The organism is Rhodococcus yananensis, assembly GCF_020515525.1.
In the GTDB taxonomy this organism is placed as follows: Bacteria; Actinomycetota; Actinomycetes; order Mycobacteriales; family Mycobacteriaceae; genus Rhodococcus; species Rhodococcus yananensis.
Window position 1 is genome coordinate 1 of the sequence record NZ_JAIYEP010000015.1, and the last position, 57,671, is coordinate 57,671.

Consider the following 57,671-nt stretch of genomic DNA (forward strand, 5'->3'; position numbering starts at 1 on the left):
GTCCCGACCTGTCGAACGGGGTGTGGGCGAGAGATCCGATCTCTCGCCCACACCCCGTTCGGCCGGTGCGTCAGTTGCCGGCGCCGACGGCGTCGGCGAGGCACGTGTACCCCGACGCACGGACCTTCCGGGCGATGCCCTTGTTGAGGCGACGCGCCCAGAACGGTCCGCCGTAGATGAACCCGGTGTAGCCCTGTACCAGCGATGCACCGGCGAGAATCCGCTCCCACGCCTGTTCGGGGGTCTCGATGCCACCGACGGAGATCAAGGTCAGACGATCACCGACCCGCAGGTGCAGGCGCCGCAACACCTCGAGGGATCGCTCGGCGACCGGCGCCCCCGACAATCCACCCGCGCCGATGGCGTCGACCCGCGCCGGATCGCTGCGCAGACCGTCACGGCGGATCGTGGTGTTCGTCGCGACGATACCCGCCAGCCCGAGTTCGACGGCGAGATCGGCGACGGCGTCGACATCCTCGTCCGACAGGTCGGGAGCGATCTTCACCAGCACCGGCACCGAAACCGTGTCGAGGACGGCCTGCAGCAGCGGGCGCAGCGACTCGACCGCCTGCAGATCCCGCAGTCCCGGCGTGTTCGGTGACGACACGTTCACCACAAGGAAATCGGCGAGCGGACCGAGCAGTTGCGCGCTGACCGTGTAGTCGGCGGCGGCGTCCTCGGCGGGCACCACCTTCGTCTTGCCGATGTTCGCACCGATCGGCACCGTACGGCGGCGCTGCCGCAACCGGTTCGACGCCTCCCCGGCACCGTTGTTGTTGAACCCCATGCGGTTGACGATCGCGCGGTCGTCCGGAAGCCGGAACAGCCGCGGCTGCGGATTACCCGGCTGCGCCTGCGCGGTGACCGTGCCGATCTCGGCGAACCCGAACCCGAGTGGACCCCACGTGTCGACCCCGGTCGCGTCCTTGTCGAACCCGGCTGCGAGGCCGACAGGCGCGGGGAACCGGACTCCGAACACGTCGCTGTGCAGCACCGGATCGTCGACGACCAGTACCTTCGCGGCGAGGGCACGGGTCGGACCGAACCGGGTGACCAGACGCATCGCCAGGAACGCGAGGCGGTGGACGCGTTCCGGCGGCAGCAGGAACATCAATCGGAGCAGCAAGCGATACACGAACACTCTCCCTGGAGGCCGGGCCGTGGGGCCCGGGATCGGATCAGCGGACGGCGGGTTCGGGAATGTGACGGTCGGTCCGGCGGCGGCGCAGCAGCACCCGCCGACTGCCGTCCGGATACAGGCGCACCCGCGTCAGTTCCCACCCGTGGAACTCCGCGGAGATCGCCAACCGCAGCGACGCACTGACCCGTGACACCTCCCGGGGCAGCTTCAACGGCACATACTCGTACTCGTCGTTGCTGGTGTCCCACCCCACCGGGAGCCGCGTGAAGCGGCTCGTGCGCTCGCCCGCCATCATTACCCTTCGACCGGGATCCGTTGCAGTCCGTCACCGGTCGCCGACGCGACCACCAGCGTGCCATCGGCCGGATCGACGGCCACGGAGTTGGGCTGTCGCACCGTCGCGAAGCGGTGGCGTTCCCGCGGGATACCGGTCGACAGATCGTAGCCCACCACCTCGTTGCTTCCGGTCAACGTCACCCACACCAGGTCACGGGCGGCGTCGTAGGTCACGGCGTACGGGGCCGGACCCACCGGGTAACGCTGCCGGAGCACCAGCGAATCGAGCGTGTACACGAGCAGTTCGTCGCCGTTGGTGTTGGTCACCATCACCCGGCCGAACGGATCGGAGATCATCTCGCTCGCACCGGTACCGGCGCGCAACGCGATGCCGAGCCGACCGTCGACGAGGTCGAGTTCGGTGATGGACGTCTGTCGCCGGTCCAGCACCGCCGCAGCGTCGCCACTCGTCACGACCACGTCGGCGGACGCCAGGCCGTCGATGGTGGTGGGTCGGTCCACACCCGCGGGGTCGGGCGCGATGTTCCACACCGTGCCGTCGGCGGTGCCGATCAACAGGTGACCGTCAGCGAGGACCGCCGCGGACACCAGCTCCCCGTCGAGCGTCGCCTGCGACGTCACCTCCCCGGATCCGACGTCGACCCGCGCCAGCTCATCGGACCCGAGCACGAGCACGGTGCCGTCGGGTCCGGCGTCCACCGTGTTCGCCTCGAACGGCAGATCCACCCCGCGAGGTTCGGCACCGGCACCGTCGAGCAGCAGGAGCTGCTCGTCGGTGGTCCACGCGGCGAGCACCGTGCTGCCCGGGACGGTGATCAGTTCGTCCACCGCGGGGAACGCCCGGACAGTGCCGGCGGGATCGGTCGTGGTGGCGGGTGCGGCGGCGGGGGTGGCCGGTTCGATCGTCGGGAGATCCGACGACGAGTCGTCCGTCGAGGAGCATCCGGTCGCGAGGATCGCGACCATCCCGACGACCGCTGCGGCCCTCCGCACGAGCACAGTCCTGCCGCGTGCCACCGGTCCACCCATCGTTGTCGCTCCTGCCTGTTCACCGTCTCGTCGGGTGCACCGGCCCCGGGCACCGTCGTCCAGTGTTCCCGATCGTGGACGCGCCGCCGTCACCGCCTCCGCTGCGACCCGACACGCTGTGACGGACGGCTCACCGCGGCGCGCGGTGCGGCAGCACCAGCGGGGTGCCCGTCTCCGGATGCGCACCGACCCGCACCGGATAGTCGTAGACGCGGCTGAGCAACTCCTCGGTGAGCACATCCCCGGGGGTGCCGTCCGCCACGATCAGCCCCTTCTCGAGCACACAGATGCGGTCTGCGTAGGCCGCGGCCAACCCGAGGTCGTGCAGTACCACCACCACGGCGTGACCGGCGTCGGCGCGCTCACGTACGACCCGCATGATCGTCTCCTGATGCCCGATGTCGAGGGCGGCGGTCGGCTCGTCGAGCAGCAGGGTTCGGGTGTCCTGCGCCAGCACCCGCGCCAGCGCGACCCGGGCCCGCTCACCGCCGGACAGCGCCGGGAACGGACGGTCGGCCAGATGCGCCACGTCACAGGTCGTGAACGCTGCCGCCACGATCGCGTCGTCGTCGCCGCGACGCTCGGTGCGGGCCCACGCCGCCCGCCCCATCCGCACGACCTGTCGCGCGCTGAACGGGAATCCGACGGTGTGCTGCTGCGGCAGCACCGCGCGGCGCCGCGCCAACGCGATCGGTGCCCAGTCGTCGAGGTCACGCCCCTCGACCTCGACACGTCCGCCGGTGAGTGGATGGTCGCCGGTCAGCGCGGCGAGCAGCGTGGACTTACCGGCGCCGTTGGGGCCGACGAGCGCGACGACCTCACCGACCCGCACTTCGATGTCGACGCCGTGCAGGATCTCGCGGTCGCCGCGCGACAACCTGATCTGCTCGCCGCGCAGGGTGACGGTGCCGGGGTCGGCGGGGCCGGGCAGATCGGCGCGGGCACCGAACCGCTCGAGCAACGGAATCGGGGTCACGCCCAGCCTCCCTGCTTGGCGCGGGTGCGGCGCAGCATCCAGAAGAACACCGGCCCGCCGATCAGTGACGTGAGCATGCCGAGGGGCAGATCCGCGTTGGGAACGAGGGTGCGGGCACCGAGATCCGCCGCGAGCAGTACCAGGGCGCCGCCGAGCGCGCTCGCGCACACCAGCACGCGGTGGGCGGGACCGAGCGCGAGGCGCATCAGGTGCGGCACCACCAGGCCGACGAACATGATGATGCCGGTGAACGCGACGGCGGCGCTCACCAGCACCGCAACCACCACGATCGACACCTGCCGCACCCGTTCGACTCCGACACCGAGATGGTGGGCGACGGACTCGCCGAGCGCGAGGAGATCGAGTTTCGGGGCGATCAGGATCGATGCGATCACCCCGGCGACGGTCAACGGCGCGACGATGGACACGATGTCCCAGGTGGCGCCGCCGAGACTGCCGAGCTGCCAGAACACGATCTGGTCGCGGGCGGCGGGATTCGCGACGAACGTGAACAGGGCGATGAGGCCACCGGCGAGGGCGTTGACGGCCACGCCCGTGAGGATCACGGTGACCACCTCGGTGCGGCCGTTCGATCGGGACAGTGCGTACACGAGCGCGGTGGTGACCAGACCGGACAGCATCGCCGCGCCGGCGAGCGCCCATCCGGCGGTGAACGCACCACCGAGGACGATCACGGCGGACGCACCGACCGCCGCGCCGGAGGAGACACCGATGACCCCGGGTTCGGCGAGGGGATTCGCGAAGATGCCCTGCAGCAGAGCCCCGGAACACCCGAGGGCCGCGCCGACGAGCATCGCGAGGACCACCCGCGGGAACCGCACCTCCCACAGGGTCACCTCGCCGGCCGGGTGAGCCGGCAGCGGCCCGATCTCGAGTCCGATGCTGTGCAGCAGGCTCCCGACGACCTCGGCGGGCGAGGTGGGAACCTGGCCGAGGCACGCGGACACCACGGCGAGCACCGCCAGCGCCGCGACGAGCACGGCGAACACGACGGTGATGCGGGTCGCGCCGGCGGTGCGGCGCGCCACGTCGGGGAGACCGGTCGCCTCGGTGACCTCGCTCACGCCGCGTCCGACGGGTAGAGCGCCTCGGCGAGGGCCGCGAGCACCTTCCCCGTCTCCGGTCCGAAGCTCAGCAGGGTCGCGTCGTCCATGTCGATGATGTTGCCGTCGCGGCCGGCGGGGGTCTGCGCGATGCCGGGGAGCTGAGCGAGTCCGTCGGCGCCGCCGACGGACTCGAGGCTGCCCGTCATGATCAGGATCACGTCGGGTGCGGACGCGATCATGGCTTCGCTGGTGATCGGCACGAACTGCGAGTCGAGTCCGGCGACGGTACCGGCGTCCAGACCGCCGAGCGCGGTGATCAGTGCGTCGGCACCGGATCCGGGACCGCCGAGCATCTTGATCGCCGACCCGCGCAGGTACAGGAACGCGACCGTCGGCCGGGGATGATCGTCGGGGACGGCAGCGATCGCGGCGTCGATCTCGGCCTGGGTGCGTCGCGCGAGTTCGGCGCCTTCCGCGGACACCCCGAGCGCCGCCGCGACCGCCTCGATCTGGGTGCCGACGGTGTCGAGGGTGTGGTCGGGGTCGACGAAGACCACCGGAACCCCGGTGGCGCGGAGCTGCTCCTGGACGGCCAGCGGTCCGATCGACGTATCGGTGAGCACCACGGTCGGGGTGAGCGCGAGAATCGCCTCCGCGTTGAGGCTGTGCCCGCCGGGTGTCACATTGGGCAGGTCCTCACCCGACGGGTAGATGGCGGTGGATCGGCCCACGATGTTGTCGCCGAGGCCGAGGGACGCCACGGTCTGCGCGAGGGTGCCCGAACGGTCGGCGACGACGATTCGGGATACGTCGGTGATCGTGACGTCGACCCCGTCGAAGCTACGCACCGTCGTCGGTAGGACCGGTGCGGGCGCGTCGGTGATCGGACGCGGCTCGCGATCGTCGACGATCGCGGTACGCGCCCCCGTCGCCACGGTCGTCGCCGACGATCCGGTGGCGTCGGTGGAGCAGGCCCCGACGAGCAGCGCTACCACCGCGAGCAGTGCGACGGCCAGGGCCGGTCGGAACACCGGGAGTCGGGACGGGGAGGTGGCGGACACGGACATCGGTCAGGCACGCACCCGGTACCGGTCGAGGTCGGCGCCGAGGTCGGTGAACAGTGCACGGTTGAGTCCGAACACCAGGTTGGCCTCGTCGATGACCGCCTGCTGCTGGTCGGCATCGAGCGGAGCCGCGTCGAGCTTCGCTCGGTAGTCGTCCTTGAACGGTTTCGGCTTGGGGATCTCGTCGAAGATGTAGAAACGCAGCCCGTCCCGTTCGTAGCCGTAGGCACGTTCGAGCATGCGACGGATGATCTGGCCGCCCGACAGGTCGCCCAGGTACCGCAGGTAGTGGTGGGCGAGGAAGGCTTCGGGGGAGCGCGCGGCGACCTCGTCGAGCCGTTCCACGTACGCGACCGTCGCCGGCAGCGGGGCGATGGTCGTGCGCCAGTCGGGTCCGATGAGGAACTCGAGGTCGGCTTCGAGCGCGGCGGTGCGCAGTAGTTCCGGCGACAGGAACGGCCCGACGATCGGGTCGTCACCGTAGGTCGCGCCGATGCGCTCGAGTGCGTCGTACACGAACCAGGTCTGGGCGATGAGCGCCGTGTGCGCATCGGCGTTGAGCTGACCGTCCAGCAGAGTCGTCACGAACTCGGAGTTCTCGGTATCGTTGTGCTCCTGCTGCGTCCCGGTGCGGATACGCTCCGCGAATCCGACGATTTCCGTCGTGGTCATGCCACCACCTCCTGATGCCGATGTGTCGTTCCGTCGCCTGTGGTGGCGTCGATGCGCTCTTCGCAGGCTAGCCTAGCCTGCGAAGAGGACGCGGATAAGGTGTCGCGGTGCGGTCACGCACTGACGTCGTCGAGGGCTGCCGAGATCGCCGGCGGCAATGCCAGCTCCTCCGCCACAAGCACTCCTGTCAACTGTGCCAGATCGCGCGCACCCACCAGAATCGATGCGACGTTCGGCCGGTCGCGAACCCACGCCAGAGCCACCGCGAGCGGCGACGTCCCGAGTCCGTCCGCGGCGGTGGCGACGGCGTCGACCACCCGCACCGACGCGGGGGTGAGATAGCGGCGCACCTCCTCGGTGTGCACGTCGTCGGCGCCGCGCGAGTCCACGGGCATCCCCGACCGGTACTTGCCGGTGAGCACCCCACCCGCGAGCGGCACGGCCGCGAACACCCCGACCCCGTGGTGTGCGGCGGCGGGAACGAGTTCGTCCTCGACACCGCGCGCCAGCAGCGAGTACTCCACCTGCGTGCACACCAGAGGGGCCGGTCGCCGGGTGGCCGCGGCCGTCGTCGCGAGCTGCCAGCCCAGATAACCGCGCACGCCGACATACCGGACCCGGCCACTGGTGACGGCGAATTCGAGTGCGGACGCGACCTCGTCGACGGGGGTGTGCGGATCCCAGGTGGCGACCTGCCACACGTCGAGATGATCGGTACCGAGCTCCCGCAACGTCGTGTCGAGCTGGGTGAGCAGACCACCGCGGGAACAGTCCACCCGGCCGGTGTCGAGCTTGGTGGTGTCGATCCCGGAGCTACCCGACAGGACGAGCTGGTCGCGGGGCACCACATCGTCGAGGAGTTCGGCGAGGATCCGCTGGGCGACGCCGTCGCCGTAGGCGGGGGAGGTGTCGACCAGCGTGCCGCCCGCATCGACGAACGCGGACAACTGCGCCGCCGCCTCGTCGCCGTCCGTGCCCCGCCCCCACGTGAGCGTGCCGAGTCCGAGCCGCGACACCCGCAGCCCGCTGGCACCGACCGTTCTCTGCTCCATCCGCCCGTCGACCTCCCGACCGATGTTCCCGGACGGCCGATCGCCACCCGGTGCACTGGAGCACAACAGTAGTGCCGCGTGCTCACCCGGTGGGGTTGCGCCGCGCCGCGTAGCCTTCCGCGCGTGACACTTCACTTCTGCCGCATCCGTACCGTCTCCGCCGCGGGAGCGGTCGCATGATCGACTCGATGACCTGGCTGCAAACCGTTGTTCTCGGTGTCGTCCAGGGGCTCACGGAATTCCTCCCGATCTCCTCGTCCGGCCACCTGCGCATCGTCTCGGAACTGTTCTTCGGAGAGGACGCCGGCGCCTCGTTCACCGCAGTGACGCAACTCGGCACCGAAGCCGCCGTGCTCGTGTACTTCGCCCGCGACATCGCCAGGATCATCACCGCCTGGTTCCGCGGCCTGTTCCACGCCGAGCACCGCGCCGATCACGACTACAAGATGGGCTGGTACGTGATCCTCGGCACCATCCCGATCGGCATCCTCGGGTTCCTGTTCAAGGACGAGATCCGCACCGTCGCCCGGAACCTGTGGCTCGTCGCGACCATGCTCATCGTGTTCTCGTTCGTCATCGCGGCCGCCGAGTACTACGGGCGGCAGCGCCGCACCGTCGAACAGCTCACCCTCAAGGACGGCCTCGTCATGGGCACCGCGCAGGCCCTCGCCCTGATCCCCGGGGTGTCGCGGTCCGGCGGCACGATCTCCGCGGGCCTGTTCCTCGGATTGACCCGGGAGGCCGCGGCACGCTACTCGTTCCTGCTCGCGATCCCCGCCGTCGTCGCGTCCGGGTTGTTCAGCCTGCCCGACGCCTTCGCCCCGGAGGGGGAGGGGCTGGTCGCGTCGGGACCGCAGTTGTTCGTCGCGACCGTCATCGCATTCGCTGTCGGGTACGCCGCGATCGCGTGGCTGCTGAAGTTCGTCACCACCCATTCGATGTACTGGTTCGTCGGCTACCGCATCATCGTCGGTGTCCTCGTGCTCGTCCTGCTCGCGACGGGAGTGATCGCCGCGACCTAGCGTCGGAACCGTCCGCAGTGGAATCGGCGACACTGCCACTACGCTGGATTCCATGACGGTGATCCTGCTGCGTCACGGACGATCCACGGCCAACACCTCCCACGTGCTGGCCGGCCGCACCCCCGGTGTCGAACTCGACGAGGTCGGTCACGTCCAGGCGAAGAACCTCGTCGCGCGTCTCGCCGGGGTCGAGATCACCGCGATCGTCCGGTCGCCGCTGCTGCGCTGCCGCCAGACGGTGCATCCCCTGGCCGCCGACCGTGGCCTCGCCCCCGACGTCGACGAACGGCTCGCCGAGGTCGACTACGGGCGATGGACCGGGCGGGAACTCGGCGAACTCGTCCGCGAACCGCTGTGGAAGGTCGTGCAGGCACACGCATCGGCGGCGGTGTTCCCCGGCGGCGAAGGGCTCGCGCAGGTGCAGGCCCGCGCGGTCGCGGCGATCCGGGACCACGACCGGCGGCTCGCCGAGACACACGGCAAGGACGTGGTGTGGGTCGCGTGCAGCCACGGTGACGTCATCAAATCGATCCTCGCCGATGCCCTCGCCACACACCTCGACGGGTTCCAGCGCATCGTCGCCGAGCCGGCGTCGCTGAGCGTCGTCCGCTACACCGACACCCGGCCGTACGTGCTGCGCGTCAACGACACCGGGACCGACCTGTCGGCGTTGAGCGCCGATGCGGGGCCGCGGCCGGTGCCGGGCGGCGAGGTTCCCGCAGAGAACCCCGCGGCCGGTGAGACAGGAGTGACCTCCGGCGGATAATGAGCAGTGACGGCATGGCAGAGTGTGGTGACCCCAGGGAGGTGCGATGGCCCGCGCGATACACGTCTTCCGGACACCGGACCGGTTCGTTGCCGGCACCGTCGGTGAACCCGGCGACCGGGTGTTCTATCTGCAGGCCGTACACGACACCCGGGTGGTGAGCGTCGTCCTGGAGAAGCAACAGGTCCAGATCCTCGCCGACCGCATGGGCCTGCTCCTCGACGAGGTGCACCGCCGGTTCGGCACGAACCTGCCCGACACCCCCGACGTCGACACCGGCCCGCTCGTCACCCCCATCGAAGCCGAGTTCCGGGTGGGCACCATGGGCCTCGGATGGGACGCGGACAGCGGGGCCGTCGTCGTCGAACTCCTCGCCGTCACCGAAACGGAGATCGACGAATCCGTCGTCCTCGACGACACCGAGGAAGGCCCCGACGCGGTGCGGGTGTTCCTCACCCCGGTGCAGGCCCGCGGCTTCGCGGCGCGGTCGGAGGTCGTGGTCGCGGCGGGGCGCACCCCGTGCCCGCTGTGCGGCGAACCGATCTCCGGCGAGGGACACATCTGCGTCCGCACCAACGGCTACCTGCGCTCCGAAGGATTCGATCCGGCAGCCTGGTTCGGTGAGGAGTCCTGATCGGGTGACCACTCCCGATGTGCGCACCGTACTCGGCGACGGCGACCTGACGGTCGTCGGACAGCTCGTGCAGGCGTCGAACGCGACCCTGGTGTGCGACGCCGCCCTCGGCGGCAGCACCGTCCGCTGCGTCTACAAGCCGGTCCGCGGCGAACGGCCGCTGTGGGATTTCCCCGACGGCACCCTCGCCGGTCGGGAGGTCGCATCGTACCTGGTGTGCGAGGCGCTCGGCTGGGACGTCATCCCCACGACACTGCTGCGTGACGGCCCGTTCGGTACCGGCATGGTGCAACGCTGGATAGACACGTGCGAACCCGATCCCGCGCACCTCGACCTCGTCGACATCTGCCCCGTCGCCGCCGTGCCCGACGGCTATCTGCCGGTGCTGCGGGCCCGCGACATGGACGGCAGCGCCGTCGTTCTGGTCCACGCCGACGACACCCGCCTGTACCGCATGGCCGTCCTCGACGTGGTGCTCAACAACGCCGACCGCAAAGGCGGGCACGTCCTCGACGGCGCCGACGGCCGGGTGTACGGCGTCGACCACGGCATCTGCCTGCACAGTCACGACAAACTCCGCACCGTGCTGTGGGGCTGGGCGGGACGACCCCTCGATCCCACACTGCTCACCGACCTCGACAAACTCGCCCGCCGCCTCGACGACGAGTTCGGTGACGTCCTCGCCGAGCACATCACCGACCCCGAGATCGAGGCCCTGCGCGACCGCATCCTCGCTCTGCTCGATGATCCCGTGATGCCGCACCCGTACGGTGACCGCCGCATTCCCTGGCCCGCGTTCTGAGCCGCCGGGTGCCGCGGGCACCCCCGCGCACGGTTCGATTAGTCTCGAAGACATGCTGTCTTGGTCCGATGTCGCGATCCCGTCCGTGCCCGGTGAAGGCCCCCCGCTGCGGTTGTTCGACACCGCCGACCGCGCGGTGCGTCCCGTCACTCCCGGTGCGACCGCGACGATGTACGTGTGCGGCATCACCCCGTACGACGCCACGCACCTCGGCCACGCCGCGACCTACCTCACGTTCGACCTCGTCAACCGGCTCTGGCGCGACGCGGGGCACGACGTGCACTACGTGCAGAACGTCACCGACGTCGACGACCCGTTGTTCGAACGCGCCGATCGCGACGGCGAGGACTGGATCGTGCTCGGTATGCGCGAGACCGCACTGTTCCGCGAGGACATGGAGGCATTGCGTGTCCTGCCGCCGCGCGACTACATCGGCGCCGTCGAATCGGTGAACGAGGTCGTCGAACTCGTCGAGAAACTCGTTGCCTCCGGTGCTGCGTACGCGGTCGACGACGAGCAGTATCCGGACGTCTACTTCCGGGTCGACGCCACCGACCAGTTCGGCTACGAATCCGGGTACGACCACGCCACGATGGCGAGGTTCTTCGCCGAACGCGGCGGCGACCCCGACCGCCCCGGCAAGCGCAACCCCCTCGACGCGCTGCTGTGGCGCGCGCAGCGGCCCGGCGAACCGGCATGGCCGTCCCCGTTCGGTGACGGCCGACCCGGCTGGCACATCGAATGCGCCGCGATCGCGTTGAACCGCATCGGCTCCGGCTTCGACGTCCAGGGCGGCGGCAGCGACCTGATCTTCCCTCATCACGAGTTCTCCGCCGCCCACGCCGAAGCCGTCACCGGCGACCGCCGCTTCGCACGGCACTACGTGCACACCGGCATGATCGGTCTCGACGGCGAGAAGATGTCGAAGTCACGCGGCAACCTCGTGTTCGTTTCCAAACTGCGCGGCGAGGGCGTCGACCCTGCCGCGATCCGCCTCGGCCTGCTGTCCGGGCACTACCGCACGGACCGGGCGTGGACTGCGGACGTGCTCGCTTCTGCCGAGACCCGGCTGGCGCTGTGGCGGCGCGCGGCAGCGTTGTCGTCGGCTGCGTCCGCGGAGGACACGGTCGCGCGGCTGCGGCAGCACCTCGCCGACGACCTCGACACCCCCAAGGCACTCGCCGCCCTCGACGCGTGGGCGACCTTCGCAGTCGAGCGCGGTGGCGCCGACACCGGAGCGCCGGGCCTGTTCGCCGACGCCGTCGACGCACTCCTGGGCGTCCCCCTGCGCTGACCCCACCCGTGCGCACTTCTGGTATCCGGAGCTACCGGAAGTGCGCACGGGTCAGGGCGGGGTGAGTTCGGAGACCAGGGCTTTCGCCTTGGTCACCGCCGCCGACCCACCCCCGCGCTCGGCGAGCACGGCCAGCCCAGGCCACGCCGCATCGCCGGTGGGAATCACGCCGCGACGACCGGCTTCCCGCAGCAGCGACGCGTAGCGCAGGGCAATGTCGAGGACCCGGTTGAGCCACCGCGGCACAGCGCCGTCGACACCGGCCGCACAGCGGATCGATTCGACGAGGACGGGCCACAGCACCGGCAGCAGCGACGGGTCGGAGTCGAGGAGCCGCACGAGACGCGCCGGGCTCACCTTCGGCTGGCTCAGCAGCGTCGGCATCACCACGGACACCGCAGCCGCCCCGACCAGGCCGCGGCGCAACAGCGATGCCACCGAGTGCAGGTCCGGGGTGTCGTGGCACACGCCGACCAGCACGACCGCGACCATCGACGTGGTCAGCGGCGACGCACCACCACCACCGGGCAGCGGGCCGTCGGTGCCCTCGGCCCAGTTGCGGTGGTCGCCGACGATCATCGCCTGCGAGGTGTCGCCCCACCGCAACCACACGTGCGGTCGTCCGCGGTCGGAGCGATCCCCGTCCGGAAGGTCGCCTCCGGCATACAGCACCGCCGCGCACTGACCTTCATGCTCGAGATCGTAGAACCAGCCCTTCCGCACCCGGAACAGGTCACCGGGACGGTCCGGGAGTCGGAGGTCGACGGCCAGGGTCTTCGTGGGCGCCGAGGCGTCCACCCAGGTCACGGTGAATTCGGCGCCGTCGTCGACGACAGGCGCGACGCCGAGTTCGCTGCGCCACCACTCGTCGAAGTCGAGCACCTCTCGCGGCATCGGTGCGCGGACCGGTGCCCGGGTCGGCGGTGGCAGTTCTCCGACGAGGGCACGCGCAGCCGCGACCGCCCGCGACGATCCTCCCCGCGCCGCGAGCGTCCGCACTCCGGGCAGGTCGAGTACGTCGAGGTCGGCGGCACCCGCGTCGAGACCGGCCCGCGCCTCGGGAAGCCATCGGTCGAGGAACTCGACGAGATCGACTGTGCCCTGCGGTATTCGGGATTCCCGAGTGGCGACGGCGACGAGGTCGTCGAAGACGGGCCACAGCACCGGCAGGAGTCCGTCGGCGACGAGGTCGTCTCCGACACCCGCGAGCGCCGTCAGACCCGACGGCCTGGCACCCCAGTCCAGATAGCGGACGTCGGGCACACCGGGACGCAACAGGCCGCGCTCCCACGCCTCGACGACCGCCGTCCCGCCGTCGGCGGCGGCGTCGCGGTGGAAACCGCGTTGCGCCGCAATCATGTTGACGGCCACCGCCGGTGTCAGGGGTGTGGCGCGGCGCGCGAGCTGGCGCAGCAGCAGCCCGGCAGATGCGGAGTCCCGGTATCCGACGGAGAGTCCGGTCGCGTCACCCCACGCGGGCAGGGCTGCGGGGTCGATGTACCCGTGGTCGTAGCGTTCCATCCGTCGCGGAAACGCGCTGAGAGACCGGGGGGTGTGCACCTCGCCCGGCATCCAGCGGGCCCGCTCGGTGTCGAGCACGAGAGCGGGTTCGAGGAGGGGGTCGTCGAGGTAGGCGGCAACCACCCCTTCGGCGGCGACACCGATCTGCGAGTCGGTCATCGTCTGCACGGGCACCGTCTGCGGGGAGTCGACGAGCGACCTGATCCGGGCACGGTGGGTGTCACCGACGTGTCCGAGGTCGAGTCGGGTCAACGCCGCGAACAGGTCGGCTTCGGCCGCGACGAATCCCTGCTGCGCATAGACTTCCAGCCTGCTCAGCAGGTCGTCGGGGTCGATGCGCAGGTCGTCCCACGACGGTGTGGACAGCAGCACGGGCACCTCTCCGAGCCGTTCGACCACCGCGCGTTCCCGGGCACGGAGCACGTCCCACACGACCGCACCGCCACCGAGCGGGTTGTGTCCGCCACGTAGCCGGAACGGGATCATGATCAGGCCGTCGATCCAGTTCTGCCGCACCCCGGCGAGCGCGACACGCGCCGCGTCGGGGTCGTCGTGGGCGAGACGGTTGGCGAGCGCCAGGAACCGTTCGACGGCGACATCCACCACGCCGTCGCCGCGGCGAAGCAGGTGTGCAGCGGCGTCGGCGACCGTGTCGACGGTCGCGTCCCCCGGCTCGAACCGCGGTACCTGCCACACGTCGGGGGTGGGCTGCCACAGACCGCGGACGGTCGGTGGTGCGATGTCCGGTTCGGGTGCGGTGATCGACCACGCGGACATGAGTGCGGTGGCCGCGCGGTTCAACGCCCGATCGCCACCGGTGGCGCAGTCGACGATCAGATCGGCGACCGCCGCGACGGTGTCGGCGCCCGGTCCCGGTCGCGCGGCAGCAGCCGTGAGCACGACACGGCGCGCCTTCTTCGTGGGCACGTTGAGGGCGACAGTGAGGACGTCGACGAGCACGTCCTCGTCGACGGCGGCGAGGAGCACCGGAGCGAGGGATTCGACGACGGCGGCATCACCGAACGACATCAGCGACACCATCGCATCGGCGCGCACGACGAACTCGGCGGGGTCGACGGCGAGTTCTCCGGTGAGCAGTGCCAGCCAGGCTTTGCGGTCGCCCGGTCGCTGTGCGGAATCGAGTGCGGCGAAAGCCAGGTCGACGACGTCGGCGCGGTCGATCCAGCCGCGGTCGATCGCGGGCGACAGCGTCGCGGGGAACGGACCGGTGGCGGGCACACCGGCGGCGACCGCCGCGCGGGCGTGCTCGGCGTACCGGTCGGCGATCACCGCGTCGGGAATCCAGCCGCGTCCGGCCGGGAACAGTTCGCCGTCGCCGGTGAGCGCACCGAGCGCATACACCGCCCAGTCCTTCAAGTATTCGACGTTGTCGGGGACGGGCAGCCGGTGGTGGGCGACGAGCCGCACGGCCGCACCGGCGTGCACCGACGTCGCGTGTTCCCAGGGGCGCCGCGACGACACACACACCTGGTCGACGAATCGCCGGGCGAACTCCGGTCCGCGGGCGGCGAGGATGTCGGCGGCCGGCTCGTCGCCGAGCCGGTGGGTGGACGGCATGATCTGCGCGGCGCGGCGCGCGTCGACACCGAGGCGGATCGCGAACAGGGCGAGGGCTGCGTCGTCGACGTCAATCCAGCTGATCCATCCGTAGGTGCGGTCGGTGATCTGCCCGAACTCTCCCCAGTTTCCCGAACGCAGCCCGGCGAGGGCGGTGTGTCGCTGGTCGTCGGTGCCGAGAGGCAGCGCGGGGATGTCGGTGAGAACGGCGTTGCGCCAGCCGAGTTCGGTGAAGATGTCGACGGCGGCGGCGAGTTCGGCGCTGACGGTCACGCGGGGTCCTTCCGGTGGATCCGAACGGCGAGCAGGTGTCGGCACGGTCCGCGCCGGTCGGCGTGGCGCAGATACCACGTGCAGGTGCACCGGTTTCCGCCGGTGACGCGGTATTCGGTGGTGCCGGTGCTCACCGTCCAGGTGTTCGGTCCGGTTTCTGTGACGGCGCCGTCGGCGGCGAGTGCTCGGGCGGCAACGAGCCTCGGGTTGTCGGTGTCGACGCGGTCGCGGTGGTCGGGGAGTTCGCGGTGGAAGTACGCGCTGTCGTGCAGATCCCAGCCGATACGTCCCGACGACGCCAGCACCGCGAGCGCGTCGCGTACGGCAGCGATGCCGAGGTGGGTGTCGCGGGCGAGCCGGTCGATGTCGACGGCGGGCTCGAAGGCGAGTTCGGTGGAGAGTGCGTCGGCGTCGTCGCGGACGGTCGCGGACGCGAGTGCGTGCAGCAGGGCACCTTCGCCGGAGTGGCCGCGCCAGGTCTGTTCGGTCAGGCCGAGGACCAGTCGCGCGGAGGGAAGGGAGAATTCGACGACGGCCGGGCCTGGTTCGGCGCCGGCAGGCCCGTACACCGTCATGCCCGCGATGTGCGGGAGCAGTCGTTTCGCCGCGGCGAGCCGGTGTAGTCCGTCGACGTGGACGGCATCGCGGGTGGGTCGGGTGGCAACCCGCACACCCGAGGCGCTCGGGGTGAGCCATCCGCTGCGGCCGACTCCGGTCGCTGCCGGCACGGTCGCGAGGAAACGGCGCGCGGCGACAGCGTCGACGGTGAATGCGCGGTGGAGGTCGCGGTGCATCTCGGCCACGTTGCCGAGTGCGCGGATCCACCGGTGGGGCATGGCGACGGGCCGCTGTGTGTGCGACGCGTCAGGGTCGGACACCGTCATGCCGTCGACCCCGACCGAGAGGTGCAGCAGGGCGTGGCGGTGCACGGCGGCGAGTGCGGTGCGCATCGTCGGGCCGATGTCGACGTTGGTGGTGCCGTACCCGATGTCGCCTCCGTCGAAGCCATCGGCGAGGAGGTCGAGGCGGGCGTGGACACCGTTGCACGCGGAGAAGCATTCGGCGCGGAGTCGGTCGCCGTGGGCGGTGAGCACCGGATCGCGCATCGCGGTGGGGGTGTACCGGAAGTAGCGGGTGGCGGTGATGTCGGCGAGCACCAGCAATCCGCGCGCGAGGATCTGCGGGCGGGTGGCGAATCCGCGGAAGAAGTTGGGTGAGGGCACGATACCGCCGGGGGTGAGGGCCGGTGCGAGGGCCAGGGCGAGGGCATCGTCGTCGAGCGTGGACGCTCCCGTGAAGCTTCGTGGGGACACGCCGGCAGTGTAGGGGCAGGATGCGACACCCCTCGTCCGCCGTTGCCCCGTGCGCACTTCTGGTAGCCCCGGCCACCAGAAATGCGCACGGGTCAGCGCAGAAGTGCGCGGATGTCGTCGGCGGTCAGGGTGGACGAGAACATCTCCCCGTCGTCGACGACCGACGCGAACAGCTCCGCTTTCCTCAGTTGCAACGCTCGCACCTTCGCCTCGATGGTGTCGCGGGCGATCAACCGATACACCATCACGTTGCGGGTCTGCCCGATGCGGTGCGTGCGGTCGATGGCCTGCGCTTCGGTCGCCGGATTCCACCACGGGTCGAGGAGGAAACAATAGTCGGCCTCCACCAGGTTCAGGCCGAACCCGCCGGCCTTGAGACTGATGAGGAACACCGGGGCCGCACCGGATTTGAACTCCTCGAGCAGCTTCCCACGCTGCTTCGTCCTGCCGTCGAGATACAGATACTCGATGCCGGCGGCGTCGAGTCGTTCCCGGACAAGGCCGAGGAATCCGGTGAACTGGCTGAACACCAGCGCCCGGTGACCCCCGGCGATCACATCGTCGAGTTGCTCGAGCAGCGCGTCGATCTTCGCGGACCCGACCGCGGTGTGGGAGTCGTCGAACAACACCGGATCCAGACTCATTTGCCGCAGCACCGTCAGCGACTGCAGGATCGTGAGGCGGTTGCGGCCGAGGTCGTCGACGAGCCCCAGGATCTTCTGCCGTTCCCGCTGCAACTGCCGGTCGTACAGGGCCCGATGCTTCGGCGACAACTCCACCTCGAGCACCTGCTCCTGCTTGGCAGGCAGATCGGCGGCGACCTGCTCCTTCGTACGCCGCAACATCAACGGTTTGATGCGCTGCCGCAACTGCACCAGAAGCGCGGGATCGGCGCCGCTCTCGATGGGCTTGCGGTAGTAGTCCTGGAATCTCGTCGGATGAGGGAACAGACCGGGCGCGGTGATCGACAGCAGCGACCACAACTCCATCAGGTTGTTCTCCATCGGGGTGCCGGTGATCGCGACCTTCAACGGTGCCTCGATCTGCCGCACGCACCGGTACGCCTTGGCCCGATGATTCTTGACGAACTGCGCCTCATCGAGCAGCAGCATCACCCAGTGGTGCTCGAGATACTCGTCGATGTCGAGGCGCAACAACGTGTAGGAAGTGACGACGACATCGGCCCCGTCGAGTGCCTCGGCCAGCGTGCCTCCGCGTTTCGCGGAGGTCTCGGTGATCGCGACAACCTTCAGGTGCGGGGTGAACCGCTGCGCTTCGGCAGCCCAGTTCACGACCACCGACGTGGGGGCGACGATGAGCGCCGGCGGATCGGACGGCTTCTTGGCGCGGGCATGGCAGATCAACGCGAGCGACTGCAGCGTCTTGCCCAGGCCCATGTCGTCGGCGAGGATCCCACCGAGACCGTGCGTCCACAGGAACGTGAGCCACCGGAACCCGTCCAGCTGATACGGGCGCAGTGTCGCCTGCAACTGTTTCGGTGCGCGGGTTCTCGCGGTCGCTTTCACGTCGAGCAGGCCCTGGACCTGTTTTCTCCATGCCGCAGCCTGTCGATCGACGATCCCGAGCGCGGCCAACTCCTCCCAGATCCCGGCCTGGAAACGGCTCAGTTTCAACCGCTCCGGATCGTCGTGCTCGTGCAGCGCGCGGGCTTCGTCGACGAGACGACGGAGTTGCTGCAGTTCGGGTTTGTCCAGCGACAGGTACGCTCCGTCGGGCAACATCAGATACGACGTGCCCTCGCTCAGGGCCGTGAACACGTCGCGGAACGGCACGGCGGTGCCGTCCACCTCGATGGTGATGTTCAGATCGAACCAGTCGGAATCGCCGGTAGCCTTGGTGGACAATCCGATTCGGAGGCTGTCGCCGACGTCACGGTAGTCGGCGGGCGTTCCGGCGACACGCACCTCGACGTCGTCGCGGCCGGACAACAGCGGCAACAGTTCCGACACGAGACGGGCGGTGTCGAACCCGGCGAGAGTGATGTGCGAGAACAGCCGGCTGTCGACGGTGTTGACCAGGTTGTACGGTTCGGCGATGCCGCGGAGTTCGGTGAGCAGCGCCCCTTCGGCATCATGGTCGCGGACGGGATCGGACAACTCGGTGTACAACTCGACGCCGTGCTCGACGTCACCGACCCGATACACGAACTGCCAGTGCAGGTCGGTGCGATGCTCGGCCCGGAACGCCACCTGCAGCAGCGCCGCCGGTCCGCTCACCGTCGGCGCGGTGAACGAACCGTCCGCGGAGCCGACGGTCGCGGTGCGTTGCAGTCGCGGATAGTACGTTGCGGCGAACCGGGGGACCTGCTCGGCGGGGACGGCCAGCGAGCGGAGTTCGTGCATCAGGTGCTGCATACCCTCCGTCGCGGTCCCGTGCAGGCGTGCGATGCGGAACGGCTGGTCGGCGACCGGACCCTCGACGGGGTCACCGGGCGGTAGGTGGACCACTCCGTGCGCCGGCACCCCGATGAACGCGACCGCCCACACGGACCGGTCGTCGACGCGCACCGTGGGTGTGACGGTGAGTCCGTTTCCGGTGTCGGCGACGTCGACGCACACCTCCGCGGAACCCGGCTCGGGCACCGTACCGAGCTTTTTCTTCGCATACCGTAGTTCGACGCCGGCAGCCTGGATGTCGTCGAGCAGTGACCACAGTCGCGGGGATACGGCCGACAGGTCGAGGACGTTCTGCGAGGACCGGTAGTGGGTGGGGATCGTCGCCTGCGCCAGAGCGGCGAGTTCGAGCAGCATCTGTTTGTGCTGACTGTTCACGTCGCGTGTGTACGCGAGGTTGGACCACGAGATGTTGCCCGACACCCACCCGGTGCGGCCGGGACGCAGCACGCGCGCCATGAGGGCCGGTGCGGCACGGCCGGCCGTGAGCGTCAACTGGAGGGCGAGGGGGTCGCCGCTGTCGGTGTTCTCGGTGCCGAAGAACGTTGCGAACGTGGTGTCCCAGTCGTGTTCGGCCGGTTCGGCGGATGCGCCGCTCGCCGGTTCGATGAGGGCGAGCAGCAACGCCACCGTGTGCTTGCAGTTGTATCCGACGGGGCAGGAGCAGTCGCCGTAGTCGAACTCGAGATTGCGCGGTCCGGCGACGAGCTTGATCAGCGCCTCGTAGGGGTGTGTCCCGGCGATGGTCCCCACACCGACGAGAGAGTCGTCGTCGAAGTCGCAATCGAGGACGGCGCCGGCTTCGGCATACCGCTTCCCGCGGGTGTACGTCGTGCGGCCCACCTTCGCGACCATGGATCGGATGAGATGTTCGTACCCCGGGTGCGCCGACATGGCTGTGCAGTCTATGTGTCGGTCGCGTCCTGCCGGTGCGTGCGGTCCGTCGAGTGTGCAGTTGCCGTCGACTGTGCAGTTGTGGATGCGCGGAGCCGAGAAGTACACCTGTTGTGATGGCCGGAAGCGGCGTGCGATCTGCGGATGATCCGGTCGCGAAGGGGGATAGTGCAGGGTTTTGCTCGCTGAGCGGGCAAAACCCTGCACAAATCGTCGCGGTCGCTGAGGTCGGTGTCGGGGAGCGGGGGCGACTACGAGCACGAGATGTGCGAGAGTGAGCGAGTGGTACACCGGATCGCCTGAATCGAGCAGGCGATACATTCGCTCGAAAGCCAACCGGTGGTCACAGCTCCCGTGTGGTATCGACCGCAACTCGCTGCCGGAAACACAGACCCACCGCGACGAGGATCTGCCCGCCGAGGAGCGCCGCCGGCAGGAACACCAACTCCCATCCGGTGGTACCGAAGTTCAATGCCCACACGATGATTGCTGCGCCCAAGGCGACGGTGGTGAATTGCCCGAGAGTCAGGAGAATCGATGCCGCCGCGCGCGTCCTCCGCTGCACGGTGGCCGCGATACCGATGATCGAGGCCGCGAACGCACACGGCAACCCGACCACCGTCGGAAACACCACCATGTACTCGGCACTGTTCGAGACGCCCACGGCGCCGGACGAGAGAAGCGATATCACGACGAACAGCAGGATCGACGCCGTGCACATCACCGTGATGATCGACATGACCCGGAGCGTGCGCACTTTGCCACACTAGCGGCGGGAAGGGGGGCGCCGGTGCCGACCCCGGCCGAATGGATAACGTACGGGACGGAAAAGGGAGATAGTCGGAATACTGCAACCGGTTGCCCAGTGTAGTTCCAATTCCCGCGACCCGAACTGTCTCCTGCGCCTGCAATTCCGAATTGCCGTCGCGGGAAGGAGTTCGGATCGCCGGAGCGGAAATCGACCGCTGGGTCAGCGATGGTGACGTGCCCCGCCGTTGTCGTCCTCGGCGAGCGGAATCCAGCGGTGTGACCAGTCGATGACGGTCTCGAGAACGGGTTCGAGGTCTCGGCCCTTCTCGGTGAGGTGATACTCGACCTGTACCGGAGAGGTCGGTAGCACGTGTCGTCCGACGATGGCTTCGGCTTCGAGAGTGCGTAGCCGCTGCGTGAGCATGGTGTCGCTCAGGCCCGGAACCGCGGCTTTGATCTGCGAATACTGATGCGCGCCGGTGAACATTGCGCGCAGTATCGCACCCGTCCAGCGTGCCCCGATCAGTTCGATCGCGGTATGGAAGCGGGTGCAGACGGGGTGAACGGGATCCATCGATCCTCCTGGTGCGAGTGGTCCGGTGTCAGTCGCCCACGCGCAGGGGGCGCAGCGCGTCCGCGACCCGGATCAGTTCGTCGAACATCGCCTTTGCGGCGCCCGTCATGGTCTCGTTGGGAACGAGAGTTCCGTCCTCGTCGAGGAATTGGGCGACGAAGGGGATGGATACCGCTTCGGCGACGGGGGTCATCTTCAGTGTCGTGACCACCTGTTTGATCATCTGGGCGGCGCGAGTTCCGGCGGAGACTCCGCCGTAGCTGACCAGCCCGACGGGCTTGTACTTCCATTCGTTGTGGAGGTAGTCGATCGCGTTCTTCAGTTCGGCGTTGTAACCGTAGTTGTACTCCGGCATCACGAAGACGAACGCGTCGGCTTCGGCGACCTTGGCGCTCCAGTCGAGGGTGTGCTGGTGGGTGTACCGGCCCAGACGCGGGTGGTGCGGTTCGTTCATGAACGGCAGGTTCACTTCGGCGAGGTCGACGAGTTCGATCTCGCTGAAGCCGCCGTGCGCTGTTGCGTCTGCGAGGACCCACCGGCCGATCGGGGGTCCGAGGCGTCCGGGACGGGTGCTGGCGACGATGATCTCGAGCTTGGCCACAGAGTTCCTCACGTGGGTCGGGGCGGAAACGGTCTCCGTCCGCGGTCGGCTGACCCGCACGATATTACTCAAGATAGTCAAGTAACAAAATTATCCTTAGTTGCGCGCTCCGTCGACGGGGGAGTGGCTGCAGGTCAGGGCTGGAGCAGTACGTCCAATCCACGCTCGAAGTCGGCGATGCGGCGCGAGAGGGCGTGGTGACCACCGTTGACGAGCTCGGACACCCGGACGATTCCCGCCGTGTCCGCGACGTGGTTGAGATTGCGTGAGGTCCAGTACCAGGCTGCCGTGGTGAAGGCATTCTCCGGTGCGGCGAGCCATTCGGGGTGGGCGACGAAATCCACGCCGGTGTGCTCACTCAACTTCTCGTAGTTGTGACGGCCCGTGATCTGGATCGCGCCGCGGCCCTTGTAACGCACCCCGTCGCCCGGCTCGGTGTTCCCGAGGTCTGCGCGTCCTTCGTAGGCACGTCCGGATGCGTACTCCTCGAACGTGCGGAAGGAATCGGACTCGACGGCGAGCTGGGCGATGAACGCTGCTTGCCGGACCGGTGTGTCGATGCCGTTGTGCGCCATCGCCTCGTTGAGGGGAGCAATGTACTGCCCGATCTTCTCGGCCGGGATTCCGGGCACGATCCGCGCCAGCTCGTCGGGGGTGACGGCCGGCGGGGCCGGCTCCGGGGCCGGCTCCGGATTCGTGAAGAACGCGGGTTCGACGGTCGCGCTGCCGTCCGTCGTCGTGCTGCTGTCCGCAGTCGTCCAGCCTGCGGCGGCGAAGGCGTGGGGGTCCAGCGCCTTCAGGAGATCGCCGTACTCGAAGCTCGCGGACTGTGCAGTCGGTACTGGATCGGCGTTCGCGGCGGTCGTGCCGATACCGACGGCCGTGGTGGCCATCGCGGCGGCAGCGAGGGCGGTACGGACACGGTGTGCTGATGAAACGGGCATTGGTCGTGCTCCAGGATTCGGCCGAGGAGTCGTCCGGCCTTCGATAGAGGGGCCACGGGCGTTGCCGAAGCGGGAGGATCACTCCCAGGCAGGTCACCATCGGGCGGCATTTAGGTCACAACCAGGTAACGTTGGTTTGGAAAATGCCGCAAGGGAATGTGGCGAACATCCCATTGACGAACCGTGGACGCTGCGTCGAGTTTCCGGCTCCGCGGTCGCTCCCGATCGTCGAGAAACGGCCGGAATATGGGACTGAAGTGATATCTGTGCTGTACAGAGGGTGTTGGTGTGCACTCACTCGGGGCTGGTTGGCGCTGCGGGAGTGGATACAGTCGTTGCGAGCGGGGGCGGATGTTCGCCGGCCCGGACATCACGATCTTGTTACGGAGGGGTGTCGGGTTTCCCGGTGCTGCGACACCCGTCCGTTCGCGCGACGAACGTCCTGTCTCTCGCGGGGATCGGACTGTGCGTGTGGGCGTGGCGACGCCGACGGCGGTGAGCAGACCGACGCCCAGCGAGTGGACGACGAACGCAAAGCGCGTGTGGTGGCGGTGATCGCCGCCGGTGGGCGACAGCCGGCGCATGGGACGTCGCCGAAGCCGCGCTGCGTCGGACGATGCTCGCACTGGTTACGCTCGGGTGATGGCGGCGCTTCCGGAACCCTCCTCGGGCACGACCACAGCGATGTGGCATCTCGAATGCACATTCGCCGACGAACTCGACGGCCTGGCCGTGCCGTGGCAGGGCGCCGACGTACCCGACCCGACGTTGCTCGTGCTCAACGAGCCGCTGGCCGAGTCCCTGCGGCTGGACCCCGACGAACTGCGTACCGATGCCGGAGTCGCGGTCCTGTCGGGCGCCACCGCGCCGGCCGGGGCCACACCGGTGGCGATGGCGTACGCCGGGCATCAGTTCGGTGGATATGCACCGCTGCTCGGCGACGGCCGGGCACTGCTGCTCGGCGAGCTCGTCGACCGGGCCGGCCGAAGGGTGGATCTGCACCTGAAGGGATCGGGACCCACTCCGTTCTCCCGCGGTGGGGACGGGTTCGCGGTGGTCGGCCCGATGCTGCGGGAGTACCTGATCGGTGAGGCGATGTTCGCCCTCGGGATCCCGACCACACGGGCGCTGTCCGTGATCGCGACCGGCCGCCCCGTCCACCGCGACGGCACGGAGCCGGGCGCGGTCCTCGCGCGGGTGGCGTCGAGCCACCTGCGGGTGGGCACGTTCGAGTTCGCGGCCCGCCGCGGTGCGGTCCTGCAGCCTCTCGCCGACTATGCGATCGCCCGGCATCACCCCGAACTGCTCGAGCGTCCGGAACAGGGGGACGGGAACCGCTACCTGGCGTTCTTCGAGGCGGTGGTCGAAGCGCAGGCGTCGTTGACGGCGCAATGGATGCTCGCCGGTTTCGTGCACGGAGTGATGAACACCGACAACACGACCATCTCCGGGGAGACCATCGACTACGGGCCGTGCGCCTTCCTCGACGCGTACGATCCGGCGGCGGTGTTCAGCTCGATCGACCACAGCGGCCGCTACGCGTTCGGCAACCAGCCCGCCGTGCTCGCGTGGAACCTGGCGCGTTTCGCCGAAACCCTCCTTCCTCTCGTCGACCCCGAACCGGACCGCGCCATCACCGCGGCCACCGAGGTCCTCGCCGGATTCCGGGAACGCTACGAGTTGCACCGTGCGCGCGGCCTGGCGGCCAAGCTGGGTCTGCCCGATTCGGCGGACACCGCACTGGTCGAGGCCCTGCCGGCGCTGATGGCGGAGCACCGCATGGACTGGACCGGTACTTTCCGTGCCCTCGCCGACGAGCTCCGCGGCGATCCGACTCAACTCGACGCCCTGATCGCGCGCGAGCACATCGGTCCGTGGCTCGGACGGTGGCGCGGCGCTCTGGCGGAACACGGCCGGGCCGCGGCCGAGACGGCGGTCGCGATGGACGGGGTCAACCCGATCTACATCCCGCGCAATCACCGGGTCGATGCGGCACTGCGCGCGGCGACCGACGGTGATCTCGTTCCGTTCCGGACGCTGCTGGAGGCGGTGACGCATCCGTTCGAACGTCGCGACGAGTGGGCGGAGTTCGCGGCTCCGGCTCCTCGGGAGTTCGGCGAGTGTTTCCGGACGTTCTGCGGCACCTGACGGCGCGGTCGGCCCCGGTGACGGTGCGCCCCCGTCGCAGCGGCCGTCCCGTTCGGCCCGAATTGCCGCATGGGTCCGGAAAAGGTGAGTCGTCGGTCACAATGTGCGTAGTCGACCGATCGAGGAGCCGTTCATGTTGAGCACGATGCAAGAAGCACCCCTGTCCATCGCGCAGATCCTGCGGCACGGCAGCACCGTGCACGGCGATGCGGCAGTGGTGACGTGGACGGGGTCCGGATCCCGGCGGCGAAGCTATTCCGAGGTCGGTCGCCGCTGTGCCCGGCTGGCGCACGCGCTGCGTGAGCTGGGCGTGACCGGCGACCAGCGGGTCGGCACGTTCATGTGGAACAACGCCGAACACCTCGAGGCCTACCTCGCGGTGCCCTCGATGGGCGCGGTCCTGCACACCCTCAACATCCGATTGTTCCCGGAGCAGTTGGTGCACGTCGCCAACCATGCCGAGGACCACGTGATCCTCGTCGACCGCACCCTCGTTCCGTTGCTGGCCCCGCAGTTGCCGCACCTGACCACCGTGGCGCACATCGTGGTCACCGGCGACTCGACGGCCGATCTCGAGGCACCCGACGGAGTGCAGGTGCACGCCTACGAGGACCTCCTCGCCGACCGGCCCGACGTGTTCGACTGGCCGGAGGTCGACGAACGCTCCGCCGCCGCGATGTGCTACACGTCCGGTACCACCGGTGATCCGAAAGGCGTTGTGTATTCGCACCGCTCGATCTATCTGCATTCCATGGAGGCGTGCATGACGGAGGGTCCGGCGCTGCGGCAGGGTGACCGCGCGCTGGCCGTCGTACCGCAGTTCCATGCGATGTCGTGGGGGTTGCCGTACGCCGCGTTCATGATCGGCGCGTCGCTGATCATGCCCGACCGCTTCCTGCAGCCCGAACCGCTCGCCGAGTTGATCGCCGCCGAACGTCCCACCTTCGCGGCCGCCGTGCCGACCATCTGGCTGGCGCTGCACCAGTACCTCGAGGAGCACCCGCAGGACATCTCGGTGATGAAGGAAGTGCTCATCGGCGGATCCGCGGTGCCGGCCTCGCTGATGCACGTGTTCGAGGCCGAGCACGGCGTGCGGGTGTTGCACGCATGGGGGATGACCGAGACGTCACCGCTCGGGTCGGTCGCGCGACCACCGGCGGGCGCCCAGGGCGCCGAGCAGTGGCGGTACCGGTACACGCAGGGACGATTCCCGGCATCGGTGCAGGCGAGGCTCGTCGACGACACCGACACCGTCGTCCCGCACGACGGCGTGAGCATCGGGGAGCTCGAGGTCCGCGGACCGTGGATCGCCGCCTCCTACTACGGCGGGGCCGCACCGGAGAAGTTCCACGACGGGTGGCTTCGCACCGGTGACGTCGGGACGATCACCCCGGACGGCTATCTCACTCTCACCGACCGGACCAAGGACATCATCAAGTCCGGTGGCGAATGGATTTCGTCGGTCGATCTGGAGAACGCGGTCATGGGTCATCCGGACGTGCTCGAGGCGGCGGTGATCGGCGTGCCGGACGACCGATGGGACGAACGTCCGCTCGTCGCCGTCGTCCTGCGGGCCGGCACCACCACGACGATCGAGGCGTTGCGGGAGTTCCTGGCGGACAAGGTCGCGAAGTGGCAGCTGCCCGAGAACTGGACCGTGATCGGGGAGGTCCCCAAGACCAGCGTCGGCAAGTTCGACAAGAAGCGGCTGCGTTCGCAGTTCAAGGACGGCGAACTGGACGTCACCCGCATCTGACCGCCGGCGCGCGGTCGTCGGCGTCCATCCCCTTACCTTACTTGCAAGTAAGGTAAGGGGATGGACCTCACCCCGACCTACCGCGCCTGGCGGAAGCTTCCCGGCAACGCTCTCGGCTCCGTCCTCTTCTCCGCCGGAATGTGTGTGCGGGTGCCCTACTTCGCGACGATCCTGCCGCGCGTGACGGTGCTCGAACCCGGACACTGCGAGGTGCGCGCACCCAAGTGGTGGGGTGTGCACAACCACCTCGGCACCTTCCACGCCATCGCCGCATGCAACCTCGCGGAAACCGCGATGGGCATGCTCGCCGAAGCCACCGTCCCCACCACCCACCGGTGGATCCCCAAGGGCATGACCACGCAGTACCTGACGAAGGCCGAGACGGGACTGCGCGCGATCGCCCGACTCGACGAACTCCCGAACTTCAGCGCACTCACCGACGGAACCGAACTGACGGTGCCCGTGCGGATCGTCGACCGTCACGACGTCGAGGTCGTGCACGCCGACATCACGATCTGGGTCACACCCCGCGCCTGACCCGCCGCGGTACCCGAACGACAACTGCGCGAAATGGTGGTACCCGCGGTGAATTCCGCGCGGGTACCACCATTCGGCGCGGGTACCCGACCACGGTGGACGCCGATCACGCGAACTCGAACGTCCCGTCCACCGGCTCGGGTACCCGTCGCCGCCCCGGTGACCCCAACGCGCTCGCAAGATCGGTGCCGTCGTGCTCGGCGAGCAGACCCCCGCTCGTCCACACCAGCAGCGTCGCCGCGACCGTGTGCTCGACCACCGAATGCGCCAGATCGTAGTGTGCGCATCCGGGCACCCCCGCGTAGGTGATCCACAGGTCGAACCCGGTCATGAACAGGTCCAGATCGAACTGCACCGACAACCCCAACAGTTCGCTGCGACCCGTGTCGTCGACCCCGGCGAACGCCTCGTCGAGCGCCAACAACCGCGGTGCGTGCGGATCGGCGGAATCGAGCATCACGTGCGCCGCCGCGAACAACGGCAGGTGCAATGACACCGACTGCTCCCCGCCGGACAGCGCCGAGTGCCGCGCCGGTGTCAACCTCTCCTCGGTGCCGTCCGCGGCGACGAGACCGAACGCGAACACCCGCCAGCGCCGGTAGTCGAGCGTCGACGCGAGGATCTCCGGGTACGAACGTTCCGGATGCGCGGCCCGCTCCGCGCGGATCCGCGCCGCGAAATGCGCCCGCACCGAGGCGAGTTCCTCCGGTGACAGGCTCGACGTGTCCCGATCCAACAACCGGCACACCGCGCGGGCCCCGTCGTCGAGGTGCTCGGCGAGCACCCAGTGCACCCCGATCGTGTTGCCCGACGACATGTGCCGCTGCCGCATCTCGGTGCCCATCCGCCCGATCAACTCCCGGGCATCTGCGGTCCGCTCGTGGATCTGCTGAGCCAGACCCGCGAGCAACGCGTCCTCGAGGATGCGTCGCTCGGCATCGGTGAGCAGCAACTCCTGATCCCGCCGATCGGACGCGATGCGTTGCGCGAACTGCGCCACCGACGTCGGCCCCTGCTCGTCGTGGACCTGCACGACCGTCACCCCGTCGGGAGCATCCCACTGCAACCGGTAGTCCTGTCCCGAAACCGCGAGCCGATCGTCGAACTCCTGCAGCGCCGACGTGAGCGCCGACCGCGTGGACTTCCGCGCCGACTCCGCCGTCGACACCGACGCGGTCGCCACCTGCACAGCCCCGAACAGCGCTGCCACCTCGTCGGGAACCACCGGCACTGCCTCGCCGGTGGCGCGGCGCACCCGGTACAGCACCTGGTCGACATCGAGCCACGCCGCCGAACCCGGCCACGTGTATTCCTGGTCGATCCCCAACAACGCCAACACATCCCGCCGCGCGTACGGGACGAGACGCTCGGCGTCGGACCGTACCTCCGTCAATGCCGCCCGCAGCGTCTGCTCGGCCGCGGTGTGCGCGGCCTCCGCCTTGCCGATCCGCTCGACCGCCGCATCCGACGACCTCCGAGCCGCGCGCTGCGCGTCCTTCGCCGCTTCGATCCGCGACCGCGCCTCCGCGAGCTGCGCGTCGATGCGGTCGGCGCTCGCCCCCAGCGCATCCTGCAGTGTCTCGAGCTTCTGCTGCTGCGCCAGCAGCGACGACTCGGCGATCGCCGCGGCCTCCGCTGCCTCACCTGCCGCGCGGACCGCTTCGTCCAGCCGCACCCGGGCCTCCCGGCCCCGCTCGGTGCTTGACGTGTGCTCACGCACGGCCCGCAGCAGCGTCTGCCCCTGCGACCGGAAGTGCCGGATCGCGGCTTCGACGGCATCGATCTCCCGGGCCTCGAACGGGATCCGGTGCCGCACCGCGACCGACCTCATCTGCTGTTCCTGCGCCGACACTTCCGCAACGGCCTGATCGAGGTCGCGGTCCGCGGATGCGGCGGCCTCCCCGGCGGTCCGCAACGCTCCCGCGGACTCGGCGACCTTGCGCAACGCGGCGAGCACCGCACCGGTGCGCGGCAACGCGGCGACGGCCCGCTCGACGTCGGCGAGTCGCCCGCCGACGATCCTGTCCTCCTCGCGCAGACGGTCGATGGTCTCCCGGGACAGCGTGACGGCCCGGTCGATCTCGGCGATCCGCGTGTCACGGCGACGCTGCCGCGCGGTCGCCCCGATGTACTCGGGGTGGTCCTTGCGGTGCCGGCCGATCTGGATGCCCTGCCGGAATCCGCCGTGGACGTCCACCGCGATCGGTGTCCCCAGGTCGGGTGCCGCGGTCAGCGCGACCGACGCGAGCACCTGCGTGATCCGGTCGACCGGCACACCCGCATCCGGTTCCGGCACCAGCACGTCGGCGAGTGTCGGACCGGTCGGGCGTCGACCCTCGGGGAGCGGAGCGAGAAACAGTTCGGACGCGGCGTCGGGCACCGAGTCGTCGCAGCAGACCCACCCGTCGAGCAGGTTCGCGGCCTGCAGCGCCGCCTCGACCCCCGTCGCGACGGTGAGGTCGACGTCGTCGCGGAACCGCACCAACCGCCACAGCGGTGCCCCCGCGCGCCCGTCCCGCGGATCGGTGCGGGCCGCGAACGGCGGAGGAGCGTCGTCGTGTTCGGCGGACACGGCGGCACGCTCGCCGGTGAGCACCGCGATGTGCTCCTCCGCCGTCGCGATCTCCGTGGCGATCGACCGGCGCCGGAACCGTGCCTCCTCGAGCGCATCGGCGACGCGCGCCGACAACACCGCCGACGGTGGTACCGCGTCGTCGGAACCGACGGCCCGGTAGGCCTCCTCGACCGCCTCGAACACGACATCGGGTACCCCCACCGCCGTGAGCGCACCGGAATGCTCGGACCACCAGCGGTGCACCAGATCCGCGGTTTCGGTGCGGGCCAGCGTCACCACCGTCTCGGCTGTCTCCACGGCGGCGTGCGCCGCGTCTCGGCGGGTGCGGGCACCGGCCGCCGCCGATTCGGCGCGCGACCGTGCCGCAGCGGCCCCGTCCACCCTCGCTCGTGCCGCCCGCACCACCCGCAGGTCGTTCTCGCGTTCCTCCGCCCGCGCCTCGAGCGCTGCCGACAACCGATCGACCCGATCGATACCGTCGAGTCCGGCGAACTCCACGCCCGCGTCCGCGGCGGCCTCACGCACCGCGTCCTCGGCACGTGCCGCCGCGGCGGCCGCGTGGGTGACGGCTTCGGCGGCCCGGTCGTGTTCGTCGGTGCGCTGCACCACGGCCGCCTGCGCACGCTGCGCCTGTTCGGCCTGACCGGACGTGGTGCGCTCGAGATTCGCGACGGCCTGCGCGAGGTCGTCGAGTTGCTGCTTGCCCTCGTACGCGCTGGAGCGTTGCAGCGCCTCCAGATTCGTGCGGGCCTGCTCGAGGGTGTGCTCGGCCGCCGCGGACCGCTCGTCGGCGGCCGCGCGGTCGGCCGCACTGAGATCGCGTTCCCGCGTGGCGTCGCGCAACGCCGCGATCGCGGTGTCGACCGTGGACAGGCGCGATGCGATCTGATCGATATCCGCCTTCGCCTGCACCTGCAGGTACCTCGTGTACACGGAGACGAACGACTGCGCCGCGTCGTCGGCGGCGGCGAGGGACTCGAGGGTGCGGGCCACCTCCTCCATGTCGGAGAACGACCGCGCGGCCTCCACCACGAGTTGCTCGTCGAGCGGCCGCAACCCGTCGGTGAGGGCCTGCGACAGCCCCTTCGGATCGAGATTCTTCGCCAACTGTGGGCGCCGCAATGTGAGGATCAGGTTGATCAACTGGTCGTAGCGTTGCGTGCCGAGCCCGAACATCCGTGCGTCGATCGCCTCCCGGTACTCGACGGGCCGGTCGCAGATCGAGTCGGCGCCGATCTCGTCGATCAACTGGCGTCGCGTCAGCGGCCGATCCTCCGCATCGAGCAGGGAGAAGTCCACGCCGACCCGGCCGTCGACGACGAAGTACCAGCGGGTGACCTTGTCGTTGCCGCGAGTTGCGCGCATCCCGATCCCGACGGTCACCGCCTCGGGGTCGTCGCTGCGACCGCGACTGAACTCCATCCACACGTACGAGTAGGCGCTGTCCTGCCCCCGATACAGCAGATTCGAGCGCATGGTGCGTTCCTCGCCGGCGAACGGATTGAGCCGCCGCGGTTCGATCCGACCGTCGAACACGAACGGGAACAGCACCTCGAGGGCCTTCGTCTTCCCGGAACCGTTCGGGCCGCGCAGCACCAGCCGCCCGTCCGCGAACGAGAATTCCTGGTCGCGGTAATCCCACAGGTTGATGATCCCGGCGCGGGTGGGCCGGAAACGGGCACTGTTCAACACTTCTCCGTCTCGCTCGAATCCGTCTGACTGCTCGCCACGGTCGCGGTGCCGGCGGTCGCGGTGGCCTCCCGATCCCGCGGGAACAACTCCAGGTGCGGGTCGCGTCTGCGCACGCTGACCGTCACACCCCGGAACCGGGCCAGCGCCGGCAACGCCAGCACCCCGCCGGGCACCCGGGCCACCAGCCGCTGCCCCGCCAACACACCGATCGCGGCCTGCGTCAACGCGCCCGGGTCCGCCTGCCACTGCGACGCGAACGTCCGGCCGTACGTGTCGACGAGCCCGGACACGGTCTCCGCCAGCCACGCGTCCTCGACCAACGGATGCTCGGGCACCGGCCGCGGCTCCCGCTCCGATGGCACCTCCGCGACCGGCTCGCCCGCGGTGTCGTCCGACGAACGCAGCCCGGTGAACATGCCCGACCGCGGCAACGCCGCATCGACCGCCGCCACCAGGTCCGCGCGGGTGTCCATCGGCAGCGGCACCCGCACCGGCTCCGGTGCGTCCGCGTCCAGCACCCGGTCACAGATCTCCCCGGCCAACAGCAACGCCACCTGCGCCACCGTGCCCGTGCCCGGAAACCGCACGTCCGACAGGCGCCCCGACGGTCCGACGAGAGCCACCCCCTCGGCGCGCCGCTCGACGACCAGCCCGGTGAGCAGCGCGACATCGGCGGCGGTGCGCGGCAACGCCAACTGCACCGCCTCCTCGTCGTCCAACTCTTCCGCGTACACCACGGGCCGCTGCACCAACGCGCGGCGCATCCGCCGCGCCACCTCCTGGGTACCCCCGGCCGACACCGGCGCGAGGAGCGCCCGCACCGAGTCGATGTGCTGCAACGCCTGCGGCGGGCGGAACAGCGCCGTCACCACCGCCCGATCGATGTCGTAGAGCGCCTCACCGATCGCCGGGTCCCGGGCCCAGCCACCGGCATCACCGTCGGCCACCGTGATCGCCCCGCGCATCGTCAACCACCCCACCACGTCGACGAACGCATCACGGTCGGTGCCGCGGGACGGAGCGAACTCGACGCCCTCGACCCGCGACGACTCCGCCACCACATACTCCGCGAGCTCCGACAGGCTGATCTGCGCACCCGCACGGCCCAACGCGGCGAGGACCAACGCCAGATACGCGTAGCGGCGACGGTCGAACGGACGATCGGTGGCCGTACGGGTACCCGAATCCGGATCGAGCCGGTCGACGACGGTGAACAACCGCGCCGTCGTCTCGGTGACCTCGAGCCGGAACCCGAACAACTCGAGCAGATCTTCGCGCAGTTCGGTCGCCCACCGCCGCAGCAACGGCAGCGCGGACCGATCCGGGTAGGACGCGGTCACCAGGTGCCGTGACAGGATCAACCGCGCCGCCCGCTGATACGACTCCGCCTCCAGCGGCGCAATGCTGCGTGCCCTCACCGCACCTCCACGTCCAGGCCGTCCAGATACAACCGGCCGCGCGCGGTGTGCACGACCGTCGACGCGCCACTCGGCCGCAACGTCAACGTCACCCCGTGCTGCGACCCGGAGCCGTCACTGTCGCGGACCCGGCCGCTGACCGGCACCCGCGCCGACAACGCCGCGTCGAGCAGACCCAACAACACCTCGGCCTCCGGCTCGGACAGTTCACGCTCACGCACCCCACCCGAGGCGAGAGCAGCAGCCGCCGCCGCACGTCGCCGCTGCGTCTCGAGTTGTTTCTCCCGCAACCGGCGCACCCCCGAATCGTTGCGGTCGACCCGACCCGGCGCACCCGGCGTCGGGGGCCGGCCCGTCTCGGCGAGCGTCCGCGCGATCTCCACCGGCGGTGCCTCCCACCACGACCGCCCCACCGGGACCGCATCCGCATCGGGATACGGCATCGAGAAATGCCGCGGCCGGCCCAGATCGAACACCGCCCCGAACAGGGCGTGCGCCGACTCCTCCGTCGGTGTCGCCGCGAACCACGCCGCCAGATGCCGCAACTGCGACTCACGGCTCACCCCGCCTCGCCGATTCTCCGTGAGCCGGCGCAGCAGCGACAGCACCGCGGAGATCGCACTCATCGTGCCCTCCCGCAACCGCTCCGCCTCGCTCGGCGCCGATCCCACACCGACGAACCAGTGTTCGATGCCGCGCCACCGCAGTCGCCAGTCGGCCTCGCGTTCCTCGACGGTGAGCAGCACCCGCTCGTCGTGCGCGGCGGCCAGCACCGGCAGCTTCTCCGCGCCGCCCGCCCGCACCCGGTCCAGCGCTGCCGTCAACTTCGGTGCATAGCGCGCGAGGTCGGAACTGAACTCACGCATGTGCGACAACAGGGCGTCCTTGTGCGTCAGGAACACCTCCGGTGTGACCTCGGTGGTACGCACCAGGTCACCGAGCATCAGATAGAACCGGGCCGCCCGCTCGGCCATGTCCGACAGTGTCGCATCCAACCTGTTCAACTTGCGGTACACCAGTTCACCGTCGCCCACGGCGTTCGCGTCGGCGAGATCCGACAGGTCCGCGAGCAGATCCGCCAGCGCCAACCCCGACAGCGCCACGTCTTCCCCACGTCCGGTCAGCACGTCCTCCACCGCCCGGAACGCCCGGTACCCGGCCTGACCGAACTGATACACGAAATTGCGGTTGCGGTACTCGGCGAGCGTCGCCGCACGCGTCCCGTCGAAGCTGCGCTCGAGCACACCCCACCCGTGCAACTGTTCGAGCAACGGGGCGACCGCGGCGGCATCCAACGCCGCAGCGGGATCGCCGCCGCCGATGCGCCGCAGGATCGTCTCCACCCCCGACGCGTGCAACAGCACGATGTAGTTGGCGCGGGCATGGTCGAACGCCCGCAACACCCACAGGTACTCGGCGCGTTTGTCGGCGGTCGCGAACGAGAACAACCGCAGCCGCTCGTCGCGCACCACCGGGTCGTCGGCCACCCGCGGACCGCCCGCACCTGATTCACTCACCCGAACAGGGTAGTGGGCCGACCCGACAGGCACCGAGTCGCGCACGAGCGACCCCACGAGCGGAGCCGATACGGATAGCGTGAGCGGGTGAGCAACGATGTGACGCGTGCGGAGTGGACCGGCAAGGCCGAACTATGGGTACGTCACGAACGCATCTACGACGCGGCGTTCGCGGCGTTCACCCGCGCAGTGATCGACGCAGCCGAACTCGGGCCGGGCCTGCGTGTCCTCGACGTCGGGTGCGGAGCGGGCACCGTCCTTGAACGCGCGGTCGCGGCCGGAGCCGACGCCGTCGGGATCGACCTGTCACCGCAGATGGCCGCGGCCGCGCACGCACGCGTTCCCGGCGCAGACGTGCTCACCGCCGACGCCCAGACCGCCCCCGTTCTGCAACTCGCACCCGGTGTTCCGTTCGACCGGATCGTCTCCCGCTTCGGCGTGATGTTCTTCGCCGACCCCGTCGCCGCCTTCACGAACCTGCGCGCGGCCGCAGCCCCCGGTGCACGACTGGCGTTCGTGAGCTGGCGCGACGACGAGGACGAAATGTTCCGGCACGGCACCCGCCGTCTCGCGGCCCGGCTCGACGACCCACCCGAACCACCCCGCGTCGGACAACCGGGACCGCTGGGACTCGCAGGTGAGGACCACATCCGCACGGTCCTCGCCGACTCCGGCTGGACCGACATCCGTGTCGAACCCGTCGACGGAACGTGCGACTTCTCCGTCGACGGCAGCGACGGGGTGGAAGAACGGCTCACGGTCGCCCTCGCCGGACGGATCGGCCAGGCCGCGCGGGAACGCCTCGAACCGACACTCGGCCCCGACGGCTGGCGGGCCGCCCTCGACGACGCCCGCGCCGAACTACGGGCGACACTCGTCGACGGCACGGTCCGGTTCGTCTCCCGCACCTGGCTCGTCACCGCCGCGAACCCCGCCGCGGTGACCGTCCCGGACGAGGTGGTGCACGCGGTGCTGCGCGCGGCGATCGAAAGTGGCGGAGTCGCCGGGTGGGCCGACATCGAACACTGGGACGGTCACGGACACGCGGACATCGTCGAATGCGGCGGTTCGGGTCACGTCGTCGACGTCGGTGTGGTGCGTCGAGGCTTCGAGGTACTGCTCGCCGACACCGCGCGGGACCGCAACGACCGGGACGTGACCGTGGCGGGGGACGTCGACGAGGATCTCGCGGACACGGTGGTCCAGTTCGGTCTGTTCGGACGGCTCGTGTACAGCACGGGTCCGGAGGCGCGTGGGCGCTGACAACCCGTGTCGGTCACCGCGGATCACCGTTGCGTGAGGTGCCGACGCCGGCACATGATGCAACCGAATCCGGCACTGGTACGGTTGGTTCGACAACTGCACATCACGGGAGCTCGCGCCAGCGGGCTGAGAGGACGGCTAACTCTGTTCGAGTGCGAGGGCCGTCGACCGTACGAACCTGACCGGGTAATGCCGGCGTAGGGAGCACACCATGGGGGACACCTCCGACTCGACGGCTGCCGTCACCACCGGACCGATCGAAGGCAGCAAGAAGCATTATGTGGACGTTGACGGCCTGTCCGTCCCGTTCCGGCGCGTGCATCTGAGCACGGGCGAACACCTCGACCTGTACGACCCTTCCGGCCCCTACACCGACGACGATGCCCGCATCGACCTGCACGCCGGTCTACCGAAGATCCGGTCCGGATGGTCACGCCCGGACCCCGACACCACCCAATACGGTTGGGCGCGAGCCGGTGTCGTCACCGACGAGATGCGTTTCTGCGCCGCCCGCGAAGGCATCGACCCGGAGGTCGTGCGCGCGGAGGTCGCCGCGGGCCGAGCCGTGATCCCGGCGAACCGTCGTCACCTCGAACTCGAGCCGATGATCATCGGGAAGCGCTTCGCGGTGAAGGTCAACGCGAACATCGGGAACTCCGCGGTCACCTCGTCGATCGCCGAGGAAGTCGAGAAGATGGTATGGGCGACCCGGTGGGGAGCAGACACCATCATGGACCTGTCCACCGGCAAGGACATCCACGAGACCCGCGAATGGATCCTGCGGAACTCACCCGTCCCGGTCGGCACCGTCCCGCTCTACCAGGCACTCGACCGAGTCGGAGGCGATCCGACGGCACTGAGCTGGGAGTTGTACCGCGACACCGTCATCGAACAGTGCGAGCAGGGCGTCGACTACATGACAGTGCACGCCGGAGTGCTATTGCAGCACATTCCGCTGACGATGAACCGGGTCACCGGGATCGTCTCGCGCGGTGGCTCGATCATGGCGGCATGGTGCCTGGCCCACCACACCGAATCGTTCCTGTACACCCATTTCGCGGAACTGTGCGAGATACTCGCCGACTACGACGTCACCTTCTCGCTCGGCGACGGGCTCCGCCCGGGATCGATCGCCGACGCCAACGACGCAGCCCAGTTCGCAGAACTGCGTACCCTCGGCGAACTCACGGCAGTTGCCCGCGCCCACGGAGTCCAGGTGATGATCGAGGGACCCGGCCACGTGCCGATGGACAAGATCGCCGAGAACGTACGCCTCGAAGAGCAATGGTGCGACAACGCCCCCTTCTACACACTCGGCCCGCTCGCGACCGACATCGCCCCCGCCTACGACCACATCACCTCTGCGATCGGTGCGGCGATGATCGCGCAGGCCGGAACCGCCATGCTCTGTTATGTGACGCCGAAAGAGCATCTGGGACTGCCGAATCGGGATGACGTCAAGACCGGTGTCATCACCTACAGGATTGCCGCGCACGCCGCGGACCTCGCCAAGGCGCATCCGCGGGCACAGGAACGCGACGATGCCCTCTCCCGCGCCCGGTTCGACTTCCGGTGGCGCGATCAGTTCGCACTGTCGCTGGATCCCGACACGGCCCGCGAATACCACGACGAGACCCTGCCCGCCGAGCCCGCGAAGACCGCGCACTTCTGCTCGATGTGCGGGCCGAAGTTCTGTTCGATGCGCATCTCGGCGGACGTGCGCGCGTACGCGCACGAACACGGACTGACCGACAGCGACGCGCTCGACGCCGGGATGGCGGAGAAGTCGGCAGAGTTCACGCGCGGCGGAGAACGACTGTACCTGCCGGTCACCACCTCGTCGGGTACAGCGGACTGATCCGGGACGTCCCTCCGCACTCGAACCCGATCGGGTGCGGAGGGCGACACGCAGGCGGTATCGGACGACCACGAGCGCGGCGAACCGAGCTACAGATCGAACCGAGCTACAGATCGAACCGATCGAGGTTCATCACCTTCGTCCACGCCCGCACGAAGTCACGGAGGAACTTGCCTTCCGCATCGTCGGACGCATACACCTCCGCGATACCGCGGAGCTGCGCGTTCGCGCCGAACACCAGATCCACGGCGGTCGCCGTCCACCTCCGTTCGCCCGAGCCGCGGTCCCGACCGATGTAGACACCCTCGTCGTCGGCCGACGGTGACCACTCGACGTCCATGTCGGTCAGGTTCACGAAGAAATCGGTGGTGAGGCGCCCCGGCCGATCCGTGAGCACCCCGTGCGTGCTTCCACCGTGGTTGACGGACAACCCCCGCAACCCACCGAGCAGCACCGTCATCTCCGGTGCCGTCAACGTCAACAGATTCGCGCGATCGAGCAGCAACTTCTCCGGCGGCAGCTTCTCACCCGACCGCACGTAGTTGCGGAACCCGTCGGCGCGCGGCTCGAGCACCGCAAACGAGTCGACATCCGTCTGTTCCTGGCTCGCGTCGGTGCGCCCGGGGGAGAACGGGACGACGATCTGGTGCCCGGCCCGGCGCGCCGCCTCCTCGATCCCGGCGCAGCCGCCGAGCACGACGAGATCGGCCAGCGAGATACGGACGCCGTCGCTACGGCCCGCAGCGAACTCGTCGCGGACACGCTCGAGCACCGGCAGCACCTCGGCCAGCTCGTCGGGTTCGTTGACGGCCCAGTTCCTCTGCGGTTCGAGCCGCAGGCGGGCACCGTTCGCGCCGCCGCGCTTGTCGGTGCCGCGGAAACTCGCTGCGGCGGCCCACGCGGTCGACACCAGCCGCGTCACGGACAGACCGGACTCGAGCAGCGTCCGTTTCAGCGCGGCGATGTCGGTGTCGGAGACGAGGGGGTGATCGACATCCGGCACCGGGTCCTGCCACAGTTGCGGCTCGGCGACCCACGGACCGAGATACCGCGTGATCGGACCCATGTCGCGATGCAGCAGCTTGTACCAGGCCTTCGCGAACTCGAGTTCGAGTTCTTCGGGGTGATCGAGCCAGCGGCGGGTGATCGGACCGTAGGTCTCGTCGAACCGCAGCGACAGATCGGTCGTGAGCATCACCGGGGTACGTCGTCGTGACGGGTCGTGCGGATCCGGCACCGTATCGGCGCCCGCGCCGTCCTTCGGGATCCACTGCACGGCCCCGGCCGGACTCGTCGACTGCTCCCACTCGTAGCCGTACAGCGTTTCGAGGAAGCTGTTGTCCCACGTCGTCGGCGTCGGTGTCCAGATCCCTTCGAGTCCGCTGCCCATCGCGTCGTCACCGACACCGGTACCGAAACTGCTCTTCCAGCCGAGACCCTGCTGTTCGACGGGCGCGGCTTCGGGCTCGGGGCCGACGAGGTCTGCGGACCCGGCGCCGTGCGTCTTGCCGACGGTGTGCCCACCGACGATCAACGCGGCCGTCTCGACGTCGTTCATCGCCATGCGCCCGAACGTCTCACGGATGTCGACGGCCGCCGCGATCGCATCGGGGGTGCCGTTGGGGCCCTCCGGGTTGACATAGATCAGACCCATCTGAACGGCGGCCAACGGATTCGACAGGTCACGTTTGCCGCTGTACCGCTCGTCGCCGAGCCAGGTGTCCTCCGAGCCCCAGAAGATCTCCTGGGGCTCGTAGACATCCTCCCGACCGAACGCGAATCCGAACGTCGTGAACCCCATCGCCTCGTACGCGCAGTTGCCCGCGAAGATGATCAGGTCGGCCCACGAGATCTTCCTGCCGTACTTCTTCTTCACCGGCCACAGCAGGCGACGCGCCTTGTCGAGCAGCACATTGTCGGGCCAGCTGTTGAGCGGCGCGAAGCGCTGCGCACCCTGACCACCGCCGCCGCGCCCGTCGGCGATGCGGTACGTGCCGGCGGCGTGCCAGCTCATCCGGATGAACAGCGGACCGTAGTGGCCGAAGTCGGCCGGCCACCAACTCTGCGAGTTCGTCATCAACTCGACCAGGTCCCGCGCGAGCGCGTCGACGTCGAGCGTCGCGAATTCCTTCGCGTAGTCGAAGTCGGGGTCCATCGGGTTCGACTCGGGATTGTGCTGGTGGAGGACCTGCAGGTCGAGCCGGTCCGGCCACCAGTCACTGTTGGTTCTGGGGCGATGTTCCTCGGGGGTGGGAGAGGAGATCGCGGGACTTTCGCTCTCGGACATGAGTGCCGGTCCTTCGGGAAAGGTGCGGTTCGGAACGCGCTCACGGATCGGATCGCGCGCGGCGTCGCCCGGCGCCGATCACACACGGAGGAACCCGGCGCGCGGGCAACGCACGCGCACGAACTCCGCTTTGCCGGGGTGACGGCACCTCTTCACTATCCCGCGGTCGCGCCGCGAGGTCCAGACCCGGTGGTGGGCGAACCCGACGGCGGGGCGGCCGCGCGGACACGGCCGAGTTCGGTGCGCAGTTCGTCGAGTTGTCGTCGGGCTGCGCTCGCGTCGTCGCGGGCCTGTGTGAGATCGCCGCGCAACTCGTCGAGACGTTCGCGCGCGGCGGTCTCGGCGGCCTGCGCGGACGCAGCGGAGACCCGCGCGGCTTCGAGCGCGTCGCGTAGGTCGGCCACCCGCTCACGCTCCGCGGTGAGTTCCGCGGTGGCACGTGCGGCGCTCTCGGCGTGACGTGTCGACTCGGCACGGGCGCGTTCGACGTCGGATTCGGTGCGGGTGAGCAGTTCACGGAGGTCGTCGAGGTCGGATCCGAGACGGTCGTGCTCGGCGGTCACCCGACCCAGCTGCTGTTGCTGGGTGGCGACGGTCGCTCGGAGGTCGGCGACGGTGGTCTCGAGTTCGGTGACGGCAGCGGCATGTTCGTCGCGGTGGCGGGCGAGTTCGGCGGCATGCCGCTCGTCGGTGCGGGCGAGTTCGTCGTGGTGGGCAGCTTCGAGGGCGCGCACCTTCTCGGTGTGGGCATCGCGCGCGTCGGCGAGTTCACGGTCGACCGCGTCGACTGCGGCGTCCGCGTTGTCGCGGTCGTCGACGGCGCGGGACAACTGCTCCCGCAGTTTCGCGGTCTTCGCGTCGGCGTCGGCGCGGACCTTTGCGAGTTCGGCGGCGGACCGTTGCAACTGGGCGTCGACGGCGGCCGGGTCGGCGAGCTTGTCGAGTGCTGCGGTGATGCGGGTGGCGACCGCGGTGTGCTGCTCGATGCTCGCCGCCGTCAACGTGCGGAGGGCATCGACCGCGGCTCGGAGATCGGTCGCGGCATCGGCCGGGGTCGCAGGTAGGGACTCCTGAAGTTGCTGTTCCTCGCGGCGTCGCCGGACTCGTTCGCGGTGTGCGCGTACCCGGTCGGCGGGGGAGTCGTACTTGCGCGGGCGGCCCACGCGTGGCTTCGCGGTGGTGTCGCGTTCGGACTCGGCGGCGCTCGTCTCGGCGGATTCCATGTCGATAAACGTACACAAAATGAAATGAAAAACGAAATGAAACGAAACGAAAACCAAAAGACCTGGTAGATACGGCAGGATGGCGGTGAGCAGACGATTAGAAGGGGGATAGGCGGGTAACGAAACTATATATGCGCATGTATTGATGGGAAGGGTTTGATCGTCATAATGCCCACTTATGACGATCAGCTCCCGGTGGGCGAATGTACCGACCGATCGAGTCGAATCGAGCAGACGGACCGTTCGCTCGCGGCACCGTGACCCGGGCGCCGCGACCCGGGCGCCCTCGCGGTCGGCGCCGGTGATGGGGGAGGGTCGGTTTCCAGTTAACGACACAGGCTGTTGACTTAATGTTGTTCGGGAGCAGATCATGTGCCTCGCACTCGTCCGACCGGGGTAGCCCCGAGCGGACGTGCGTCGGAGTGCGCCCGTCAACCATCACCCCGCAGAGGACCGCCCATGAAGCTCGTCATTCTCAGCGCAGGCTCGATCGCAGGGAAGGTTGCGCACCTTCTCGCACCCCTCGGTCTCCACGACGAACTCGTGATCGCCGACCTCGACCTCACCAAGGCGGATGCGCTCGCCCGGAGCGTCGGGGGCACCGCCGCCCGGTTCGATGCCTCCGACCCGGCAAGCATCCGGTCGGTGATCACCGGTGCCGACGTGGTGTTCAACGCCGTCGGGCCGTTCTACCGCTTCGGCATGCCCATCATCCGCGCCGCGATCGAGTGCGGTGTCCACTACGTCGACGTGTGCGATGAATACGACGTCGCCGAACAGTTGGTCCGCGCGACCGATCTCGACGAGGCCGCCAGAACGGCGGGGGTCACCGTGATCTTCGGCATGGGATATGCGCCCGGCATCACCAGCCTGATCGGGCGCTGGGCGGCCGAATCGCTGGACTCGACGCACAGCATCGACGTGACGATGGCGATTCCCTACCTGGTGAACATGGGCGCCACCATCAACGAGCACATGCTGCACTCGATGTCCGGGGACGTCCGGCAGTTCATCGACGGTGAGATCCGGCCGGTGCCCGCGTGGGGTGATCCGCGGCCCGCGACATTCGGTCCGCCCTTCGATACGACCGTGCAGGCCGGCTACATGGGGCACCCCGAGGGCATCACCCTCGGCACGTACGTACCGGGTCTGCGGAACGCCACCGTGCGCTTCACCTGGTTCGAGCAGGCCGGCAACGAACTGTGGCAGAGCTTCGAGCGACTCGGACTCACCGACCCGAACCCGCTCGCCGGACTGCCCGTCTCCCCGCGCGAATACCTGGCCCGGTTCATGGCGACGCCGGAGGGTGAGAAGGGGCTGGCGGTCGAACCGTCGCGCATGCCCGGCACCGTCATGCAGATCGTCGCGGACGGGGAGATCGGGGGGTCCCTATGTTGATGTCAACCGCTCGGGGATGCCACTGGAGTGCGGTCCGGTAGGGGCTGGAATAGTCGACGTGCATGGAATCCGTTGTGACGCTGTCGGGTGGGGACGCGGGTGAGCTGCTGACGTTGCAGCGGGCTGCGTATGTGACTGAGGCTCAGGCCCACGATGACGTGAACCTTCCCCCGTTGATGCAGTCCTTCGCCGAGTTGGTGAGCGAGCTGACGCAGCCCGACGTTCTCGCGTTCGGGTTGCGCGACGACTCCCGGCGTCTCGTCGCCGCCGTGCGCGTGTATCTCTCTCTGACGGAGCTTCACATCGCCGAGTTGGGACGGCTGGTCGTGGCACCGGACATGCAGGGCCGGGGCCGGGGCAGTCGACTGCTCGAACTGGTGGAAGAGCGACTACCTGAGCAGATCACTGATCTGCAGTTGTTCACGGGTGAGCGCAGCCTCGGCAACCTGCGGCTCTACTCTCGGTTCGGTTATCAGGAAACGCACCGAACTCCGACTCCAGGCGGCTATGCGCTGGTCCATCTGGCGAAGCGAGTGCGTTAGCACGCCTGCTGGGCGTGATCACGCCGCGTCTGCGGTTGGTGGCTGGTAGAAGGTCTTGTTCTTGAGCATCGCGTGCAGGACGTCGCAGCGGCGTCGGGCGAGGCAGATCAGGGCGGCGTTGTGTCTCTTGCCCTCGGCGCGTTTGCGGTCGTAGTAGGCGCGGCTGGTCGGGTCGTGCAGGGCCGCGAACGCGGACAGGAACAGGGCGCGTTTGAGTTTCCGGTTGCCCGAGCGGGCCGGGTGCTCGCCGCGGATCGAGGTGCCGGAGCGGTGGGTGACCGGGGCGATGCCGGCGTAGGCGGCGAGGTGCCCGGCCGAGGCGAAGTCCGAACCGTCACCGATCTCGATAAGGATGCGTGCTGCGGTCCTGACTCCGATGCCGGGCATCGAGGTCAGGACCTGGGAAAGAGGGTGCTCGTCGAGAATCCTCTCGACGTCGTCACCGATGGCTCTGCGTTGTTGCAGCACCTCTTTGAGCGAGTCTGCGAGTTTCGGCAGCACGATCTCGGCGGCCTTGCTGCCGGGAACCGTCACGGTCTGCGCGTCCAGGGCGGCGAAGATTTCCTCGGCCAGGCGGGCGCCCATCCGCGGTGCGTGTTTGACCGCGAGGGTGGTGATTCGGCGTTTGCCGGCCTGTCGGATCCCGACCGGTCCGCCATAGCGGGACAGGATCTCGAGGACAGCCAGATGGTTGATCCGAGGTCCCAGTACTCGTTCGAGGGCAGGGTGGATGCCGGTGAGCAGTCCTCGGATGCGGTTGCTGACCCGGGTCGCCTCGCCGGCGAGGTCGTCGTCGAACCCGACGAGCACACCGAGTTCGGTCAGGGTCTCGTCACCGACGTCGACCCGGCGCATCGTGTGCGGCATGGTGCGGGCGGTATCGGCGATGATGAACGCATCGCGGGCATCGGTTTTCGCTTGCCCCGGATACAGGTCGGCGACCCGACGCATCGACAACCCCGGCAGGTAGGCGACGTCGTGACCGCAAGCTCGGGCAACGGTGACCGGCAGCGCGCCGATCGTGTTCGGTTGATCGACGACCACCAGGATCGGCCCGTGTACGGCCAGATCCGCGAACACAGCCCGTAGTCGGGCCTCGTCGTTCGGCAGTGCCTTGTCGAACAGTCGGCCGCCGGCGGTGTCCAGCCCGACCGCGTGATGATCGCTTTTACCCACGTCGATGCCGCAAAACACGGCGTAACTCGTGTCCATGAAGCAGTCTTTCGTCCGGTCCTACCGGTCGCCGATCCCGCATCGATACCCGGCACCCACGTTACAAAGAGACCTACCTCGAACCCGGTGGCCTTGTCCCTATCAGCGGTCTACCGATGCCACCAGGCTCGGCGACACCACCCCCGGATCATTCGAGAGACAGGGGAAGAAAGTCATACCGAACCTGGCGACCGTGGCCCCGCGGTGCGGGACTACGAAGAAGGTAACGGGAGCCCGCCCGGGCTCTGTTCGAGACCCAGGTGATCTACACCGGTGGACCGGCCCACGACCCCACCCCGCGTGCCGCCGCCGCTGCCGTCCGACAGCTGCTCGAGGGACGCATCACCAGGAAGGGCCTGATGTCGCCCGAAGCCTGCATCGACCCGGAGCCCTTCGTCACCCGGGTGCTCGAGGACTGTGGCGTCACGATGACCCGACAGATCACCACTGTCTCCCGGATCAGCTGACCGACGGCGTGGGGACCACGGTTCACCCGTGATCCCCGCGCCCGGACCGCACCGCCGACACCCGGTGGGGCGTATAGGGGTAGCCGTAGTACTCGGAAGAATCGGGTGGATACGGGCTGAGCGCACACCTCCGGTCTGGGGAACCGCGAGGGAGTGCCCGGCTCTTTCACTACGGCATGGGCATTTCGTCGCTACGGCTCGCGGGTCTCGTCATCGGGACCGGCGCATCCAGGCTTACCCTGAATGCACCGATCAGCTGAGCGCGGTGCTGTGAGTGTGGTGTGCGCCGACGATCGGTCTCCGAGTACGAGTATTCCGAGGTCAGAAGGCTGCTTGGTCATATCCGTCCGATTCTTCCCGAGTGCTACGGCGACCCCGTATAGAGTCGGCAGGGATCCGGGTCGTCCGGCCCCGAGCGCGTGATGGGGAGGATCTTTGAGGCCGAGCCTGCCGAGCCGCATGGTTCCCGGCGTGATCCGGGTGATGCGTCGCAACCGCCGGTACACCAGTGCCGCGGGAGCGCAGGAGTTCCTCGACGACTGTGTCTTGCGGCCGCGACCGTACGGCCCGCCCCGACGTCTCCGGCGCGACGTCGAGATCGCAGTGGACAGCTCGGACGGCTGGCCCGTGTACACCGTCACGCCCACCGCCACCGCTCCACACGGAAACACGGTCTATGTCCACGGTGGTGGCTGGGTCGGTGAGATCGTCTCCCAGCACTGGTCTCTCGTGGCGCACATCGCCGCCGAAGCCGCAACGACGGTGACCGTGCCCATCTATCCCCTGGTACCGTTCGGCACTGCCGATCGCGTGGTGGCCGGTGTCGTGGATCTCGTCCGCCGAAACCGTGATCGTTTCGGGCAGGTGCATCTGGCGGGGGATTCGGCGGGTGGCCAGATCGCGCTGTCAGCCGCGATCGTCCTGCGCGACGTCCACAACGTGACGGTGCCGCGCACCGTTCTGATCTCACCGGCGGTGGACCTGTCGATGACCAATCCCGAGATCGACCGCATCCAGCCCGTCGATCCGTGGCTCGGTCGCGAGGGCACCCGATTGTTCATCGACCACTGGCGTGGTGAACTGCCCCTCGACGACCCCCGGGTGAGCCCGATCGCCGCCGACCCGCGTGGGCTCGGCCCCCTCACCGTGTTCACCGGGACCCGCGACATCGTTCACCCCGACGCGCGGTTGCTCGTGGACAACGCGGCGTCGGCCGGGGTCGACGTCGACTATCACGAGGGCCGCAACCTGCTGCACGTGTATCCGTTGCTCCCCACTCCCGAGGGGCGTGCCGCCCGGTCGGTGATCGTCGACCGGCTCACCGCACCCTGCTGAGGCTCACGCGCTCGGCCGCCATCGTCGACTCGACCGGCGCGTCGTGTCAGTGCTCCGCGTCGTAGGCGACCTGTGCCTCGGCGATCTCGGGCAGCGACTGCTCGACGAGTTCGATGAGTGTCGCCAGGGGGGTGGTGATGCGTCGGCCGAGGTCGGTGAGGGAGTACTCCACATGCGGGGGGATGGTGGTCTGGACGTCGCGGCGCACCAGTCCGTCACGTTCGAGCTTGTGCAACGTCTGCGACAGCATCCGTTCGCTGATCCCGTCGACGCGGCGTCGCAGTTCGGAGAATCGGTGGGTGCCGGAGGCCAGTGCGACCAACACGAGGGCACCCCATCGGCCGGTGACGGCCTGCAGGACAGGCCGCGTCGCGCAGTCGCGCGCGAAGACGTCCGCGGCCAGGGATCTGTCGGTGCTCACGGCGACCACGATACCGCGCATCCAGAAAGGTAGCGCCACAGATTATGTTTGCGCTTACGAAAAGTAAGTGTAAGACTGGATGTCGGTTGAAGGATCAACGAAAGGGTTCGACCACATGACCATCGCCGTCACCGGAGCAACCGGCCACCTCGGCCGCCACACCATCGATGCGCTGCGCGAGCGCGGCGTCGCCCCGGGCGACCTCGTTGCCGTCGTCCGCGACGCGACCAAGGCCGCCGATCTCGCCGCCACCGGAATCCAGGTGCGCGTTGCGGATTACGCCGACGCCGCCGCCCTGCGTGCAGCGTTCGACGGTGTCGACAAACTGCTGCTCATCTCGGGCAGCGAGGTGGGGCAGCGACTCGCCCAGCACACGAACATCATCGATGCCGCGGGTGCGGCCGGGGTCGGATTCATCGCCTACACCTCCCTGCTCGGCGTCCCCGTCACTCCGCTCGCGCTGGGCGACGACCACCGCGCCACCGAGAAACTGCTGGTCGAATCCGGGATTGCGCACGCACTGTTGCGCAACGGCTGGTACTGGGAGAACTACGACGCGGCTGTTTCCACCGCGCGGGCCACCGGCGCCCTGTTCGGCGCCGCCGGAACCGGTCGTATTGCCGGTGCGGCACGCCGGGACTACGCCGACGCGGCCGCCGTCGTCCTTACCACCGACGGACAGGCGGGTGCCGTCTACGAGCTCGCAGGCGACGAACACCTCACCAGTGCGGACATCGCGCAGATCCTGTCCGCCATCGTGGGTGCACCCGTGACCTACCGAGATCTTCCGGAGGCCGACTACGCCGCGGTCCTCGAAAAGGCCGGTGTTCCCGCCCCGTTCGCCGAGATCCTCGCGGACTCCGACGCCGGCATCGCGGCCGGGGCGCTCGACAGTACCAGCACCGACCTGCGCCGATTGATCGGTCGCAGCAGTACTCCCGCGGCCCAGGTCCTCGGCGCCTGACCACACCGGTGCCCGGATCCGGGTGCCCGCACCGTCGTGCGGGTGCGGCACACGCATGCGCCACGAGTCCCCGAGAACCGGGCATCGAAGTGGCAGGATCAGTGACCGTGAGTTCCGCGAACCTGTCCCGAGCCGAAACCGCTGCACGTGCACGAGCCCTCGACGTCCACTCGTACCACGTCGAACTCGACCTGTGTGGCGCCCTCGACCCGCACCGCAACGGCTTCCCCACGGTCACCACTGTCGAATTCACCGCCTCCACCCACGAAACGTGGATCGACTTCCTCGGCGGCTCCGTCGAATCGGTCACCGTCAACGGCGACCTGATCCCTGTCGTCTACGACGGCGCACGCATCACCGTCACGGGGCTGCGTGAGATCAACGTCGTCACGGTCGTCGCGACCGGCCGCTACAGCACCTCCGGGGAGGGCCTGCACCGTTTCGTCGATCCCGTGGACGACCACACGTACCTCTACACCCAGTACGAACCCGCCGACTCGCGGCGCGTCTTCGCGTGCTTCGAACAACCCGATCTCAAGGCGTCGTTCACCTTCGTGGTGACAGCACCTCCGCACTGGCAGGTGCTGTCGAACAGCGTCGTCGAACAGCGTCGTCGCGGCGAGCAGAGCCAGACCGTGACGTTCGCGGCGACGCTACCGATCTCCACCTATCTCACGGCCGTCGTCGCCGGCCCGTACCACCGCATCGACTCCCATTGGACCAGGGGAGAACTCACCGTTCCGCTGCGTGTCCTGTGCCGCGCATCGCTCGCCGAACACCTCGACGCCGACGAGATCTTCGAGATCACCGCCCAGGGACTGGACTTCTACGCCGAGCACTTCGACTACCCGTACCCGTTCGGCAAGTACGACCAGGTGTTCGTCCCCGAGTACAACCTGGGGGCGATGGAGAATCCCGGCTGCGTCACCTTCACCGAGGCCTACGTCTTCCGCAGCGCCGCCACCGACGCGCAACGTCAGGCCCGCGCCAACACGATCCTGCACGAGATGGCCCACATGTGGTTCGGCGATCTCGTCACCATGAAATGGTGGGACGACCTGTGGCTCAAAGAGTCCTTCGCCGACTTCATGGGCGCCCTCGTCAGCGCCGAGGCCACCCGCTTCGTCGACGCCTGGGTTGCGTTCGCGAACCGTCGCAAGGCGTGGGCCTACGCGCAGGACCAACTGCCCACCACTCATCCGATCGTCGCAGACATCGTCGACCTCGAAGCCGCGAAACTGAACTTCGACGGCATCACCTACGCCAAGGGCGCATCCGTCCTCAAACAGCTCGTCGCGTACGTCGGCCGAGACGCATTCTTCGCCGGTGTCCGTCGATACTTCCGCACGCACGAATTCGGCAACACGACCCTCGACGACCTCCTCACCGAACTCTCCGAGGCATCGGGACGGGATCTGACGGCGTGGGCGCAGGCGTGGTTGCAGACCACCGGCGTATCCACCCTCACCCTCGACTCCGTGGACGGCGACGGCTACGTCATCACCCAGACCGATCCGCGCCCGCACCGCCTGGCCATCGGGCTCTACGACCGCGACACCGCGGGCGATCTGGTCCGCAACTACCGTGTCGAGATCGACCTCGCCGACGTACACACCCCCATCGAACTCCCCGACGCGCCGTTGATCCTGCTCAACGACGACGATCTGACCTACGCCAAGATCCGCCTCGACCCGCGGTCACTCGACACCGTCGACGCGGAACTCGACCGGCTGACCGACCCGCTGGCCCGCGGTCTGATCTGGTCTGCCCTGTGGAACGCCACCCGAGACGGTGACCTGCCGGTCACCCGATACCTCGACATGACGCGTCGATTCGCGATCACGGAACCGGACATCACCCTGCTCACCGCCGTCCTCGCGAATTCCGCCGCTGCCGTCGAGCACTACCTGCCGCCGGCCGAGCGCCCCGACGCGCGCACTGCATGGCTCGACACGGTGTGGCGCGGCACCGTCGACTCCGCCGCCGGCAGCGACGCCCAACTCGCGTTCGCGCGCGCCGTCGGTGTCGCGGCGACCGTCGACGACACCCGTGCCCCGCAACTGCGAGCCTGGCTCGACGACCCGTCATCGGCGCCGCCCGGACTCCGCCTCGATCCGGATCTGCGCTGGTCGTGGTGGACGGCGCTGGCTGCGACCGGGCACGCGGACGAAGCGGATCTGCGGGTCGAACTGGACAACGACGACACCGCGACGGGCCGCACGGCGCACCGACGGGCCCTCGCCGCCCGACCCCGCGCCGAGGTCAAGGCTCACGCGTGGGCATCGATCTGCGCAGATCACACCCTCAGCAACGACCACCTCGACGCGACCATCGCCGGTTTCCGCGCCGGGGCGCGCCGCGACCTGATCGGTCCGTACGACGTCGACTACTTCGCGCTGCTCCGTGACACCTGGAGTGACCGCAGCATCGAGATCGCCCGCCGGATCGTGCTCGGACTGTTCCCCGCCACCGACAGCCTCGACCTCGTCGACGGCTGGCTCGACGCCAACACCGACGCGCCCGCAGCACTGCTGCGCCTCGTCGTCGAACAACGCGATCATCTCGCCCGCGATCTGCGCGTTCGGCGCGCCAACGCCCGCCCATGACGGCGCCGATCGATTCCCCGGGGAATCCGCATCGACCGGACCTCGCGGGCACACCGCAGCCACCGGACACGGTCACCGACGCGATGCGGCGGCTCCGCGAGATGGCCTCGTCCGAGAACACCCGCGCCGCGCATCTCGCGGACTGGACGATCTACACCCGATGGTGCGACGCCACCGGGCACGCCCCGATTCCCACCACCGCCGACCAACTCGCCTGGTTCCTCACCGAGAAGTCCACCGAGATCCGCCCCGACGGGCGGTGGGCGTACGCACCGTCGACCCTGTCGCGATGGGTGTCGACGATCAACAAGATGCACTCCCTCGCGGGGCATCCGAAACCCGGTGCCCACGAAGCTGTCCGTGACCTGCTCCGGGGGCTTCGCCGCAGCCGCGCGACACCGCCGGCTCGCCGCACCCCGCTGCTCACCGACGACGTCCGCACGATCGTCGGGGACATGCGTACTCACGCCTCCACCTGGGCGGACCGCGTCGCCGAACGTCGCGACACCGCGTTGCTGCTGCTCGGACTGGCCGGTGCACTGCGTCGCTCCGAGTTGACCGCGCTGCAACTCGCCGATGTCGTCCCGCATCGCGCCGACGGACTGTACGTGCACATCCGGCGTTCCAAGACCGACCGCAACGCCGCCGGCCGGACCGTCACGCTCCCGTACGGCACCGACCCGCGCACCTGCCCCGTCTGCGCGTACCGGCGCTGGCGCGAGATCCTCGACCTATGGGACACCGATGGCCGGTCTGCTGTCCGCGACGCACTCACGGAACCGGACACGCCCACCGAGGAACACTGTTGCCGCGGTCTCGCCGCCGGTGTTCCGACGGACGGGCAGCGGCCGCTGTTCCGGCCGGTGCATCACACGGGCGCCATCGGTCCCGACGCGTTGTCCGGGCAGTCCGTGCACTCGATGATCCAACGTCGAGCGCGCCGCGCCGGATTCAGTCCCGAACTCGTCGCGACCCTCGGCGGTCACAGCCTCCGCGCCGGCTTCGTCACCCAGGCCGTGCGTGGCGGCGCCACCACACAGACGATCATGACGCAGACCGGGCACGCCGACGAACGCATGGTTGCGCTGTACAGCCGTCATCACGCAGGGCTCGTGGGTAACGCCGTCACGTCCCTCGGCCTGTGACCGGCCGCGAACATCAGGCGTCGGTACAGGTCAACCGTCCCTCACCGAGCGCCGCCACATCGACGGAGCCGAGATCGGTGACGACCAGATCCGCTCCGGCAACCCGCAGTTCCTCCTCGTCTCCGGCACGAGCCACCCCCAGCGCGGCCATACCACCGGCCTTGGCGGCCTGCATGCCGCTGACCGCATCCTCGACGACGACGCAGCGCTGCGGCGGGACACCGAGTTCGGCCGCGGCCGTCACGAAGATCTCCGGATCCGGCTTGCCGTGTGCGAAGTCGCGCCCCGACAGGTCCACGTCGAACACGTCGAGCAGCGGACCCGAATCCGCTGTGAAATCCTCCATCCGCACCGCCCGCAGGAATCGATGGGCGTTCTTCGACGACGACGCCGCCGCTGTCGCGAACCCGGCGGCCCGCACCGCAGCGACGAAACGCACCGCGTCGGCGTAGGCGTCGAACCGGCGGGCGTCGATCAGCCGCTCGAGCAGCGCCTGCTTGTGCACGGAGTACTCCTCGACGCGCTCTGCGGCATCGGGTACACCGAAGTATTCGAGACACGCCGACGCACCCTCCGCACGCGGCTTCCCCGACAGCACCGAGCGGTACACCTCCGGGGTGAAACCGTCCGGGGTCCACCGCGATCGGTCACGCACGTCCGACCAGGGCCCGGTCATCAGATCGGCCAAGGCATCCCGCCATGCACGTTCGTGCGGCGAGTCCACCAACACTCCGTCGACGTCGAAGATCACTGCTGCGAACGACACCGCCACCTCCTGCATGCTGATGCTCCCGTCCTCGTCACACCGCGGCGGGGGAGGCGGGGATGGGGAACTCGTACGATTGTCCGGCACCGAGCTCGATGATCTGCCCGTTCACCCCCACCCGCACCGGAACACGGAACCCTTCGGTCTCCGCGCGGACCCGCAACACGGCACCCACGATCTGCACCCGCAGGGGAGTACCCCGATACCGCATCGAGAACGACACCCCGTCGAGATGATCGATGAGCCGGGGCCGGAAGACCAGCACACCGCCGTAGATGCGTGCACCGACGTAGTAGCGCTGCAGCAGGTCGAGGGTGCCCGCCATCACACCCATGTGGATGCCCTCCTTCGTGGTGCCGCCCTGCACATCGCTGATGTCGCTCTCGAGCGCCACCTTGAACCGTTCCCACGACGATTCCGGATCGAAACCTGCGAGAACCCCGGCGTAGGTGACGACGCTGAGCGTCGACCCGTGCGACGTGCGGGCGTCGTAGTAGTCGATGGTCCGGCGAACCAGATCGCGGTCGTACGGATACCCGAGGCGCTCGAACAGCGGACGCAACTCGTTGTCGTCGAACAGGAAGAACAGCATCACCGCGTCGGCCTGCTTCGACACCTTGTACCGGTTCGGATCGAGCCCTTCGGCGCGCAGGATGCGATCCATCCGCTGAATGTTCGGGTACGACCGCCGATAGGCGTCCCAGTCGATCTCCTCGAGCTCGTCGTAGCCCTCGAACTGGCTGATCACGCCGTCGTGGAAGGGCACGAACATCTTCCGGCTCATCGCGGACCAGGTCCGCAGCTCCTCGTCGGTCACCCGCAGCGCCGCTCGTAGCGCGGTCTGCCTGCTCGTCGACAGACGCTCGAAGACCTCGAGTACCTTCTGCGCCATCCACGCCACCATCACATTGGTGTACGCATTGTTACGCAATCCCGGCGAATCGGAGTCCGGGTAGCGCTCGTGGAACTCGTCCGGCCCCATCACCCCGTCGATCACGTACCTGTCGCGGTGCGGATCGTAGCGGGCGACCGACGCCCAGAACCGCGCGATCTCGAGCAGCATCTCGGCGCCGTGATCGGAGAGGAAATCCAGATCGTCCGTGGCCTGACAGTACCGCCACACGTTGTAGAAGATCGCAGCGCTGACGTGACGTTGGTAGCGGCTCAGGTCCGGATCCCATTGCCCCGACATCGGGTTCAGATGGACCGTCTGGGTCTCCTCGGTGCCGTCGCTGCCGCTCTGCCACGGAAACATCGCGCCGCGGTATCCGGCCTCGTGGGCGGCGGCCTGGGCCTCGCCGAGCCGGCGGTACCGGTACAGGATCAGCCCCTTGGTGACCTCGGGCATCCGAAGGTCGAGGAACGGATAGACGTACAACTCGTCCCAGAACACGTGACCCCGATACGCCTCGCCGTTGAGCCCGCGGGCCGGCACACCCGCATCGAGCCGCGCCGTGTGCCGCGAGCACACCTGCAGGGTGTGGGCGACGTGCAGACGCAACAGCAGCTGTGCGCGTGCTTCCCGGGGCACCCGGACGTCGCAGATGTCCCACAGTTCCTTCCACGCCGCTTCATGCACGGCGTGCGCGGCCGCGAAATCGGGATACCGCAGCACATGTCGGCCGGCGGAGACCAGCGGTTCGGTGATCGCGTCGTCGCGGGAGGTGAACATCGCCACGATCTTCTCGATCCGCACCGACGCGCCCTCGGCCACGTCGAAGGCGAGGACCTGCTGGATGTAGTCCTCCGTCTGGTACAGATCGCGATCGACGGTGTCGCCGATCGCGTCGGGCCCGTCGCGGAACACCCGCGTGCGCGCAGCCTGCGCGATGTAGATGTCGGACTGGCGGATCTGCACCTTGAGCGCGATGGTGTCCGGCCCGAAGGTGCGCGGTGACACCGGATCGAGGTGCCGTCCCTCGAGGTCGCGGTAGCGGGCAACGGCACGGTTGGTCACGCGGCCGTCGATCGCGGACACGATCTCCACCCGACCCGACCAGTTCCGCGGGGTCAGGGTCCACTCCAGCGCCGCCTGATTGGCGAGGGCCATGCTCACGAAACGGCGGCTGCGCAGGGAGGTCTCACGTCCTCGACGGTCTCGGAAGGTGAGTTCACGCACGACCGTGGCGGTGCGGATGTCGTAGACGTGCCGGTAGGCGAGGATGTCGACGTCCGCGAGTCGGATCGCCTGTTCGCCGTCGATGCACAGCTTCAGGACGAGCCAGTTCGGGAGGTTCACCAGATCCTCGTTGAGGACCGGGCGGCCACCCATGATGGTGGTCTCGCGGTTGTAGCAGCGGTGCGCGTACGTGCCGGGGTAGTGAACGTCGCCCCCGTCCTCCCATTCGGCGGTCCCGCGGGTGCAGAAGTATCCGTTCCCGGTGGAGGTCATGGACTCGCGCAGGCCCTCGGCCTCCGGGTCGAACCCGTCGTAGGTGAGGACGAACTCCGGGTCGTACACATCCACCTCCTGGCTGCGGGACGCTGCGAGGTCGAGCGGTGTGGGGCGTCAGGAACCCGGTCGGGCCAGCCCGGTGAGGAAACGCTCGACATCGTCCACGGAGGCCAGGGTGTATCGGGCTTCCGTGGTGCGTCCGACGGTATCGGGGTCGTCCGCGTCGTACACGAGGATTCCGACGCCGCGGTCGCGGAGGGCGTGGAATGCGTCCTCGTCGGTGATGTCGTCGCCGAGGTAGAGCGGCACGGTGTCGGGCCGGTCGAGGCCGAGGACGTCGAGCAGGTGCAGGACCGCTCGCCCCTTGTCCCAGTCGACGGCGGGTTTGAGTTCGTAGACCATCTTCCCGGGGACGACCGCCAGACGCCCGGACGGATCGTCGACGAGGTCCCGGACGATCGCAGAAACCCGGTCGCGTGCATCGGGTGCCGCGCGCCGGTAGTGCACGGCAACGGATGCCCGCTTCGGCTCGAGTTGCACTCCCTCGAGACCGGCGGTCCGGCGGCGTAGGGTCTCGGTGGTCTCCGCGACGAGGTTCGAGTAGTCGTCGAGACCGTCGACGGTCAGCTCGCCGCGGCCGGGCTGCCAGATCTCGAATCCGTGACTGGACGCGACCGTGAGGTCGTCGACGCCCATGAGTTGCTGCACGACGTCACGATCGCGGCCCGTGACGATGCACACCGGGCAGCGCTCGGCGAGTGCACGGAGCGTGGCGCGCATGTTCTCGGACATGCGGGCGTCTTCCGGCCGCGGCACGATGGGAGTCAGGACACCGTCGTAGTCGAGGAACACCGCGGGGGTGCGGTCGCCGAGGAGAGCCCCGATCGACGCGGATTCCAGCGCCGACGGGAGATCGCGGGCGTACACCGATTCCATTGCGGCGGACCTCCTGTGGTCGGTGAACGGGGCCGTCACCAGAACCGTACACGGCGGCGCGCGCTCGCACGTTCGGTCGGCTCAACGAACCGGGCGGCGCCAGCGTGACTCGTCGGCGACGAGTTGTGCACGCAGGTGTTCGGCGGCCGCTCGGTTCCGGAACGGTCCCGACAACAGGTCGGCGTACAGGTGGGCGGGTGCGAGAAAACGCAGGCCGTCGCGTCGGTCCATCCGATCGAACACGACGGGTGACCACGGAATCGCCACGACGACGTCGCCTCCGCGGTCGACCGGGCGCAGACCCGTCGCGGTGGCGAGGGCGTCGTGGTCGTCGGCGTAGAGTTCCAGCACGTCGGGGCGGGCGTAATCGGTGGCGCCGACGCCGGAGAGGACGTAGGGGACGTCCATGCGGTCGGCGAGTGCGGCGGTGACCGCGCCGAGTCCGTCCGGCGTCGCGAACCGCCGGGTGGCGCAGACCTTCCGGTCGGCGGCCCACGCACGCAGCATCGGTTCCCATCGCACCGCGGTGATCGCACCGCGGGGGATGCGGCGGATCAGTTCTCGTTCGACGAGGACCTCCACGACGCGGTAGGTGGCGCCGGTCGAAGCACCGGAGAGGGAGATGAGTTCCGGAACGGTCATGTCCCCGTGATGGTCGGCGAGGGCGCGCACGACACGGTCGGACGGCTCACCGGTGAGGACCCCGGACGGCCGGCCGGGGCCGCGCCAGGGATCGGCGTCGGCGCCTCGATTGCGGACCCACACGGCGGGGCGGGACGCGACCAGCGCGAGGTTCCCGGTCGCGTCGGCATACGAGATGCCGTGCTGGTCGAGTTGGCGGCGAACCGGATCCGACAGATAGTGGGCGCACACGAGTCCGCGATCGGACTGCGCGAGTTCCGAGGCGATGCGCGCGATGTCGCCGCTGAGCACACCGCGGGAGGTGACGACCGCGAACGACACGGACTCGCCGTCGGGGGCGGTGACGACGATGCGTTCCGGCGCGGCGGGGGAGCGTGGTCGGTCGGAGGTCAGGCTCCACCCGAGCGGTAGACAGGCGTCGAGGCAGGCCACGGCCCGACGATAGATGTCGATGGGCCGCTCCGGTCGGGGCCCGAGCGACGGTTCGGAGGCGCCGGTGTCGTCCTGTTGCGTCACAACAGTCACCCTAGACGACTCTGTCGATGACGGAAACAAGCATTTTCCAAAAAATGCACGGTGCCCGATCCTGTTCGGCCACCTGTATCGATCGGGGGAGGGGAGTGCGCTAGCGTCATCTCATGAGTGACACCGAGGGGCGTATCGCCTTCGTTCAGGCCACCTGGCACCGCAACATCGTCGATCAGGCGAAGAAGGGGTTCACGGACGAGATCGTGGCACTCGGCCACGCGAGGGAGTCGCTGGACTTCTTCGAGGTTCCGGGGGCGTTCGAGATTCCGCTGCACGCGAAACGGCTGGCCCGGACGGGTCGGTACGACGCGATCGTCGCCGCCGGCCTGGTGGTCGACGGCGGTATCTACCGCCACGATTTCGTGGCGAGCGCGGTGATCGACGGCCTGATGCGCGTGCAGCTCGACACGGATGTCCCGGTGTTCTCGGTGGTGCTCACACCGCATCACTTCCACGAACACGACGAGCACGAGAACTACTATCTGCGGCACTTCGTGATCAAGGGGGAGGAGGCCGCACGAGCGGTCGACTCGACGACGAGCTCGTTGCGAGCGTTGCCGGCCGGCGAGTGACCGACAACAACAGGTAGAGGTGCCCGGCGGAGGAGATCGGCGATCCGCCGGGCACCTCTACCCTCCAGAAATATTCTGAATCAGACGGAAACCAATGATTACCCGAATTCTCCTCCCTTCTCGCGCACCTCACCAACCATCCAGGAGCAGGCCCGGTGGTGCTGAAGCACGTGCTGGGCTGATGTCTCACAGCTTCACGAGCGGCGCGGCATCATGAGCGGCGCGACGGTCGCGAGCAGCAGAGCAGGCACGACGAATGCCGCGATCGGATCCGCCGAATAGACGGGAGTCAACGCCACGGGCACGACAGCGCCTCCGCCGAAGCGGAACGACTGGACCACCGACACCGCGCCGCCTCGGTTCGCCCCGTGATCACCGAGGACCGCGGCATTGATTCCGACGAGCACACACTGCGAGGCGATCCCGGCAAGGAACCAGGCACCCACCACGACCGCGAGATGATCGGCGGTACCGATGGTGATGACGAGCAGGGCACCACCGACCGCGCCGATCAGCACGGTACGGCGAGCACCGATACGGTCGATGACCGTGCCCACGCGACGTGCTGTGAGGATGCCTGCCACCCCGAACACCGTGAGCAGGGCACCTCGTCCCGACGGGCCCAGACCGAAGTCGTCCTCGACACGGAACGCCACGAGGAAGTTCAGGCCGCCGAGGGAACCCCACCCCAGCAGCGCGACCACACCCACCCGGACGACACGCAGTTCGAGAGCATCCCGCAGTCGCGGAGCTCTGCCACCGGAATCATCGCGGATCCCGTCGGGCAGAC

At 68.8% G+C, this 57,671-nt stretch carries 45 protein-coding genes (1 of these 45 running past the window's edge); 18 read left to right on the forward strand and 27 right to left on the reverse strand.

The window, feature by feature from the left end:
* Positions 1-70 precede the first annotated feature (70 nt).
* The 8 genes from LDQ05_RS05725 to LDQ05_RS05760 all read right to left on the reverse strand — a co-directional run bounded on the left by LDQ05_RS05725 (position 71) and on the right by LDQ05_RS05760 (position 7,298).
* Positions 71-1,135, reverse strand: a complete 1,065-nt coding sequence (locus LDQ05_RS05725) for a quinone-dependent dihydroorotate dehydrogenase (RefSeq protein WP_226435928.1) — start codon at positions 1,133-1,135, stop codon at positions 71-73.
* A gap of 43 nt (positions 1,136-1,178) precedes the next feature.
* A complete protein-coding gene (locus tag LDQ05_RS05730; RefSeq protein WP_226435979.1) occupies positions 1,179-1,433 on the reverse strand; it encodes a DUF5703 family protein in 255 nt (84 codons plus the stop codon).
* A gap of 2 nt (positions 1,434-1,435) precedes the next feature.
* Positions 1,436-2,467, reverse strand: a complete 1,032-nt coding sequence (locus LDQ05_RS05735; RefSeq protein WP_226435929.1) for a YncE family protein — start codon at positions 2,465-2,467, stop codon at positions 1,436-1,438.
* A 130-nt stretch (positions 2,468-2,597) separates the two neighbouring features.
* Entirely contained in the window at positions 2,598-3,398 is an 801-nt protein-coding gene (locus LDQ05_RS05740; protein ID WP_264184499.1) for a heme ABC transporter ATP-binding protein, read from the reverse strand.
* A 41-nt stretch (positions 3,399-3,439) separates the two neighbouring features.
* The gene (locus LDQ05_RS05745; RefSeq protein WP_226435981.1) at positions 3,440-4,492 is read right to left on the reverse strand and encodes a FecCD family ABC transporter permease; all 1,053 of its coding nucleotides are present in this window, start codon (positions 4,490-4,492) and stop codon (positions 3,440-3,442) included.
* Between the two features lie 32 nt (positions 4,493-4,524).
* Positions 4,525-5,577 (reverse strand): heme/hemin ABC transporter substrate-binding protein, encoded by a 1,053-nt coding sequence (locus tag LDQ05_RS05750; protein WP_226435930.1) that lies wholly within the window; start codon positions 5,575-5,577, stop codon positions 4,525-4,527.
* Between the two features lie 3 nt (positions 5,578-5,580).
* Entirely contained in the window at positions 5,581-6,246 is a 666-nt protein-coding gene (locus LDQ05_RS05755) for a biliverdin-producing heme oxygenase (RefSeq protein ID WP_226435931.1), read from the reverse strand.
* Positions 6,247-6,359: 113 nt separating this feature from the next.
* Complete coding sequence (locus LDQ05_RS05760) at positions 6,360-7,298, reverse strand: aldo/keto reductase (protein WP_226435932.1); 939 nt, start codon at positions 7,296-7,298, stop codon at positions 6,360-6,362.
* A 176-nt stretch (positions 7,299-7,474) separates the two neighbouring features.
* On the opposite strand from LDQ05_RS05760, the gene LDQ05_RS05765 reads away from it, so the two are divergent.
* Genes LDQ05_RS05765 through mshC form a run of 5 tightly spaced genes read left to right on the forward strand, consistent with a single transcriptional unit; the run spans position 7,475 to position 11,816 of the window.
* A complete protein-coding gene (locus LDQ05_RS05765) occupies positions 7,475-8,320 on the forward strand; it encodes an undecaprenyl-diphosphate phosphatase (RefSeq protein ID WP_226435933.1) in 846 nt (281 codons plus the stop codon).
* A 52-nt stretch (positions 8,321-8,372) separates the two neighbouring features.
* Entirely contained in the window at positions 8,373-9,086 is a 714-nt protein-coding gene (locus LDQ05_RS05770) for a histidine phosphatase family protein (protein ID WP_226435934.1), read from the forward strand.
* A gap of 46 nt (positions 9,087-9,132) precedes the next feature.
* Complete coding sequence (locus tag LDQ05_RS05775) at positions 9,133-9,720, forward strand: DUF3090 domain-containing protein (RefSeq protein ID WP_226435935.1); 588 nt, start codon at positions 9,133-9,135, stop codon at positions 9,718-9,720.
* Positions 9,721-9,724: 4 nt separating this feature from the next.
* Entirely contained in the window at positions 9,725-10,522 is a 798-nt protein-coding gene (locus LDQ05_RS05780) for an SCO1664 family protein (RefSeq protein WP_226435936.1), read from the forward strand.
* Positions 10,523-10,574: 52 nt separating this feature from the next.
* A complete protein-coding gene (gene mshC, locus LDQ05_RS05785; protein WP_226435937.1) occupies positions 10,575-11,816 on the forward strand; it encodes a cysteine--1-D-myo-inosityl 2-amino-2-deoxy-alpha-D-glucopyranoside ligase in 1,242 nt (413 codons plus the stop codon).
* A gap of 51 nt (positions 11,817-11,867) precedes the next feature.
* Here the strand turns inward: mshC and LDQ05_RS05790 are convergent, their stop codons facing one another.
* From LDQ05_RS05790 to LDQ05_RS05820, 7 genes are all read right to left on the reverse strand, one after another.
* Entirely contained in the window at positions 11,868-15,188 is a 3,321-nt protein-coding gene (locus LDQ05_RS05790) for a hypothetical protein (protein WP_226435938.1), read from the reverse strand.
* Positions 15,185-16,501, reverse strand: a complete 1,317-nt coding sequence (locus LDQ05_RS05795; protein ID WP_226435939.1) for an SWIM zinc finger family protein — start codon at positions 16,499-16,501, stop codon at positions 15,185-15,187. Before LDQ05_RS05795 ends, LDQ05_RS05790 begins: the two co-directional genes overlap by 4 nt.
* A gap of 92 nt (positions 16,502-16,593) precedes the next feature.
* Complete coding sequence (locus LDQ05_RS05800) at positions 16,594-19,809, reverse strand: DEAD/DEAH box helicase (RefSeq protein WP_226435940.1); 3,216 nt, start codon at positions 19,807-19,809, stop codon at positions 16,594-16,596.
* A 343-nt stretch (positions 19,810-20,152) separates the two neighbouring features.
* The gene (locus LDQ05_RS05805) at positions 20,153-20,548 is read right to left on the reverse strand and encodes a hypothetical protein (RefSeq protein ID WP_226435941.1); all 396 of its coding nucleotides are present in this window, start codon (positions 20,546-20,548) and stop codon (positions 20,153-20,155) included.
* A 231-nt stretch (positions 20,549-20,779) separates the two neighbouring features.
* Positions 20,780-21,133 (reverse strand): winged helix-turn-helix transcriptional regulator, encoded by a 354-nt coding sequence (locus tag LDQ05_RS05810; RefSeq protein ID WP_226435942.1) that lies wholly within the window; start codon positions 21,131-21,133, stop codon positions 20,780-20,782.
* 28 nt (positions 21,134-21,161) lie between these two features.
* A complete protein-coding gene (locus LDQ05_RS05815) occupies positions 21,162-21,734 on the reverse strand; it encodes an NADPH-dependent FMN reductase (protein WP_226435943.1) in 573 nt (190 codons plus the stop codon).
* A 134-nt stretch (positions 21,735-21,868) separates the two neighbouring features.
* Positions 21,869-22,678 carry a glycoside hydrolase family 19 protein gene (locus LDQ05_RS05820; protein WP_226435944.1) on the reverse strand — a complete coding sequence of 270 codons (810 nt, stop codon included), beginning with the start codon at positions 22,676-22,678 and terminating at the stop codon, positions 21,869-21,871.
* A 642-nt stretch (positions 22,679-23,320) separates the two neighbouring features.
* Between LDQ05_RS05820 and LDQ05_RS05825 the strand changes: the two genes are divergently transcribed.
* The 3 genes from LDQ05_RS05825 to LDQ05_RS05835 all read left to right on the forward strand — a co-directional run bounded on the left by LDQ05_RS05825 (position 23,321) and on the right by LDQ05_RS05835 (position 27,119).
* Positions 23,321-24,826 (forward strand): protein adenylyltransferase SelO, encoded by a 1,506-nt coding sequence (locus LDQ05_RS05825; RefSeq protein ID WP_226435945.1) that lies wholly within the window; start codon positions 23,321-23,323, stop codon positions 24,824-24,826.
* A gap of 133 nt (positions 24,827-24,959) precedes the next feature.
* On the forward strand, positions 24,960-26,582 hold the full coding sequence (locus tag LDQ05_RS05830; RefSeq protein WP_226435946.1) for a long-chain fatty acid--CoA ligase: 1,623 nt from the start codon (positions 24,960-24,962) through the stop codon (positions 26,580-26,582).
* A gap of 60 nt (positions 26,583-26,642) precedes the next feature.
* Positions 26,643-27,119, forward strand: coding sequence for a hotdog fold domain-containing protein (locus tag LDQ05_RS05835; protein WP_226435947.1), 477 nt, complete (start codon positions 26,643-26,645; stop codon positions 27,117-27,119).
* A gap of 106 nt (positions 27,120-27,225) precedes the next feature.
* Here LDQ05_RS05835 and LDQ05_RS05840 read toward each other — a convergent pair whose 3' ends face one another.
* The 3 genes from LDQ05_RS05840 to LDQ05_RS05850 are packed head-to-tail and all read right to left on the reverse strand — an operon-like array spanning position 27,226 to position 34,258.
* The gene (locus LDQ05_RS05840; protein ID WP_226435948.1) at positions 27,226-31,383 is read right to left on the reverse strand and encodes a TIGR02680 family protein; all 4,158 of its coding nucleotides are present in this window, start codon (positions 31,381-31,383) and stop codon (positions 27,226-27,228) included.
* On the reverse strand, positions 31,380-32,804 hold the full coding sequence (locus tag LDQ05_RS05845; protein ID WP_226435949.1) for a TIGR02678 family protein: 1,425 nt from the start codon (positions 32,802-32,804) through the stop codon (positions 31,380-31,382). The genes LDQ05_RS05840 and LDQ05_RS05845 overlap by 4 nt, the downstream gene beginning before the upstream one ends.
* Positions 32,801-34,258 carry a TIGR02677 family protein gene (locus LDQ05_RS05850; RefSeq protein WP_264184503.1) on the reverse strand — a complete coding sequence of 486 codons (1,458 nt, stop codon included), beginning with the start codon at positions 34,256-34,258 and terminating at the stop codon, positions 32,801-32,803. The genes LDQ05_RS05845 and LDQ05_RS05850 overlap by 4 nt, the downstream gene beginning before the upstream one ends.
* 150 nt (positions 34,259-34,408) lie before the next feature.
* Here LDQ05_RS05850 and LDQ05_RS05855 point away from each other — a divergent pair, with 150 nt between their 5' ends.
* Together LDQ05_RS05855 and thiC are read left to right on the forward strand one after the other, a co-directional pair.
* Positions 34,409-35,584 (forward strand): class I SAM-dependent methyltransferase, encoded by a 1,176-nt coding sequence (locus LDQ05_RS05855; RefSeq protein ID WP_226435951.1) that lies wholly within the window; start codon positions 34,409-34,411, stop codon positions 35,582-35,584.
* Positions 35,585-35,795: 211 nt separating this feature from the next.
* A complete protein-coding gene (gene thiC / locus LDQ05_RS05860; RefSeq protein ID WP_226435952.1) occupies positions 35,796-37,442 on the forward strand; it encodes a phosphomethylpyrimidine synthase ThiC in 1,647 nt (548 codons plus the stop codon).
* Between the two features lie 106 nt (positions 37,443-37,548).
* Here the strand turns inward: thiC and katG are convergent, their stop codons facing one another.
* The gene (gene katG / locus LDQ05_RS05865; RefSeq protein ID WP_226435953.1) at positions 37,549-39,729 is read right to left on the reverse strand and encodes a catalase/peroxidase HPI; all 2,181 of its coding nucleotides are present in this window, start codon (positions 39,727-39,729) and stop codon (positions 37,549-37,551) included.
* A gap of 155 nt (positions 39,730-39,884) precedes the next feature.
* Complete coding sequence (locus LDQ05_RS05870) at positions 39,885-40,952, reverse strand: hypothetical protein (RefSeq protein ID WP_226435954.1); 1,068 nt, start codon at positions 40,950-40,952, stop codon at positions 39,885-39,887.
* Positions 40,953-41,411: 459 nt separating this feature from the next.
* Here LDQ05_RS05870 and LDQ05_RS05875 point away from each other — a divergent pair, with 459 nt between their 5' ends.
* A complete protein-coding gene (locus LDQ05_RS05875) occupies positions 41,412-42,350 on the forward strand; it encodes a saccharopine dehydrogenase family protein (RefSeq protein WP_226435955.1) in 939 nt (312 codons plus the stop codon).
* Positions 42,351-42,412: 62 nt separating this feature from the next.
* On the forward strand, positions 42,413-42,892 hold the full coding sequence (locus LDQ05_RS05880; protein WP_068165734.1) for a GNAT family N-acetyltransferase: 480 nt from the start codon (positions 42,413-42,415) through the stop codon (positions 42,890-42,892).
* Positions 42,893-42,910: 18 nt separating this feature from the next.
* On the opposite strand, the gene LDQ05_RS05885 is transcribed toward LDQ05_RS05880, so the two are convergent.
* On the reverse strand, positions 42,911-44,104 hold the full coding sequence (locus tag LDQ05_RS05885) for an IS110 family RNA-guided transposase (protein WP_226435956.1): 1,194 nt from the start codon (positions 44,102-44,104) through the stop codon (positions 42,911-42,913).
* A 260-nt stretch (positions 44,105-44,364) separates the two neighbouring features.
* On the opposite strand from LDQ05_RS05885, the gene LDQ05_RS05890 reads away from it, so the two are divergent.
* A complete protein-coding gene (locus LDQ05_RS05890; RefSeq protein WP_226435957.1) occupies positions 44,365-44,571 on the forward strand; it encodes a hypothetical protein in 207 nt (68 codons plus the stop codon).
* Between the two features lie 435 nt (positions 44,572-45,006).
* Complete coding sequence (locus LDQ05_RS05895) at positions 45,007-45,906, forward strand: alpha/beta hydrolase fold domain-containing protein (protein ID WP_226435958.1); 900 nt, start codon at positions 45,007-45,009, stop codon at positions 45,904-45,906.
* 46 nt (positions 45,907-45,952) lie between these two features.
* Here the strand turns inward: LDQ05_RS05895 and LDQ05_RS05900 are convergent, their stop codons facing one another.
* Positions 45,953-46,348 (reverse strand): winged helix-turn-helix transcriptional regulator, encoded by a 396-nt coding sequence (locus tag LDQ05_RS05900; RefSeq protein WP_264184495.1) that lies wholly within the window; start codon positions 46,346-46,348, stop codon positions 45,953-45,955.
* A gap of 94 nt (positions 46,349-46,442) precedes the next feature.
* Here LDQ05_RS05900 and LDQ05_RS05905 point away from each other — a divergent pair, with 94 nt between their 5' ends.
* The 3 genes from LDQ05_RS05905 to LDQ05_RS05915 all read left to right on the forward strand — a co-directional run bounded on the left by LDQ05_RS05905 (position 46,443) and on the right by LDQ05_RS05915 (position 51,042).
* Positions 46,443-47,291 (forward strand): NmrA family NAD(P)-binding protein, encoded by an 849-nt coding sequence (locus LDQ05_RS05905; protein ID WP_226435960.1) that lies wholly within the window; start codon positions 46,443-46,445, stop codon positions 47,289-47,291.
* A gap of 107 nt (positions 47,292-47,398) precedes the next feature.
* Positions 47,399-49,897, forward strand: coding sequence for an aminopeptidase N (pepN, locus tag LDQ05_RS05910; RefSeq protein ID WP_226435961.1), 2,499 nt, complete (start codon positions 47,399-47,401; stop codon positions 49,895-49,897).
* Positions 49,894-51,042: a site-specific integrase gene (locus tag LDQ05_RS05915; protein ID WP_226435962.1), complete on the forward strand. Its 1,149-nt coding sequence runs from the start codon at positions 49,894-49,896 to the stop codon at positions 51,040-51,042. Before pepN ends, LDQ05_RS05915 begins: the two co-directional genes overlap by 4 nt.
* A 13-nt stretch (positions 51,043-51,055) precedes the next feature.
* Here the strand turns inward: LDQ05_RS05915 and LDQ05_RS05920 are convergent, their stop codons facing one another.
* From LDQ05_RS05920 to LDQ05_RS05935, 4 genes are all read right to left on the reverse strand, one after another.
* On the reverse strand, positions 51,056-51,808 hold the full coding sequence (locus LDQ05_RS05920) for an HAD family hydrolase (protein ID WP_226435963.1): 753 nt from the start codon (positions 51,806-51,808) through the stop codon (positions 51,056-51,058).
* 34 nt (positions 51,809-51,842) lie between these two features.
* Positions 51,843-54,269: a glycoside hydrolase family 65 protein gene (locus tag LDQ05_RS05925; protein WP_226435964.1), complete on the reverse strand. Its 2,427-nt coding sequence runs from the start codon at positions 54,267-54,269 to the stop codon at positions 51,843-51,845.
* Between the two features lie 48 nt (positions 54,270-54,317).
* The gene (otsB, locus tag LDQ05_RS05930; protein ID WP_226435965.1) at positions 54,318-55,139 is read right to left on the reverse strand and encodes a trehalose-phosphatase; all 822 of its coding nucleotides are present in this window, start codon (positions 55,137-55,139) and stop codon (positions 54,318-54,320) included.
* A gap of 81 nt (positions 55,140-55,220) precedes the next feature.
* Positions 55,221-56,297, reverse strand: a complete 1,077-nt coding sequence (locus tag LDQ05_RS05935) for a helix-turn-helix domain-containing protein (protein WP_226435966.1) — start codon at positions 56,295-56,297, stop codon at positions 55,221-55,223.
* A 122-nt stretch (positions 56,298-56,419) separates the two neighbouring features.
* Here LDQ05_RS05935 and LDQ05_RS05940 point away from each other — a divergent pair, with 122 nt between their 5' ends.
* Positions 56,420-56,881, forward strand: a complete 462-nt coding sequence (locus tag LDQ05_RS05940) for a 6,7-dimethyl-8-ribityllumazine synthase (protein ID WP_226435967.1) — start codon at positions 56,420-56,422, stop codon at positions 56,879-56,881.
* 194 nt (positions 56,882-57,075) lie between these two features.
* Here LDQ05_RS05940 and LDQ05_RS05945 read toward each other — a convergent pair whose 3' ends face one another.
* Positions 57,076-57,671, reverse strand: partial view of an MFS transporter gene (locus tag LDQ05_RS05945; protein ID WP_226435968.1) — the 3' portion only. Its footprint extends 532 nt past the window's final position; 596 of the gene's 1,128 nt are visible here — the last part of the coding sequence; its start codon lies off the right edge, out of view — the gene reads right to left on this strand; its stop codon occupies positions 57,076-57,078.

Coding starts and splice junctions, on each gene's coding strand:
- LDQ05_RS05775 (WP_226435935.1), top strand. CDS start 9,133: ATGGCCCGCGCGATACACGTCTTCCGGACACCGGACCGGTTCGTTGCC.
- LDQ05_RS05835 (WP_226435947.1), top strand. CDS start 26,643: ATGGACCTCACCCCGACCTACCGCGCCTGGCGGAAGCTTCCCGGCAAC.
- LDQ05_RS05830 (WP_226435946.1), top strand. CDS start 24,960: ATGTTGAGCACGATGCAAGAAGCACCCCTGTCCATCGCGCAGATCCTG.
- LDQ05_RS05900 (WP_264184495.1), bottom strand. CDS start 46,348: ATGCGCGGTATCGTGGTCGCCGTGAGCACCGACAGATCCCTGGCCGCG.
- otsB (WP_226435965.1), bottom strand. CDS start 55,139: ATGGAATCGGTGTACGCCCGCGATCTCCCGTCGGCGCTGGAATCCGCG.
- LDQ05_RS05825 (WP_226435945.1), top strand. CDS start 23,321: ATGGCGGCGCTTCCGGAACCCTCCTCGGGCACGACCACAGCGATGTGG.
- LDQ05_RS05875 (WP_226435955.1), top strand. CDS start 41,412: ATGAAGCTCGTCATTCTCAGCGCAGGCTCGATCGCAGGGAAGGTTGCG.
- LDQ05_RS05905 (WP_226435960.1), top strand. CDS start 46,443: ATGACCATCGCCGTCACCGGAGCAACCGGCCACCTCGGCCGCCACACC.
- LDQ05_RS05885 (WP_226435956.1), bottom strand. CDS start 44,104: ATGGACACGAGTTACGCCGTGTTTTGCGGCATCGACGTGGGTAAAAGC.
- LDQ05_RS05760 (WP_226435932.1), bottom strand. CDS start 7,298: ATGGAGCAGAGAACGGTCGGTGCCAGCGGGCTGCGGGTGTCGCGGCTC.
- LDQ05_RS05770 (WP_226435934.1), top strand. CDS start 8,373: ATGACGGTGATCCTGCTGCGTCACGGACGATCCACGGCCAACACCTCC.
- mshC (WP_226435937.1), top strand. CDS start 10,575: ATGCTGTCTTGGTCCGATGTCGCGATCCCGTCCGTGCCCGGTGAAGGC.
- LDQ05_RS05915 (WP_226435962.1), top strand. CDS start 49,894: ATGACGGCGCCGATCGATTCCCCGGGGAATCCGCATCGACCGGACCTC.
- LDQ05_RS05940 (WP_226435967.1), top strand. CDS start 56,420: ATGAGTGACACCGAGGGGCGTATCGCCTTCGTTCAGGCCACCTGGCAC.
- LDQ05_RS05880 (WP_068165734.1), top strand. CDS start 42,413: ATGGAATCCGTTGTGACGCTGTCGGGTGGGGACGCGGGTGAGCTGCTG.
- LDQ05_RS05810 (WP_226435942.1), bottom strand. CDS start 21,133: ATGGATCCCGTTCACCCCGTCTGCACCCGCTTCCATACCGCGATCGAA.
- LDQ05_RS05765 (WP_226435933.1), top strand. CDS start 7,475: ATGATCGACTCGATGACCTGGCTGCAAACCGTTGTTCTCGGTGTCGTC.
- LDQ05_RS05805 (WP_226435941.1), bottom strand. CDS start 20,548: ATGTCGATCATCACGGTGATGTGCACGGCGTCGATCCTGCTGTTCGTC.
- LDQ05_RS05730 (WP_226435979.1), bottom strand. CDS start 1,433: ATGGCGGGCGAGCGCACGAGCCGCTTCACGCGGCTCCCGGTGGGGTGG.
- LDQ05_RS05750 (WP_226435930.1), bottom strand. CDS start 5,577: ATGTCCGTGTCCGCCACCTCCCCGTCCCGACTCCCGGTGTTCCGACCG.
- thiC (WP_226435952.1), top strand. CDS start 35,796: ATGGGGGACACCTCCGACTCGACGGCTGCCGTCACCACCGGACCGATC.
- LDQ05_RS05735 (WP_226435929.1), bottom strand. CDS start 2,467: ATGGGTGGACCGGTGGCACGCGGCAGGACTGTGCTCGTGCGGAGGGCC.
- LDQ05_RS05870 (WP_226435954.1), bottom strand. CDS start 40,952: ATGGAATCCGCCGAGACGAGCGCCGCCGAGTCCGAACGCGACACCACC.
- LDQ05_RS05800 (WP_226435940.1), bottom strand. CDS start 19,809: ATGTCGGCGCACCCGGGGTACGAACATCTCATCCGATCCATGGTCGCG.
- LDQ05_RS05820 (WP_226435944.1), bottom strand. CDS start 22,678: ATGCCCGTTTCATCAGCACACCGTGTCCGTACCGCCCTCGCTGCCGCC.
- LDQ05_RS05755 (WP_226435931.1), bottom strand. CDS start 6,246: ATGACCACGACGGAAATCGTCGGATTCGCGGAGCGTATCCGCACCGGG.
- katG (WP_226435953.1), bottom strand. CDS start 39,729: ATGTCCGAGAGCGAAAGTCCCGCGATCTCCTCTCCCACCCCCGAGGAA.